Origin of the sequence: Streptomyces muensis, assembly GCF_021474425.1 — a bacterium.
Classification (GTDB): domain Bacteria; phylum Actinomycetota; class Actinomycetes; order Streptomycetales; family Streptomycetaceae; genus Streptomyces; species Streptomyces muensis.
Window position 1 is genome coordinate 1 of record NZ_JAKEIP010000031.1, and the last position, 56,712, is coordinate 56,712.

45 protein-coding genes are annotated in these 56,712 nt (G+C 70.1%); 16 read left to right on the top strand and 29 right to left on the bottom strand.

Translation table 11 applies throughout. The annotated features are described in order from the left end of the window. On the top strand, positions 1-2,558 hold a 2,558-nt coding region (locus tag L0P92_RS11270), incomplete at its 5' end, for an ATP-binding protein (RefSeq protein ID WP_234762414.1). A gap of 23 nt (positions 2,559-2,581) precedes the next feature. Here the strand turns inward: L0P92_RS11270 and L0P92_RS11275 are convergent. The 6 genes from L0P92_RS11275 to L0P92_RS11300 form a co-directional block, all read right to left on the bottom strand. Next, entirely contained in the window at positions 2,582-3,397 is an 816-nt protein-coding gene (locus L0P92_RS11275; RefSeq protein WP_234762415.1) for an ABC transporter permease, read from the bottom strand. Continuing rightward, positions 3,394-4,419 (bottom strand): ATP-binding cassette domain-containing protein, encoded by a 1,026-nt coding sequence (locus L0P92_RS11280; RefSeq protein WP_234762416.1) that lies wholly within the window; start codon positions 4,417-4,419, stop codon positions 3,394-3,396. The genes L0P92_RS11275 and L0P92_RS11280 overlap by 4 nt, the downstream gene beginning before the upstream one ends. A gap of 198 nt (positions 4,420-4,617) precedes the next feature. Continuing rightward, on the bottom strand, positions 4,618-5,844 hold the full coding sequence (locus L0P92_RS11285) for an MFS transporter (protein ID WP_234762417.1): 1,227 nt from the start codon (positions 5,842-5,844) through the stop codon (positions 4,618-4,620). 180 nt (positions 5,845-6,024) lie between these two features. Further along, positions 6,025-7,086 (bottom strand): endonuclease/exonuclease/phosphatase family protein, encoded by a 1,062-nt coding sequence (locus L0P92_RS11290; protein WP_234762418.1) that lies wholly within the window; start codon positions 7,084-7,086, stop codon positions 6,025-6,027. A 188-nt stretch (positions 7,087-7,274) separates the two neighbouring features. After that, positions 7,275-7,904, bottom strand: coding sequence for a TetR/AcrR family transcriptional regulator (locus L0P92_RS11295; RefSeq protein WP_234762419.1), 630 nt, complete (start codon positions 7,902-7,904; stop codon positions 7,275-7,277). 102 nt (positions 7,905-8,006) lie between these two features. Next, on the bottom strand, positions 8,007-9,593 hold the full coding sequence (locus L0P92_RS11300; protein ID WP_234762420.1) for an MFS transporter: 1,587 nt from the start codon (positions 9,591-9,593) through the stop codon (positions 8,007-8,009). 207 nt (positions 9,594-9,800) lie between these two features. On the opposite strand from L0P92_RS11300, the gene panB reads away from it, so the two are divergent. Continuing rightward, positions 9,801-10,676, top strand: coding sequence for a 3-methyl-2-oxobutanoate hydroxymethyltransferase (gene panB / locus L0P92_RS11305; RefSeq protein WP_234762421.1), 876 nt, complete (start codon positions 9,801-9,803; stop codon positions 10,674-10,676). Positions 10,677-10,791: 115 nt separating this feature from the next. Here panB and L0P92_RS11310 read toward each other — a convergent pair whose 3' ends face one another. The 3 genes from L0P92_RS11310 to L0P92_RS11320 form a co-directional block, all read right to left on the bottom strand. Then, a complete protein-coding gene (locus tag L0P92_RS11310) occupies positions 10,792-12,735 on the bottom strand; it encodes a S53 family peptidase (RefSeq protein ID WP_234762422.1) in 1,944 nt (647 codons plus the stop codon). Between the two features lie 148 nt (positions 12,736-12,883). Then, positions 12,884-13,507, bottom strand: a complete 624-nt coding sequence (locus L0P92_RS11315; RefSeq protein ID WP_234762423.1) for a DUF305 domain-containing protein — start codon at positions 13,505-13,507, stop codon at positions 12,884-12,886. Beyond that, positions 13,504-14,166 carry a thioredoxin-like domain-containing protein gene (locus L0P92_RS11320; protein WP_234762424.1) on the bottom strand — a complete coding sequence of 221 codons (663 nt, stop codon included), beginning with the start codon at positions 14,164-14,166 and terminating at the stop codon, positions 13,504-13,506. The genes L0P92_RS11315 and L0P92_RS11320 overlap by 4 nt, the downstream gene beginning before the upstream one ends. Before the next feature lie 176 nt (positions 14,167-14,342). Here L0P92_RS11320 and L0P92_RS11325 point away from each other — a divergent pair, with 176 nt between their 5' ends. After that, on the top strand, positions 14,343-14,777 hold the full coding sequence (locus tag L0P92_RS11325) for an Rrf2 family transcriptional regulator (RefSeq protein ID WP_234762425.1): 435 nt from the start codon (positions 14,343-14,345) through the stop codon (positions 14,775-14,777). Between the two features lie 18 nt (positions 14,778-14,795). Here the strand turns inward: L0P92_RS11325 and L0P92_RS11330 are convergent, their stop codons facing one another. Beyond that, on the bottom strand, positions 14,796-15,998 hold the full coding sequence (locus tag L0P92_RS11330; RefSeq protein WP_234762426.1) for a globin domain-containing protein: 1,203 nt from the start codon (positions 15,996-15,998) through the stop codon (positions 14,796-14,798). A 320-nt stretch (positions 15,999-16,318) separates the two neighbouring features. Between L0P92_RS11330 and glnA2 the strand changes: the two genes are divergently transcribed. Then, complete coding sequence (glnA2, locus tag L0P92_RS11335; protein WP_062719336.1) at positions 16,319-17,680, top strand: gamma-glutamylpolyamine synthetase GlnA2; 1,362 nt, start codon at positions 16,319-16,321, stop codon at positions 17,678-17,680. A gap of 116 nt (positions 17,681-17,796) precedes the next feature. Here the strand turns inward: glnA2 and L0P92_RS11340 are convergent, their stop codons facing one another. Together L0P92_RS11340 and L0P92_RS11345 are read right to left on the bottom strand one after the other, a co-directional pair. Next, positions 17,797-18,240, bottom strand: a complete 444-nt coding sequence (locus L0P92_RS11340) for a VOC family protein (RefSeq protein ID WP_234762427.1) — start codon at positions 18,238-18,240, stop codon at positions 17,797-17,799. A 192-nt stretch (positions 18,241-18,432) separates the two neighbouring features. After that, a protein-coding gene (locus L0P92_RS11345) for an IS5 family transposase (protein WP_234762428.1) occupies positions 18,433-19,241 on the bottom strand; the annotation gives its coding sequence in 2 pieces (ribosomal slippage) (positions 18,433-18,891 and positions 18,894-19,241; 807 coding nt in all). A 238-nt stretch (positions 19,242-19,479) separates the two neighbouring features. Here L0P92_RS11345 and L0P92_RS11350 point away from each other — a divergent pair. After that, positions 19,480-22,479 carry a bifunctional [glutamine synthetase] adenylyltransferase/[glutamine synthetase]-adenylyl-L-tyrosine phosphorylase gene (locus tag L0P92_RS11350; RefSeq protein ID WP_234762429.1) on the top strand — a complete coding sequence of 1,000 codons (3,000 nt, stop codon included), beginning with the start codon at positions 19,480-19,482 and terminating at the stop codon, positions 22,477-22,479. 79 nt (positions 22,480-22,558) lie between these two features. Here L0P92_RS11350 and L0P92_RS11355 read toward each other — a convergent pair whose 3' ends face one another. Both L0P92_RS11355 and L0P92_RS11360 read right to left on the bottom strand, forming a co-directional pair. Beyond that, positions 22,559-23,536: a phosphatase PAP2 family protein gene (locus L0P92_RS11355; RefSeq protein WP_234762430.1), complete on the bottom strand. Its 978-nt coding sequence runs from the start codon at positions 23,534-23,536 to the stop codon at positions 22,559-22,561. A gap of 75 nt (positions 23,537-23,611) precedes the next feature. After that, entirely contained in the window at positions 23,612-24,646 is a 1,035-nt protein-coding gene (locus tag L0P92_RS11360; protein ID WP_308289694.1) for a LacI family DNA-binding transcriptional regulator, read from the bottom strand. Between the two features lie 384 nt (positions 24,647-25,030). Between L0P92_RS11360 and L0P92_RS11365 the strand changes: the two genes are divergently transcribed. The 6 genes from L0P92_RS11365 to L0P92_RS11390 all read left to right on the top strand — a co-directional run bounded on the left by L0P92_RS11365 (position 25,031) and on the right by L0P92_RS11390 (position 31,553). Beyond that, positions 25,031-26,302: an extracellular solute-binding protein gene (locus L0P92_RS11365; protein ID WP_234762432.1), complete on the top strand. Its 1,272-nt coding sequence runs from the start codon at positions 25,031-25,033 to the stop codon at positions 26,300-26,302. Positions 26,303-26,441: 139 nt separating this feature from the next. Beyond that, positions 26,442-27,446 (top strand): carbohydrate ABC transporter permease, encoded by a 1,005-nt coding sequence (locus L0P92_RS11370; RefSeq protein WP_234762433.1) that lies wholly within the window; start codon positions 26,442-26,444, stop codon positions 27,444-27,446. A gap of 13 nt (positions 27,447-27,459) precedes the next feature. Then, complete coding sequence (locus L0P92_RS11375) at positions 27,460-28,353, top strand: sugar ABC transporter permease (protein ID WP_234762434.1); 894 nt, start codon at positions 27,460-27,462, stop codon at positions 28,351-28,353. A gap of 183 nt (positions 28,354-28,536) precedes the next feature. Then, the gene (locus L0P92_RS11380; RefSeq protein ID WP_234762435.1) at positions 28,537-30,198 is read left to right on the top strand and encodes a glycoside hydrolase family 13 protein; all 1,662 of its coding nucleotides are present in this window, start codon (positions 28,537-28,539) and stop codon (positions 30,196-30,198) included. A gap of 139 nt (positions 30,199-30,337) precedes the next feature. Continuing rightward, positions 30,338-30,892, top strand: a complete 555-nt coding sequence (locus L0P92_RS11385; protein WP_234762436.1) for a SigE family RNA polymerase sigma factor — start codon at positions 30,338-30,340, stop codon at positions 30,890-30,892. After that, positions 30,885-31,553, top strand: coding sequence for a hypothetical protein (locus L0P92_RS11390; protein WP_234762437.1), 669 nt, complete (start codon positions 30,885-30,887; stop codon positions 31,551-31,553). Before L0P92_RS11385 ends, L0P92_RS11390 begins: the two co-directional genes overlap by 8 nt. Before the next feature lie 29 nt (positions 31,554-31,582). Here L0P92_RS11390 and L0P92_RS11395 read toward each other — a convergent pair whose 3' ends face one another. Further along, complete coding sequence (locus L0P92_RS11395; RefSeq protein WP_234762438.1) at positions 31,583-33,652, bottom strand: carbohydrate-binding module family 20 domain-containing protein; 2,070 nt, start codon at positions 33,650-33,652, stop codon at positions 31,583-31,585. Positions 33,653-33,959: 307 nt separating this feature from the next. Here L0P92_RS11395 and L0P92_RS11400 point away from each other — a divergent pair, with 307 nt between their 5' ends. Further along, positions 33,960-35,318, top strand: coding sequence for an alpha-amylase (locus L0P92_RS11400; protein ID WP_234762456.1), 1,359 nt, complete (start codon positions 33,960-33,962; stop codon positions 35,316-35,318). A gap of 36 nt (positions 35,319-35,354) precedes the next feature. Here L0P92_RS11400 and L0P92_RS11405 read toward each other — a convergent pair whose 3' ends face one another. Then, entirely contained in the window at positions 35,355-35,678 is a 324-nt protein-coding gene (locus L0P92_RS11405; protein WP_234762439.1) for a hypothetical protein, read from the bottom strand. Between the two features lie 286 nt (positions 35,679-35,964). Between L0P92_RS11405 and pulA the strand changes: the two genes are divergently transcribed. Then, on the top strand, positions 35,965-41,391 hold the full coding sequence (gene pulA / locus L0P92_RS11410) for a pullulanase-type alpha-1,6-glucosidase (RefSeq protein ID WP_234762440.1): 5,427 nt from the start codon (positions 35,965-35,967) through the stop codon (positions 41,389-41,391). 87 nt (positions 41,392-41,478) lie between these two features. Further along, on the top strand, positions 41,479-41,835 hold the full coding sequence (locus L0P92_RS11415) for a 5-carboxymethyl-2-hydroxymuconate Delta-isomerase (protein ID WP_234762441.1): 357 nt from the start codon (positions 41,479-41,481) through the stop codon (positions 41,833-41,835). Between the two features lie 86 nt (positions 41,836-41,921). Here the strand turns inward: L0P92_RS11415 and L0P92_RS11420 are convergent, their stop codons facing one another. The 5 genes from L0P92_RS11420 to L0P92_RS11440 form a co-directional block, all read right to left on the bottom strand. Next, positions 41,922-42,611, bottom strand: coding sequence for a TetR/AcrR family transcriptional regulator (locus L0P92_RS11420; RefSeq protein WP_234762442.1), 690 nt, complete (start codon positions 42,609-42,611; stop codon positions 41,922-41,924). Between the two features lie 80 nt (positions 42,612-42,691). Continuing rightward, positions 42,692-43,714: a PDR/VanB family oxidoreductase gene (locus L0P92_RS11425; protein ID WP_234762443.1), complete on the bottom strand. Its 1,023-nt coding sequence runs from the start codon at positions 43,712-43,714 to the stop codon at positions 42,692-42,694. Further along, positions 43,714-44,610: a metal-dependent hydrolase gene (locus L0P92_RS11430; protein ID WP_234762444.1), complete on the bottom strand. Its 897-nt coding sequence runs from the start codon at positions 44,608-44,610 to the stop codon at positions 43,714-43,716. Before L0P92_RS11430 ends, L0P92_RS11425 begins: the two co-directional genes overlap by 1 nt. A 98-nt stretch (positions 44,611-44,708) precedes the next feature. Further along, positions 44,709-46,634: a hypothetical protein gene (locus tag L0P92_RS11435; RefSeq protein WP_234762445.1), complete on the bottom strand. Its 1,926-nt coding sequence runs from the start codon at positions 46,632-46,634 to the stop codon at positions 44,709-44,711. A 134-nt stretch (positions 46,635-46,768) separates the two neighbouring features. Then, positions 46,769-47,311, bottom strand: a complete 543-nt coding sequence (locus tag L0P92_RS11440) for a tetratricopeptide repeat protein (protein ID WP_234762457.1) — start codon at positions 47,309-47,311, stop codon at positions 46,769-46,771. 70 nt (positions 47,312-47,381) lie between these two features. On the opposite strand from L0P92_RS11440, the gene L0P92_RS11445 reads away from it, so the two are divergent. Further along, the gene (locus L0P92_RS11445; protein WP_234762446.1) at positions 47,382-47,813 is read left to right on the top strand and encodes a hypothetical protein; all 432 of its coding nucleotides are present in this window, start codon (positions 47,382-47,384) and stop codon (positions 47,811-47,813) included. A gap of 64 nt (positions 47,814-47,877) precedes the next feature. Here L0P92_RS11445 and L0P92_RS11450 read toward each other — a convergent pair whose 3' ends face one another. The 8 genes from L0P92_RS11450 to L0P92_RS11485 all read right to left on the bottom strand — a co-directional run bounded on the left by L0P92_RS11450 (position 47,878) and on the right by L0P92_RS11485 (position 56,001). Then, positions 47,878-49,443 carry a DUF1996 domain-containing protein gene (locus tag L0P92_RS11450; protein ID WP_234762447.1) on the bottom strand — a complete coding sequence of 522 codons (1,566 nt, stop codon included), beginning with the start codon at positions 49,441-49,443 and terminating at the stop codon, positions 47,878-47,880. Positions 49,444-49,646: 203 nt separating this feature from the next. Then, complete coding sequence (locus L0P92_RS11455; RefSeq protein ID WP_234762448.1) at positions 49,647-50,300, bottom strand: LuxR C-terminal-related transcriptional regulator; 654 nt, start codon at positions 50,298-50,300, stop codon at positions 49,647-49,649. After that, positions 50,285-51,547 carry a sensor histidine kinase gene (locus tag L0P92_RS11460; RefSeq protein WP_234762449.1) on the bottom strand — a complete coding sequence of 421 codons (1,263 nt, stop codon included), beginning with the start codon at positions 51,545-51,547 and terminating at the stop codon, positions 50,285-50,287. The genes L0P92_RS11455 and L0P92_RS11460 overlap by 16 nt, the downstream gene beginning before the upstream one ends. Before the next feature lie 52 nt (positions 51,548-51,599). Continuing rightward, positions 51,600-52,622 carry an SDR family oxidoreductase gene (locus tag L0P92_RS11465; RefSeq protein WP_234762450.1) on the bottom strand — a complete coding sequence of 341 codons (1,023 nt, stop codon included), beginning with the start codon at positions 52,620-52,622 and terminating at the stop codon, positions 51,600-51,602. A 65-nt stretch (positions 52,623-52,687) separates the two neighbouring features. Beyond that, positions 52,688-53,227, bottom strand: a complete 540-nt coding sequence (locus tag L0P92_RS11470; protein WP_234762451.1) for a winged helix-turn-helix domain-containing protein — start codon at positions 53,225-53,227, stop codon at positions 52,688-52,690. A gap of 274 nt (positions 53,228-53,501) precedes the next feature. Then, positions 53,502-54,533: a glutamine synthetase gene (glnII, locus tag L0P92_RS11475; RefSeq protein ID WP_234762452.1), complete on the bottom strand. Its 1,032-nt coding sequence runs from the start codon at positions 54,531-54,533 to the stop codon at positions 53,502-53,504. Between the two features lie 248 nt (positions 54,534-54,781). Next, positions 54,782-55,492 carry an SCO2207 family protein gene (locus L0P92_RS11480; protein ID WP_234762453.1) on the bottom strand — a complete coding sequence of 237 codons (711 nt, stop codon included), beginning with the start codon at positions 55,490-55,492 and terminating at the stop codon, positions 54,782-54,784. A 140-nt stretch (positions 55,493-55,632) separates the two neighbouring features. After that, positions 55,633-56,001, bottom strand: a complete 369-nt coding sequence (locus L0P92_RS11485) for an arsenate reductase family protein (protein ID WP_234762454.1) — start codon at positions 55,999-56,001, stop codon at positions 55,633-55,635. A 266-nt stretch (positions 56,002-56,267) separates the two neighbouring features. On the opposite strand from L0P92_RS11485, the gene L0P92_RS11490 reads away from it, so the two are divergent. Further along, positions 56,268-56,594 (top strand): hypothetical protein, encoded by a 327-nt coding sequence (locus tag L0P92_RS11490; RefSeq protein ID WP_234762455.1) that lies wholly within the window; start codon positions 56,268-56,270, stop codon positions 56,592-56,594. Positions 56,595-56,712 lie beyond the last annotated feature (118 nt).

Sequence of the window (56,712 nt, forward strand, 5' to 3'; positions counted from 1 at the left end):
CCTCCACCACACCCGGCAGGCACCCCGCCGTCACCTCCGGCCCGCCCACCGGCAACCTCCGCGCCCGTCTCACCTCCTTCGTCGGCCGTGAAGCCGACATCGAGGCCATCCGCGGTGATCTCGCCACCGCCCGGCTCGTCACCCTGCTCGGCCCCGGCGGCGCCGGGAAGACACGGCTGTCGCAGGAGGCCGCCGAGAGCGTGCGGGACGGGGCGCCGGACGGGGTGTGGCTGGCCGAACTCGCGCCGGTCGACGTCCCCGACGGGGTGCCGGAGGCCGTCCTCACCGCCGTCGGCGCTCGCGAGACCGTGCTGTACGGCGCCGGCGCCGAGGCCATGCGCGCCGGATCGGAGCGGCACGACGACCCCGTCGAGCGGCTCGCCGAGCACTTCGGCAAGCGCCGGATCCTGCTGATCCTCGACAACTGCGAGCATGTCGTCGAGGCCGCCGCCCGCCTGGTGGCGGAGCTGCTGGAACGCTGCCCGGAGCTGACGGTGCTGGCCACCAGCCGCGAACCCCTCGGCGTACCGGGGGAGTTGCTGCGGCCCGTCGAGCCGCTGCCCGAGCCCGTGGCGCTGCGACTGCTCGCCGACCGGGGCGCGGCCGCCCGGCCCGGCTTCCGCGTCGACGCCGACGACCGGACCGCGGCGGCCTGCGTCGAGATCTGCCGCCGCCTCGACGGCCTCCCGCTCGCCATCGAGCTCGCCGCCGCCCGGCTGCGCATGCTGACGGCACGCCAGATCGCCGACCGGCTCGACGACCGCTTCCGTCTCCTGACCTCCGGCAGCCGAACCGTCCGGCCCCGCCAGCAGACCCTCCGGGCGGTCGTCGACTGGTCCTGGGAGCTGCTGAACGAGGACGAACGCGAGGTGCTGCGGCGGCTGTCCGTCTTCGCGGGCGGCTGTGACCTCACGGCGGCCGAGGCCGTCTGCGGACCCGCCGCCCTCGACACGCTCGGCTCCCTCGTCGACAAGTCCCTGGTGGTGGCCGCCCCTTCGGCGGACGGCGCGATGCGCTACCGGCTGCTGGAGACCGTCGCCGAGTACGCCGGCGAGCGCCTCGACGAGACCGGACGGCGGCCCGAGGCCGAGCGCGCCCATCTGACGTACTACCGCGAACTCGCCCGCGCCACCGACCCGTTGCTGCGCGGCCCCGGCCAGCTCGCCGCCATCGGGCGCCTGGAGCGCGAGTACGAGAACCTGCGGGTCGCCCTGCGCCATGCCGTCGCCGACCGGGACGAGCAGGAGGCGCTGTGCCTGGTCCTGTCGCTGTCCTGGTACTGGCAGATGCGCGATCTGCGGATCGAGGCGCGCAACTGGTCCCGTGAGGTGCACGCCCTCGGCCCGGACCCGTTCACCGAGCCGGTCCGCCCCGCGCGGCCGGTGCGGGAGCGGTGCACGGACACCCCGCCGCCGTGGACCGGAGAGGCCCTCGCGGAGGCCCGGCGCGGAGTCCATCTCGTCCACCTGGCCTGCATGGACACCGAACTGGACGCCTGGCAGACCCCCGAGGCGCAGGCCAAGCTGCGTACCATCGCCGCCACCTACGAGCCGGGCATGCCGCAGACCTGCCGGCTCCCCGGCTCGCTGTGGTTCTTCGCCGTCATGCTGACCGGCGACATGGAGCGGCTGCGGACCGTCGTCGACGCCACCGTCCGTACGTCCCGCGAGACGCCCGGGTACGACTGGGAGCTCGCCGCGAGCCTGCACGCGCGTGCCAACCTGCTCGCCAACCGCAGCGACTGGGCGGGCGACGCCACCCGCGACGCCGACGAGGCACTGGAGATCTACGAGCGCCTCGGCGACCTGTGGGGCACCGCCGAGGCCCTCGCCGCACGCGCCGAGGCATGCGAACGCAGAGGCGAGTGGGAGTCCGCCGCCGCCGACTACGAGGCGGCCGTCGAGCGCGCCGGACGGCTCGGCGCCCGAGCCCAGATCTCGGTCCTCAACGCCCGTCTCGGCAACGCGCTGATGGAGGCCGGCGCGACCGGGCGCGGCGAACGCCTGCTGCGCGAGGTGATCGCCTGCCGGGACGGCGCGCGCACCGAGGCGATGCCGGCCGCCCGGATGTTCCTCGCCGGCCACCTCGGCATGACCGGCCGCATCTCCGAGGCGCGGGAGCAGTTGCGGCTGCTGCGCGAACAGTTCTCCGTCGCCAGCTTCGTCATCTTCGACGCCTTCATCCTCGGCTCGGAGGCCTGGCTGGAAGCCGTCGACGCGTGCTACGAGGAGTGCCTGGTCAAGGTCCGCCGGGCCCTGGAACAGGCCGGGACCCCGCTGTCCCTGGCCATCGCGCCCAGCATGCGCACCCTGTTCCTGTACATCGCCGCCCTCGCCCTCGCCGCCCTCGACGACGGCAGGCGTGCCCGCGTGGGCGCCCTGTGCGTCGGTGCCGGCGACGGGGTGCTGCCGTCCGCCCATGTCGCGACGCGCGTCGAACGCGAGACGCGCGAGCGGGCCACGCGCGGGCTGCGCGCCGTACTGGGCGACGCGGCCTACGAGTCGGCGTACGCCGAGGGCGCCGGCCTCTCCCCCGAGGAGGCCGCCGCCCTCGTCTGACGCGCACCGACTGCCCGGCCGCGTCAGCTCTTCGTACGGAACTTGTGGATGGCGACCGGCGCCATGACCGCCGTGATGGCCACCGACCAGCCGAGCGTCACCCACAGGTCGTGCGCGACCGGGCCGCCCACCATCAGGCCGCGCGCGGCGTCCGCGAGCGTGGACAGCGGGTTGTAGTCGGTGAAGGCCTGCAGCCAGCCCGGCATCGACGTCGTCGGCGCGAAGATCGACGAGCCGAACTGGAGCGGGAACAGCACCAGGAAGCCCATCGCCTGCACGGACTGCGCGTTCTTCATGATCACGCCCAGGGTGAGGAACACCCACATGATCGACGACGCGAACGCCGTGGACAGGGCCACCGTCGCGAAGAGACCGGGCCAGTTGGTGATGTCGAACCCGACCAGGACGGAGACGATCATCAGCACGGTGGTCGCGAACAGCATCCGCAGCAGCTCCACCGAGATCTTCGCGAACAGCACCGAACCGCGCCCGATCGGCAGCGACCGGAAGCGGTCCATGACCCCGGAGTTGAAGTCCTGGCTGAACCCGGTGCCGACGCCCTGCGACAGCGTCATGCTCATCATCGCGATCATGCCGGGGATCACGTACTGCACATACTGGTCCTGACCGCCGCCGAGCGCCTGCCCGATCGAACCGCCGAACACGAACACGAACAGCAGCGTGAAGATGACCGGCATCAGCAGCGCGTCGGCCATCGACTCCGGGTCCTGCCGGATCCACAGCAGATTGCGGCGGACGAGGGCGCCGGTGTGCCGGAGGTGCGCGCGCAGCGAGATGCGGGCGTCGTCGGTGGGTACGGCGGTGGTGGTGGCGCTCATACGGCGACCTCCTCGCGGGCGTCGGTGGGCGCGGGGTCCCGCGGGGCACTGGCGCGGTGGCCGGTGAGCGACAGGAACACCTCGTCCAGGCTGGGCAGTTCGGTGGTGATGGAGGCGAGCGTGACGCCCTGCGCGGTGACCGCGCCGACGATGGCGGTGAGCTGCTCGTCGCTGAGCACCGGGACGAGCAGGGTGCCGGTCTCGGTGTCCACGGTGGTCGTCGCCAGGCCGGTGATGCCGAGGTCGTCGAGGTAGCCGGCGAGGGGCCGCAGCTGCAGGGCGTCGGCCGGCCGGATCCGCAGGGTGCGCCCGCCGACCTTGGCCTTGAGCTCCTCGATGCCGCCGCCCGCGATGACCTTGCCCCGGTCGACGACGGTCAGCTCGGACGCCAGCTGCTCGGCCTCCTCCATGTACTGCGTGGTCAGCAGCACGGTCACGCCGTCCCCGACCATGGTCTTGACCTCGTCCCACACCTCGTTGCGGGTACGCGGGTCCAGACCGGTCGTCGGCTCGTCCAGGAAGAGGACGGCCGGCCGCCCGATCATGGAGGCCGCCAGGTCGAGCCGCCGCCGCATGCCACCGGAGTAGGTGGAGGCGGGCCGCCTGGCCGCCTCGGTCAGCGAGAACCGCTCCAGCAGCTCATCGGCACGCGCGCGTGCGTCCTTCTGCGGCAGATCGAGCAGCCGCCCGATCAGATACAGGTTCTCCCACCCCGGCAGCTTCTCGTCCACGGAGGCGTACTGCCCGGTCAGCCCGATCACCCGCCGCAACTGCCGAGGCTGCCGCACGACGTCGTATCCGGCGACGACGGCCTCCCCGGAGTCCGGCGCCAGCAGCGTGGACAGGATCCGCACCAGGGTGGTCTTCCCGGCCCCGTTCGGCCCGAGCACCCCCATCACGGTGCCCTCCCGCACCTCCAGATCCACCCCGTCCAGCGCCTTGGTCTCGCCGTAGTGCTTGACCAACCCCCGCACCGAGACAGCCGTACTCACACCGCCCGGCTTCTTGTCGATTCGCGTCATGCCCCCGACGGTGCCACCCCCCACCGACAAACCACCGACACCTCACCGACACGACCGACGAGGGGCCTGACAGCAGCGCCCCCAAGGGGCCCTTGGGCCCCCAGGGGCGCGGGGAACTGCGCGACCAGCCACGATGACGCGGCAGCCGACAGACCACATACCGCGGCAAATCCGTAGTCGAGCCCTTGCCGGAAGACGTCAGTATCGAACCGCTTCGGCCCGCTCCGGAACATGTCCAGCGACCACACGCTCCCGCCCGCCCCGTGGAGCGACCCGGTGCCGGTCCACCGCATAAGCCACCCCGGCGACGCCCAGGCCCAGCACGGCCAGCGCGGAGCCCACGAGCGCCGGAGAAGTCACACCGAACCCCGCCGCGAGGGCAAGCCCTCCGACCCAGGCGCCGCCGGCGTTCGCGAGGTTGAAGGCGGCCTGGTTGGCGGAGGAGGCCAGGGACGGGGCCGAGGATGCCTTCTCCATCACCATCAGGTTGAGCGGGGAGCCGGTCACGAAGGCCGCCACGCCGAGCAGCGTCACCGCCAGGGCGGCGCTCCACGCCGTGGACATCAGCAGCGGGAACAGGGCCAGCACCGCGGCCAGCGAGAGCAGCCCCCCGAACAGAGTCCGCCGCATCGAGTGGTCCGCCAGGCGTCCGCCCAGCAGGTTGCCGACGGTCGCGCCCACGCCGAACAGCGCCAGCAGCAGCGTCACGCTGGCGTCGGCGTACCCGGCGGCGTCGGTCAGCATCGGCGTGATGTAGCTGTACGCGGCGAAGAGCGCGCCGAAGCCCGCGACGGTCGTGCCGAGCGCCAGCCACACCGGCAGGGAGCGCAGGGCGGCCAGCTCGCCGCGCAGGCCGGCCGGCGGGGTGGCGGCGTGTGCCTCGCCGCGCGGGATGAGCAGCGCCAGCGCCGCCATCGCGGCCAGGCCGATCGTGCTCACGCCGAGGAAGGTCGCCCGCCACCCCAGGTGCTGCCCCATGAGCGTGGCCACCGGCACGCCCGCGACGTTGGCCATCGTCAGGCCCAGGAACATCAGCGACACGGAGCGGGCCTTGCGCTCCGGCGCGACCATGCTCGTCGCCACGACCGCGCCGACGCCGAAGAAGGCACCGTGCGGCAGACCGCTCAGGAAGCGGGCGGCCATCAGCCAGTCGTAGGTCGGGGCGAAGGCCGACAGGGCGTTGCCCGCGACGAACAGGGCCATGAGGCCGATGAGGACGGTCCGGCGCGGCATACGGGCCGTGACCGCCGCCAGCAGCGGGGCGCCGATGACGACGCCGAGCGCGTACGCCGACACCAGGTGCCCGGCGGTGGGGATCGAGATGTCCAGGTCGTTCGCGACTTCGGGCAGGAGGCCCATCATCACGAACTCGGTCGTACCTATGCCGAAGGCGCCGACGGCCAGGGCGAGCAGGGCCAGGGGCATGAAAAGAGCCTGTGCCTTTCAGGGGGTCGAGAGCGTGGTTCCGTACCTTGTATGTTCAGTTACGGAACAAAGCCTCTCAGGCCCAGTATTCCGGCAGCTGACGATCAGGTTGCCGAGACCTGTCCGCGCCCGGCCGATCAGCCGCTGACCTCAGGCTGACCAGGGGTTTTCCATCGCGCCTCAGGACGCGGATGTGTCGACCTTCACACGCGCCGCCACCGGCAGATGATCGCTCCCGGTCTCCGGCAGCGTCCACGAGCTCATCGGCTCGACACCCTTCACCATGATCTGGTCGATCCGCGCCATCGGGAACGACGCCGGCCAGCTGAACCCCATCCCGCTGCCCGAGGCACCCTGCGTGGAGCGCATCTGGGCGGTGACGGCCCGCAGCGCGCGGTCGTTCATCGTGCCGTTCAGATCGCCCAGCAGAACGACCCGCTGCACCGGCTCGTCGGCGATGGCCTCACCCAGCGCGTTCGCGCTCTTGTCACGCTGCCGGGCCGTGAACCCGGCCTCCACCTTCACCCGCACCGACGGCAGGTGCGCGACGTACACCGCGACCTGCCCGGCCGGCGTGGCCACCGCGGCCCGCATCGCCCGGGTCCAGCCCAGCTTGATGTCGACCGGCTTGACGCCGCTCAGCGGGTACTTGCTCCACAGCCCGACGGTGCCCTGCACCGTGTGGTACTTGTACGTCCCCGCCAGCGCCTTCTCGTACGTCGGGACCGCCGCCGTCGTCAGCTCCTCCAGGGCCACGACGTCCGCGCCGGACGCGGCCACGTCCCGGGCGGTACCGGCCGGATCGGCGTTGTCCGCGTTGACGTTGTGCGTGGCCACCGTGAGGTCGCCGCCCGAGCCGGTCTTGTCGCTGAGCTGGCCGCCGAAGAGGTTCAGCCAGACGATCGCCGGGAGCAGCACGGCGATCAGCGCGGTCGCGGACCTGCGCACCAGGGCCAGCACGAGCAGCACCGGGACACACAGACCCAGCCACGGCAGAAACGTCTCGGTCAGGCTGCCGAGGTTGCCGATCGCGTTCGGGATCCTCGCGTGCAGCCCCATCACCAGGGCGAGGATCACCGCGAGAGCGGCCAGCACGATCCCGCGACGCCAGATGCGCGGATCACCGCGCCAGCCCGCCGCCAGGCCCTTCAGGCGGTTCGTCAGGCGCCGAAGCCCAGATTCCCGGCGCTCGGGCCCCGAGCCGCCGTTGTCCGTCTCCGTCACGTACGCCTGCTGCGCCATACCGTCGCCTCACTACCTGCCGTGCACACCGTCGTCCCCCCGCGCCCACAGAAACCCTAGGGGATGATCGGCTCCGTTCATGCCGTACTCATGACGGCCGTACGGGGGCGAGGACGTACAAGTCGCCTTCGGGAGTTCCGGTTGCGGCGGGGGAAAGCGCGCTCTGTGACGAAACGCGCACATGCGAGCTACGGGGTGTGCGAACTGACGGGACGTAGACCTTCGAGCAGCGCGTCGACCATCTGCTCCGCGAGCCCTTCCGGAAGTTCGGCGTCCGGTCGCATCACGGCACGCACCAGCATCGGACCGAAGATCATGTCGTTCAGCACGTCGACGTCGAGGTCCGTGCGCAACTCGCCGTTGGCCTGCCCGCGGAGCAGGATCGCGTACTGCTTGCGGCGGCGCGGCTCGACGACGATGGCGTGATAGGCGTCCCAGATCTTCGGCGTGCTCTTCATCTGGGCGATGACGTTGTGCAGGAGCACCGAGGAACGGGTCATCAGGCCGCGTTGGCGCAACTGCTCCAGCAGCGCCACCAGGTCGTCGCGCATGGAGGTGCCGGGCAGTTCGGGGTCCGGGGGTTCGGCGGCGCGCACGACGTCGACGAAGAGCTCCTCCTTGCCGCGCCAGCGACGGTAGATGGTGGCCTTGCCGACACCCGCGGTCCGGGCGATGCGCTCGATGGACAGCTCCGCGAGCGGCACGCCGTCCTCCAGCAGCTTCAGGATGCCCTCCATGATGGCCCGTTCCACGGCCTCGCTGCGGGGGCGGCCCCTGACCGGGCCGTCGTGCCGGGGGTGGCTGTCGGCGAGGCTCACTTGGTCTCGGTCCTTTCCGTGGGCTGTGCTGATTCTCCCCCCGGTTCTCCTGCAGGTACGACAAGTCCCGCACGCGGCGCCGGCAGGCGCCGCCGCTCCCTGCTATTCGGTGGACACCAACTCCCGCTTGTCCTCGTCCTCCTGAGGCGCCGCCGGCCGCCCCGGCAGGAACAGCGCCACGACCACCGCGCCCAGCACCGCGACACCCGCGCCCCACAGCGCCGTGACATGCATGGAGTGCAGGAACGCGTCGTGGGCCGCGCCGACGAGGGACTCGCCCTTCGGGCCGAGCCGGTCCGCGAAGCCGAGCGTGGCCTCGATGGACTCGCCCGCGGTGTGCCGTACGCCCTCCGGCAGCACCGTGAGCCGGTCCTCGATGCCGCCGCGGTAGGCCGTGGACATGACCGAGCCGAGTACGGCGATGCCGAGCGCGCCGCCGACCTGGCGGAAGGTGTTGCTCAGGGCGGAGGCGGAACCGGCCTTCTCGCGGGGCAGGGCCTGCATGATGACGACGCTGAGCGGGGTCATGATGTGCGCCATCGCGGCGCCCATCAGGAAGAAGACGACCTCCAGCAGCCAGATCGGGGTGTCCGCCTCGAACATGGCGAACGCGGCCAGGGTCAGCGCGATCAGCAGCATGGCGCCGGTGGTCGTGGCCCGGTTGCCGAACCGGTCGACGACGAGCCGGGCGCGCGGCGCGAAGATCATCTGGGCGGCGGCGAGCGGCAGCATCAGCAGGCCGGTCTCCAGCGGGGAGTAGCCGCGCACGCTCTGGGTGTAGAAGACCGAGAAGAAGGTCACGCCCATCAGGGCGAAGAAGACCAGCGCGATGACGCCGATCGCGGCTGAGAAGACCTTGTTCCTGAAGTACGTGACGTCGATGGACGGATGGTCGCTGCGCTTCTCGAACACGACGAAGGCGACGAGGACGGCGAGCCCGGCGGCGATGGTCGCCAGCACCGTCGTGTCCGTGAAGTCGGCGAGCTGGCCGCCCTTGATGATGCCGTACACGAGCAGGACGAGCCCGACGACGGAGAGCACGACGCCGATCGGGTCGATCCGCCCCGGGTTCGGATCACGCGAGTCCGGGACCAGCCACAGCATCAGCGCGAGCGCGAGCAGCACGATCGGCACGTTGATGAGGAAGACCGACCCCCACCAGAAGTGATCGAGGAGGAGGCCGCCGGTGATCGGCCCGATGGCGATGGCGAGCCCGACGCCGCCCGCCCATATCCCGATGGCCTTGGGCTGCTCGTCGCGCTCGAAGACGTTCATCAGGACGGCGAGGGTGGCCGGCATGACGAAGGCGGCGCCGAGGCCCATCACCGCGCGGAAGGCGATCAGCTCGCCGGGTGAGCCGGAGAACGCGGCCAGCGCCGAGCCGATGCCGAACACGGCGAGCCCGCCCAGCAGGACCTTCTTCCTGCCGAGCCGGTCACCCAGGATGCCCGCGCTGAACAGCAGGCCGGCGAAGACGAGCGTGTAGGCGTTGATCGCCCACTCCAGCTCGCTCTGGGTGGCGCCCAGGCCGGTCGGGGCGGGGGTCGAGATGGTCTTGATGGCGACGTTGAGGATCGAGTTGTCGAGGACGACGATCAGCAGGCTCAGCATCAGCACGCCGAGGATCGCCCAGCGGCGCCGGTGCACGGCTTCCGGTATGCGGGGGGCTGTGGCGGCGGGAGAAGTCATGCTGTCGAACGTACCTGATTTACGATACGGAACCGTCTCGTATCTTAATTTCTTACCGAGAACTTACGTGCGGCGGCCACACGGCGGAAGCCACGCGGCGGAAGTCACGCGGGGTGGCCTAGCCCTCCCTGGCACGAAGTGCCACCATGGAGGGGAGTCCGGGGACGCCGTCAGGGCGCCTCGAGATGACGTGAAGGAGCCGTTGCAATGACGCAGCTTTCGGCTGCCCAGACGCCTCAGGCGAAGACCTCCGACGGCAGCAAGGCGCTGTACGGGGGGAAGGGCACCCGCCGCATCACCGTCCGCGACATCGCGCTCGCCAAGGAGCGGGGCGAGAAGTGGCCCATGCTCACCGCCTACGACGCGATGACCGCGTCCGTCTTCGACGAGGCCGGCATCCCGGTCATGCTCGTCGGCGACTCGGCGGGCAACTGTCACCTCGGGTACGAGACCACCGTGCCCGTCACGCTCGATGAGATGACCATGCTGTCGGCCGCTGTCGTACGGGGCACCTCGCGCGCCCTGATCGTCGGCGACCTGCCCTTCGGTTCGTACCAGGAGGGCCCGGTGCAGGCGCTGCGCTCGGCGACCCGGCTGGTCAAGGAGGCGGGCGTCGGCGCCGTGAAGCTGGAGGGCGGTGAGCGCTCGCACGCCCAGATCCGGCTCCTCGTCGAGTCCGGCATCCCGGTCATGGCCCACATCGGCCTGACCCCGCAGTCCGTCAACGCCATGGGCTACCGCGTCCAGGGCCGCGGCGAGGAGGCGGCCCAGCAACTGCTGCGCGACGCGAAGTCCGTCCAGGACGCCGGCGCGTTCGCGGTCGTCCTCGAACTGGTCCCGGCCGAGCTCGCCGCCGAGGTGACGCGCGTCCTCCACATCCCGACGGTCGGCATCGGCGCCGGTGCCGAGACCGACGCCCAGGTCCTGGTCTGGACGGACATGCTGGGCCTGACCGGCGGCCGCGTACCCAAGTTCGTCAAGCAGTACGCCAACCTCCGCGAGGTCATGGGCAACGCGGCGAAGGCGTTCGCGGAGGACGTGGTCGGCGGAACGTTCCCGCTGGAGGAGCACTCCGTCCACTGAGCCCCGCCGGGCCTACCCGGGGTCACCCGGGTCTCACTGAACCACTGCGGCACCACCACGACAGCCCGCCGATCTTCCCCCGTCGGCGGGCTGTCCCTTTGGCGGTCGGAGACGCTCAGCGACGGCGATACGACTCCACATAGCCGGCGGCGGGCGTACCCACACCCGTCACGTCGTCATAGCCCTTCACGGCGCTCAGCGAGCTGTCCTTGCCGAGGGAGCGTACGGACGTGGTCAGACCGTCCGTCGCGTCATAGCCGTTGACGAAGTCGACGCGCGCCACCGCGAGCCCGGCCCCGGTCGGGTCGTCCGTGACGTCGTGGTACGCCTTGGACCCGTACCGCGCGTAGATCGACGGGTTGGCGAAGCCGATCGGCTTCCCGCCGCGGGCCTCCTGCGCGAGGGCCTGGACGGCCGCGATGACCGGCGCCGCGAGCGAGGTGCCGCCGAGGCGGTACTCGTCGTAGGCCTGCGTCCTCCCGTCCGGCATGGTCTGCGTCTGCCCCACCAGGAACCCGGTGTTCGGGTCGGCGATGGCCGCGATGTCCGGGACGACACGGTTGCCGTCGGCACCGTTGGCCTTGGCCAGCGCGTCCGGCACGACGCCCTTCTGCCAGTACGGCTCGGCGACGGTCCTGCTGGTGCCGCCGCCCGCACCCGAGGTGAACGCGCCCGGGAAGCCGGTCCAGCTCTTGCCGTCGGCCGACAGCTCCGCCTTCTCGGTGCCCCAGCCGGTCTCCCACAGGTACGTGTCGCCCTTGCCGACCGCCAGCGAGGTGCCGCCGACCGCCGTCACCCACGCCGAACTCGCCGGGATGTCGACCTGTTTGGTGCCGCTGCTCGCGACCTCGTCGCCGTCGTCGCCGGAGGAGTAGTAGAAGCCGATGCCCTCGACCGCGCCGAACTGGAAGACCTGGTCGTATGCGGCCGCGAGGTCCGGCGTCTGGGCGTCCTCGGTCTCGCCCCAGGAGTTGGAGACGATGTCGGCCAGGTGGTGGTCGACGATCTTGCCGAGCGAGTCGAGCAGGTCCTGGTCGGTGCAGGACGCGGCGCCGACGTAGGTGATCTGCGCGGCGGGCGCGACCGCGTGCACGGACTCCACGTCGAGGGTCTCCTCGCCGTACCAGCCGGCCGCGCCGCAGTCCTTGGTGTCGGTGTACTTCGCGGGCAGGACCTGGCGCAGCTGACCGGCGGTGTAGGCCGCGTCGCCGTGGCGCTTGGCGTAGGTGGCCGCGTCGTAGGCGATGGTCGGGGAGGCGTACGCGTCGGTGATGGCGATGCGCACCCCCTTGCCGGTCCGCCCGCCCGCGCCGTACGCGGCGCGCAACTGCTTGCCGGTGTAGCCCTTCACGGCGTACGGGATCTTCGTGCCGTACGCGTCCGGCAGCGAGCTCGCCACGTTCGAGCCGTGGTACGTCGAGAACGGCCCGGCGTTGCGGAACACGGTCTCCGGCGGCGGCAGTTGGTCCTTGTGGCTCGCCAGGTGCGGGGCGTTGTCAAGGCCGGTGACGGTCAGGACCGCGTCCTTCAGCTCCTCCGGCACCGAGACGGCGGCAGCGGGAGCGTGGTAAGTCCGGGCACCCTTGGCGTAGTTGTGCAGCTGGGTGCCGAAGGCCTTCTCCGCGGCGGCCACATCGCCGGAGACGGCGACATAGTGCTGCGTGACGCCCGTGACCTTCAGCCCGGCCGAGGTCAACCACCGCTTGACGGCGGCGACCTGGGCCTTGGTCGCGCCGAAGCGGGCCCGGGCCTGGTCGGCCGACAGGTACTTGCCGTACGACGCCGAGCGCGGGTCCGACACGGCCTTCGCGTACGCGGCGAGGCCGGTCGCGTCCCGGCCCGCGAGGTAGACGCGTACGGCGACCCGGGCGCCGTCCGAGGTCGCGCCCCTGTCCGCCCTGGCCGTGGCCCACGCGGGCTTGGTCCCGGCGAGCCGGTCACGCCCCGGGTTGTCCGCGGCGTGCGCCGCCGGTATGCCGAGCGCCAGCGCGCCGGTGAGCAGAGGCAGTGTCGCCGCCAGGCTCACGGAGGTGCGCAGCGCGGCACGTCGAGATCTCATGGAACCCCCTGTGCGATTCGTGTGCGAGTGGATCACCCGACGGTGGCCACTCAATCGCCGAACCGTTCACGCCAGGGGAATGCCCGGACCAAGAAGGTCCCAACTAACCTAATGACAACGCCATTTCACAGCCGTACGGCCGTACGCGCTACGACTGCGGCTTCGCGCCCCGCTTCTTCAGCAGGTCCGCCATCAGGTCGATCTCCGACTGCTGCGCCTCCACCATGCCCTGCGCGAGCCGCTTCTCCACCTCGACGTCGCACTTGTCGACACAGCCCTCGGCCATGTGGACGCCGCCCTTGTGATGGGCCGTCATCAACTGGAGGTAGAAGACCTCGGCCTGTCTGCCGCTGAGGCCCTCGAGCTTCTTCATCTCCGCGTCCGTCGCCATGCCCGGCATCAGCGAGCCGTCCCCGGCCGAGGGCATGTCGCCCATGCCCATCCAGGTCATCGGCGGCTTCGCCGACACCTTCGGCAGCCCCCACAGATCCAGCCAGCCCAGCAGCATGCCGCGCTGGTTGGCCTGCGTCTGCGCGATGTCGTACGCCAGCAGCCGCACCTCCTTGTCGTCCGTGCGGTCCCGCACGATGTACGACATCTCCACGGCCTGCTGATGGTGCACCGCCATGTCCCGCGCGAACCCGGCGTCCGCCGAGTCCGCGCCCGGCGTGTCGCTCGAACCGCCGTCCTCGGCGACGGCGTAGGTGAGCGCGCCTACCGCGACGAGCACGGCCGCCGCGGTCCCGGCGATCCAGCCGACGTGCTTCCTCACTCCGACAGACCACCCGTGCACGCCGCGCCCGGCTCGGGCGTCTGCTTGCCCTGGACGTACGTCTCGAAGAACTTGCCGACGTTCGGGTCGTCCGCGCCCGTCACCGTGCGCTGGTGCCCCCACGCGGTGAGCATGATCGGGTCCTTCTGCTTCTCGTCCGGGCTCATCAGCGTGTACGGCGTCTTCTTCACCTTCGCCGCCAGCGCCTCGACGTCGCTCTTGGACGCCTTGGACGTGTACGTCACCCAGACGGCGCCGTGCTCCAGCGAGTGCACGGCGTGCTCGTTCTTCAGCTCCTTGGTGTAGACGTCGCCGTTGCAGTTCATCCACACCTGGTTGTGGTCACCGCCCACCGGGGGCTCCGAGGGGTACTTCACGCTCTTGGCGACATGGGTGCGCCCGAGCTTCCCCTCCCAGGTCCGCACGCCGTCCTTGCCGGTGACGAACTTGCCGGTGGTCTGCGAGTCGACCGCCTCGGCTCCGTTGTCGGACTGCGACCGGATGAGCACGACACCGCCGACGACGAGACCGGCGACGATCACCGTGCTGGTCACGATCGTGAGGATGCGGTTGCGACGCTCACGAGCACGCTCGGCACGCCGCATCTCTTCTATCCGCGCCTTGCGCGAAGCATTGCTCTGGTTCTTGGCGGAGCCCATGAGGCGTTGTCCTTCTGGCGAAAGGGACGGTCGGGTCCGCTGATCGTAAGGGGGAAGGTGGGACGTCTCGTAGGGCGGGCGCCGGAAAGGCCGGGGGAATGGCCGGGGAAAGGCCGGATCGCTCCGATCCGGCCAATATTTTGAATCGTGGATGCGCATTATCTACGCTGCGGAACATGCGGCTGTTGCGCTCCACCGACCTGGCACTGCGCCTTCTGATGCGGCTCGCCGTCCTGGGGGACGCCACCCCGACGACCCGCGAGGTCGCGGCCGACATGGAGGTGCCGTACACGCACGCCGCCAAGGTCGTCGCCGAGTTGCAGCACATGGGCCTGGTGGCCGCACGCCGGGGGCGCGGCGGCGGGCTCTCGCTCAGCGACCGGGGCCGTACCGCGTCGGTCGGCGCGATCGTGCGGGCCTTCGAGGGCGACGGCGACGTAGTCGAGTGCGAGGGCGACAACCCCTGCCCGCTGCACTCCGACTGCCGGCTGCGCGGTGCGCTGCGGCGGGCCCAGGAGGCCTTCTACGCCTCGCTGGACCCGCTGACGGTCACCGACGTGACCGCGGACCCCACCGGCCCGCTGCTGCTGCAGATCGGCCGGACCCCCTGAGACCCGGCTCGCCCCGGCTCAGCCCGCCTGCGCCAGCCAGAGGTCGGGCCCGAACACCTCGTAGCGGATGTCGGCCGGCGCCACCCCTTTCCCGATCAGCTGCGCCCGCACCGCCCGCATGAAGGGCAGCGGCCCGCACAGGTACGCGCGCGTACCCTCCGCCACGGCGACGTCGGCGAGGTCGACCAGACCGCTGCGGTGGGACGCCTCGGCGGCATCGGCGTCCGCCTCGTAGAAGAAGTGGACGGACGCGTCCGCCAGCTTCTCCGCGTACGCCTCGTGATCGGCGCGCAGGGCGTGCCCGGCGGGCGAGCGGTCGCCGTGCACGACGAGCACCGGTCCTTCGTGCCCGGTGTCCACGAGGTGCCCCAGCATGGCGACGATCGGCGTCACGCCGATGCCTGCCGAGGCGAGGAGCAGCGGGGTGTCGGCGGCCGTGTCGCCGAGCACGAGATCGCCGGACGGCGCCGACAGGCTCAGCCGGTCGCCGACGCGCACGCGCGCGTGCAGATGGTTCGAGACCTCGCCCTCGGGTGCCGTGCCGCCGCCCGGCACCCGCTTCACGCTGATCTGGCGTACGGGTGAGCCAGGGGCGGCGGAGAGGCTGTACTGGCGTATCTGCCGGGCCCCGTCCGGGAGCTCGACCTGGACGGAGACGTACTGCCCGGCCCGGAAGCCCGGCGCCGGGCGGCCATCGGCCGGACGCAGCCGGAAGGTGGCGACCTCGGCGGTCTCCTCGACCCGCCCGACGACCTCCCACTCCCGCCACCGCCGGCCGCCCCGCTCCTCGTCGAGCCGCTTCTCGATCGCGACCAGCGCGTTCGCCATCAGCCAGTAGACCTCGTCCCAGGCGGCCGCGACCTCGGGTGTGACGGCCTCGCCGAGCACCTCGACGATGGCGGCGAAGAGGTGCTCGTGGACGAGCTCGTACTGCTCCGCCGTGACGCCCAGGGAGGCGTGCTTGTGGGCGATGCGGCCCAGCATCGCGTCGGGCCGCTGATCGGGGTGGTCCACGAGGTACGTCGCGAACGCGGCGATCGACCCGGCGAGGGCCTGCCGCTGGGTGCCGGCGGCCTGGTTGCCGCGGTTGAACAGGTCCCGCAACAGCTCGGGGCGGGCGGCGAACAAACGGGCGTAGAAGCGCTCGGTGATCTCACCGATGGCCCCGCCGACGACGGGAAGGGTGGCGCGCACGGTGGCGGCGGACTGCTCGGACAGCATCGGGTCTCCTCAGGCTCGATCGGGCCGATCCGGTGCCATCATTAAAACTTGCATCCGAGATGCAAATTAAAGCGGGGTGGGTCCTGTGGGGCCGGGCATTACGGATGTCGGTGCGAGCAGGCAAGATGGGCGGAAGAGCAGTGCACCGGGCACCACGGAGGGACACCCGCCGTATGCCGTGCGTTCGCCCCGGAGTCGCCTCGGCGATCAAGGTGCGCAACGCGCCTGAAATGGTGTTGTGGTGTGATGCTCAGGTGCCCGACCGCCTCCCGCTGCACCGGAGACAGGCGGCCTGACCAGCAAGGATGGGGAAGCGGAAGATGGACAAGCAGCAGGAGTTCGTGCTCCGGACGTTGGAGGAGCGCGACATCCGGTTCGTACGCCTGTGGTTCACGGACGTGCTGGGCTTCCTCAAGTCGGTCGCCGTGGCCCCCGCGGAACTGGAGCAGGCCTTCGACGAGGGCATCGGCTTCGACGGCTCGGCGATCGAGGGCTTCGCCCGCGTATACGAGTCCGACATGATCGCCAAGCCGGACCCCTCGACCTTCCAGATCCTGCCCTGGCGCGCCGAGGCCCCCGGCACGGCCCGGATGTTCTGCGACATCCTCATGCCGGACGGCTCCCCGTCCTTCGCGGACCCGAGGTATGTGTTGAAGCGCGCCCTGGCCCGAGCCTCGGACCTCGGCTTCACCTTCTACACCCACCCCGAGATCGAGTTCTTCCTGCTGAAGGACCGCCCGCTGGACGGCTCACGCCCGCAGCCGGCCGACAACTCCGGCTACTTCGACCACACCCCGACCAACGTCGGCATGGACTTCCGCCGCCAGGCGATCACCATGCTGGAGTCGATGGGCATCTCGGTCGAGTTCTCCCACCACGAGGGCGCCCCGGGCCAGCAGGAGATCGACCTCCGCTACGCCGACGCGCTGTCCACCGCGGACAACATCATGACGTTCCGCCTGGTCATGAAGCAGGTGGCACTGGAGCAGGGCGTCCACGCGACGTTCATGCCGAAGCCGTTCTCCGAGCACCCGGGCAGCGGCATGCACACCCACCTGTCGCTCTTCGAGGGCGACCGGAACGCGTTCTACGAGTCCGGCTCCGAGTACCAGCTCTCCAAGGTCGGCCGCTCCTTCATCGCGGGCCTGCTGCGCCACGCCGCGGAGATCTCCGCGGTCACCAACCAGTGGGTCAACTCCTACAAGCGCATCTGGGGCGGCTCCGAGCGCACCGCGGGCGCCGGCGGCGAGGCCCCCTCGTACATCTGCTGGGGCCACAACAACCGCTCGGCCCTGGTCCGCGTCCCGATGTACAAGCCCGGCAAGACCGGTTCCGCCCGCGTCGAGGTCCGCTCCCTCGACTCCGGCGCCAACCCCTACCTGGCCTACGCCCTCCTCCTCGCCGCCGGCCTCAAGGGCATCGAAGAGGGCTACGAGCTCCCTCCGGGCGCCGAGGACGACGTCTGGGCCCTCTCCGACGCCGAACGGCGCGCGATGGGCATCGAGCCCCTTCCGCAGAACCTCGGCGAGGGGCTGACGCTGATGGAGCGCAGCGACCTCGTCGCCGAGACGCTGGGGGAGCATGTCTTCGACTTCTTCCTGCGCAACAAGCGGCAGGAGTGGGAGGAGTACCGCTCCGAGGTGACCGCGTTCGAGCTGCGGAAGAACCTGCCGGTTCTTTAGCGCCTGATCGCGGTGGGGCGCGGAGGATCGTCAGCGAGTGCGGCTCCGGTGGGGGCTGATCGCGCCCACGCGGCGGAGCCGCATATCGACACAGCCCCGCGCCCCTGGGAGGTCGGCTAACTTGCCGCCTGCTTCGAGAGCAGCTCGTGCAGGGGCTCCGTGGCCCTGCGCCGGTACTCCTGGATGGACCAGCCGTTGCCGTCCGGGTCCTTGAAGTACATGAAGGTGGCGCCGTCGTCGGGGGAGTACTGGACGGGCTCCGAGATCTCCAGGCCCCGCTCCACCAGCTCGGCGTGGGCCGCCTTGATGTCGGCGACGCAGAGCTGGAGGCCCTGGTAGGAGCCGGGCTCCGGGACGGTCTCGCCCTTGGTCAGGTCCCAGATGCTGTCGCCGAGGGCGATCGAACAGCCGGAGCCCGGAGGGGTCAGCTGGACGATGCGCATGCCCGGCATGACCTCCTGGTCGATGTCGACGTGGAAGCCGACCTTGTCCCGGTAGAAGTCACGGGCCCGGTCGATGTCGCTCACGGGCAGTGGGATTACTTCGAGGGTGAAGTCCATTACGGGTCCTCCAGTCTGGCTGAACGGCTCCCCCTCACCGAAGCCGAAAACGATGCTCTGCGCCACGTGAGTTTCAGGTTCCGCATCTTCCAAGGACACCGGCGTCGCAGCGGGCCCCTCGTCCTCAAACGCCGGACGGGCTGGATTGCCTGGCCCGGCGCCGAAAAGCGGCCGTAGGCCTTAGACGTCATTTCACTTGGCGAGTCTGCGGTGACATATGAGGGTCGCGGCGATGGCGGTGAAGGCGAGGAAGTGTTCCGGCTTGCGCTCGTAGCGACGGTGAAGGCGTCGGCACCCGGACAGCCAGGACACCGTTCGCTCCACCACCCAGCGATGTCGGCCCAGGCGTCGGGATGACTCGATGCCCTTTCGAGCGAGGCGATGCCGGATGCCACGGGAAGCGAGCCATCGCCGCAGGTGGCGGTAGTCGTAGCCCTTGTCGCCATGCAGTCGGCCTGGCCGCCGACGTCGCGGGCCACGATGGGAACGGATGGGCGGGATGCCGCGGACCAGCGGGATGAGGGCCTGGCTGTCATGGAGGTTGGCGGCGGAGATGCCGACAGACAGGGGCAGGCCCTGGCGGTCGACGATGAGATGGATTTTCGATCCCTTCTTGCCGCGGTCGGTCGGATTCGGTCCCGTCAGCTGCCCCCTTTGAGGGCCCGGACGCTGACGGAATCGATCGCGCACCGCGACCAGTCCAGCCCGCCCCGGGCGCCGAGTTCGTCCAGGACCAGACGGTGGAGTTTGGCCCACACCCTGGCCTCGGTCCACTCGGTGAACCGCCGGAAGGCGGTGACCCCCGACAGCCCGAAGCCCGGAGGGAGTTGGTTCCAGGTGCAGCCCGAGGTGGCCACGAAGATGATGGCCGCCAGCACCTCGCGGTCCCCGCGTCGGCGGTGCCCTCCACCCTGCGGGCGAACCGGTGCCGGCGGCACCACCCGCTGGAACAACGTCCACAGCTCTTCCGGCGCCATCCGCTCGACAAGCGCAGCAGTCATCACCCCAGACTGCCGCAAGATCACGCCAACTGAAATGGCGTCTTAGGGGCGCGGGGAACTGCGCGATCAGCCCCCACTCACCGCAACGGGCCGCCGCAGGCACAGACGCGCACCCTCCCGACCCGCACCCCAACCCACACCGCACCGGCACCCCGCCCAAGCCCAGCGCAGCGGCTAGGCTCGACCGCGTACGACCTTGATCGGGCGCGTACGACCCCGATCGGACGGGAGGGCGAGCATGACGGCGCCGGGGCGCAGGAGCAGTACCTTCACGCGGCTGCTGCGGCACGGATTCACCGACCCCTCGGCCGCCGACCGGCTGCTGGACAGCCCCGAGCTCGCGCCGATCAAGAACGACCCGGTCCTGCTGGAGGCCCTGGGCGCCACCGCCGACCCCGACCTCGCCCTGCACGGCCTCGTCCGGCTGCTCGAAGCGCAGCCCGGCCACGCCGCCCAGCGCGAACTGCTCGACACGGTGATAGCGGCCAAGCCCCTGCGCGACCGCCTGCTCGGCGTCCTCGGCGCCTCCGCCGCCCTCGCCGACCACCTCGCCAAGCACGCCGGCGACTGGCAGGCACTGGTCATGTACGAGCCGCGGGACCTGCACCCCGAGGTGGAGGAGTTCGAGCAGGGCCTCGCCGAGGCCACCGACCCGGTCTCCCTGCGCGTCGCCTACCGGCGCTGTCTGCTGTCCATCGCCGCCCGCGACGTGTGCGGCACCACCGACGTCGCCCAGACCGCCGCCGAACTCGCCGACCTCGCCACCGCCACCCTCCGCGCCGCCCTCGCCCTCGCCCGCGCCGCCGCCCCCGAGGACGCCGCACAGTGCCGGCTCTCGGTGATCGCGATGGGCAAGTGCGGAGGCCACGAGCTCAACTACGTCTCCGACGTCGACGTGATCTTCGTCGGCGAGACCGCCGACGGCGCCGACGAGGGCAAGGCCCTGCGGTCGGCCACCAAGCTCGCCTCGCACATGATGCGGATCTGCTCCGAGACGACCGTCGAGGGGTCCATCTGGCCCGTGGACGCCAATCTGCGACCCGAGGGCCGCAACGGTCCGCTGGTGCGGACACTCAGCAGCCACCTCGCCTACTACCAGCGCTGGGCCAAGACCTGGGAGTTCCAAGCACTGCTCAAGGCCCGCCCGGTGGCGGGCGACATCGAGCTGGGCGAGGAGTACGTCGCCGCACTGGAACCCCTGGTCTGGAAGGCCGCCGAGCGGGAGAACTTCGTCCCCGACGTGCAGAAGATGCGGCGCCGGGTCGTGGAGAACATCCCGGTGGGCGAGCTGGACCGGCAGCTCAAGCTCGGCCCGGGCGGGCTGCGGGACGTCGAGTTCGCCGTCCAGCTGCTCCAGTTGGTGCACGGCAGGGACGACGCGTCCCTGCGCAGCGGTACCACCCTGGACGCCCTCCAGGCACTCGCCGCCGGCGGCTACGTCGGCCGCGCCGACGCCGCGCAGCTCGACGACGCCTACCGCTTCCTGCGCTCCATGGAACACCGCATCCAGCTCTACCGGCTGCGCCGCACCCACCTCGTCCCCGAGGACGACGCCGATCTGCGGCGCATCGGCCGCTCCCTCGGCCTGCGCGTCGATCCGGTCGCCGAGCTGAACCGCGAGTGGAGACGGCACGCCGGTGTCGTACGGCGGCTGCACGAGAAGCTGTTCTACCGGCCGCTGCTCGACGCCGTGGCCCAACTCGCCCCCGGCGAGGCCCGGTTGAGTGCCGGAGCTGCCCGCGAACGGCTGGTCGCGCTCGGGTACGCCGATCCGGCCGCCGCGCTGCGGCATCTGGAGGCGCTCGCCTCCGGGGTGACACGGAAGGCGGCGATCCAACGGACCCTGCTGCCGGTGCTGTTGGGCTGGTTCGCGGACTCCGCCGACCCCGACGCCGGTCTGCTGAACTTCCGCAAGGTGTCGGACGCGCTCGGCAAGACCCCCTGGTATCTGCGGCTGCTGCGGGACGAGGGCGCCGCCGCCGAGAACCTCGCCCGGGTGCTGTCGGCCGGCCGGCTCGCCCCTGATCTGCTGATGCGGGCGCCGGAGGCCGTGGCGCTGCTCGGGGACGGGGACGGCGGGACCGGTCTTGAGCCCAGGTCGCGGAGCCACCTGGAGCAGGAGATCCTCGCCGCCGTGCGGCGTGCCGACGGTGCCGCGCAGGCGGTCACGGCGGCCCGCGGGGTGCGGCGGCGGGAGCTGTTCCGTACGGCCGCCGCCGACATCGTCGACTCCTACGGCACCGAGACGAAGCCCGCCGAGGCCGACCAGGGGGCGCTGGTGGACCGGGTCGGGGCCGCGGTGTCCGACCTCACGGCGGCGACGCTGGCGGGGACGCTGCGGGCGGTGGTGCGGGAAGGGTGGGGCGACACGCTGCCCACCCGGTTCGCGATCATCGGCATGGGGCGGTTCGGCGGGCAGGAGCTGGGCTACGGCAGTGACGCCGATGTGCTGTTCGTGCACGAGCCGCAGGACGGGGTCGACGAGCACGAGGCCGCGGTGGCGGCGAACCGGGTCGTGGAGGAGATGCGGCGGCTGCTGCAGATCCCGAGTGCGGATCCGCCGCTGTTGATCGACGCCGATCTGCGGCCGGAGGGGAAGTCGGGGCCGCTCGTTCGTACGCTGAAGTCGTACGCGGCGTATTACCGCCGGTGGTCGCTGGTGTGGGAGTCGCAGGCGTTGCTGCGGGCCGTGCCGGTCGCGGGGGACGCCGAGCTGGGGGCTCGGTTCGTCGAGTTGATCGATCCGTTGCGGTATCCGGCGGACGGGCTCGGGGACGAGGCCGTGCGGGAGATCCGGCGGCTGAAGGCCCGGATGGAGTCCGAGCGGCTGCCTCGTGGGGCCGATCCGAAGCTGCACACCAAGCTCGGGCCCGGGGGGTTGTCCGATGTGGAGTGGACCGTGCAGCTGTTGCAACTGCAGCACGGGTGGGACCAGCCGGGGCTGCGGACGACTCGGACCCGGGAAGCCCTTGCCGCCGCCTGTTCCGCCGGGCTCATCGCGGAGGACGAGGCCGGGATTCTGGATGAGGCGTGGGTGCTGGCCACTCGGGTGCGCAATGCCGTGATGCTGGTGCGGGGGCGGGCCGGGGACACGTTTCCCTCGGACAGTCGTGAGCTGGCCGCGGTGGGGCGGTATCTGGGGTATGAGCCCGGGCATGTGGGGGACATGCTGGATGCCTATCGGCGGACTGCGCGGCGGGCTCGGGGGGTCGTGGACGAGCTGTTCTACGGGGGGTGAGGGTTCGCGGGCGGGTGCGGGTGCGTTTTTTGTATGCCTGCGGCGGCCTGCGCGGGTTCGGTGGGGGTGCGCCCAGCGCCTATGCGTGGGTCGTGGGGCGGGGCCGCGCCGGGGGGTGTCCGTCCTCGGTCGGGCGGCTCGGTTCCTCTGAGATGTGCTCGGCGTTGACGCCCGCCGCTGCGGGCGGACACCCCCCGACACGGCCCCTTCCCGCCGTGGGCGGCTGCGGGTGCGTGGGGGGTACTCGCCTCGGCAGTGCGTGCGGCAGCTTTCCGTACCAGAGGCGGGCCACCGTGTAGCCGAAGGCCAGGCAGATCAGGCCGCCCACCGCGTCCAGCCAGAAGTGGTTGGCCGTCGCGACGATCACCAGGAGGGTCGCCGCGGGGTAGAGGAGGCCCAGGAGCCGGATCCAGGGGATTCTGGCCAGGGCGAAGATCGTCAGGCCCGACCAGACGGACCAGCCGATGTGCATGGAGGGCATCGCGGCGTACTGGTTCGACATGTTCTTCAGGTCGCCCGAGGCCATCGAACCCCAGGTGTCGTGGACCAGGACCGTGTCGATGAAGGACGTGTTGGTCATCAGGCGTGGGGGCGCCAGTGGGTACAGGTAATAACCGATCAGGGCCACGCCCGTGGTGGCGAAGAGGACCAGTCTCGTCGCCGCGTAGCGGCCGGGGTGGCTGCGGTAGAGCCAGACCAGGACGGCCAGGGTGATGATGAAGTGCAGCGTCGCGTAGTAGTAGTTCATGCCGACGATGAGCCAAGTCACCGAGTTCACGGCGTGGTTCACGGACTGCTCCACGGCGATGCCGAGGTGGTGTTCCAGGTTCCAGAGCCAGTCCGCGTTGCGGAGGGCCTCCGCCTTCTGTTCCGGGACCGCGTTGCGGATGAGTGAGTACGTCCAGTAACTCACCGCGATCAGCAGGATCTCGAACCACAGGCGGGGGCGGCGGGGGGTGCGCAGACGGCGCAGGGGGCCCCGCCCCGTCTCGTCCGCGACGGGGGGAAGAACGGCCGCCTCCCGGCCTTCCAGTGTCGTCACGGTCGTGTCACCCATGGGCACAGAGTCTGCCAGAAAAGACTTCCCCGACCGATCATCCTCCGGTCGGGCCCAGGACGCACGTTCTACGTCTCAGGAGTGGTTTCTGTTGCCGGGGGCCGAAGCCGTCGAACCGCGTACCACCAGCTCCGGCATGAACACGAACTCGCTGTGGGGGGCGGGGGTCCCGCCGATCTCCTCCAGGAGCGTGCGGACCGCGGCCTGGCCCATCGCCGGGACCGGCTTGCGGACCGTGGTCAGGGGCGGGTCGGTGAAGGCGATCAGGGGGGAGTCGTCGAAACCGACGACCGAGACGTCCCTGGGGACCTCCAGGCCGCGCTGCCGGGCCGCGCGTATCGCACCCAGGGCCATCATGTCGCTGGCGCAGACGATCGCGGTGCAGCCGCGGTCGATCAGGGCCGTGGCGGCCGCCTGACCGCCCTCCAGGGTGTAGAGGGAGTGCTGGATCAGGTCGGTCTCGATGGTGTCCGGCGCCAGGTTCAGCTGGTCCTGCATGGTGCGGACGAAGCCCTCGATCTTGCGCTGGACCGGCACGAAGCGCTTGGGGCCGAGCGCGAGGCCGATGCGGGTGTGGCCGAGCGAGGCGAGGTGGGTGACCGACAGGGCCATCGCGGCGCGGTCGTCGGGCGAGATGAAGGGTGCCTGGACCTTGGGGGAGAAGCCGTCGACCAGGACGAAGGGGACGCCCTGGGCGCGCAGCCGCTCGTAGCGCTGCATGTCGGCGGTGGTGTCGGCGTGGAGGCCGGAGACGTAGATGATGCCGGCCACCCCGCGGTCGACGAGCATCTCGGTGAGCTCGTCCTCGGTGGAGCCGCCCGGCGTCTGGGTGGCCAGCACCGGGGTGTAGCCCTGCCTGGTCAGTGCCTGGCCGATGACCTGGGCCAGGGCCGGGAATATCGGGTTCTCCAGCTCCGGGGTGATCAGGCCCACCAGGCCCTCGCTCCGTTGCCGCAGCCGCACCGGGCGCTCGTAGCCGAGCACGTCGAGTGCGGCCAGCACGGACTGGCGAGTGGTGGCGGCGACGCCCGGCTTCCCGTTGAGGACGCGGCTGACGGTCGCTTCGCTCACCCCCGCCTGAGCAGCGATGTCGGCAAGCCGTGTGGTCACGGCACTGGACTGTACCGGCCGAAAGTCGCCTTGCACACCAATCGGACGCCGGGGGCGACCTGTTGGCCGGCCTGGTCCGGGTTGCTGCGTCATCGCGCTCCCTCGTGAAAGTGGTGGCAAGAGCTTGCAGAGTCTTGCACAAGTGGCCCGCGTGCTGCTCCGCCCTTGGAAAGAAGCGTCTCATGACGGTCGCCGACCGGTCACGCACGGATAACTTCGGAGATCTCTTGCACTTTTTTTCTGCAAGGTCTTTCGTCGATCTTTCAACGCTGTTACGTTCACGTCGCCCGGCCGCCGCAACGGCGCAGTCGGCACGACAGCAGGGACAGGCAGACGGGGCCGTCCTTGCACCACACGGGCTTTCAGCACCCTCAAGGAGAACTCATGCGGCGTGGCATAGCGGCCACCGCGCTGGTGGCGTCCCTCGCTCTCGCGGCGACGGCGTGCGGCGGCGGGGACGACAGTGGCAGCGACTCGAGCGGGCCGGTCACCATCACCTGGTGGGACACCTCCAACGCCACCAACGAGGCGCCGACGTACCAGGCCCTGGTCAAGGAGTTCGAGGCCGCCAACAAGGACATCAAGGTCAAGTACGTCAACGTCCCCTTCGACCAGGCGCAGAACAAGTTCGACACCGCCGCCGGTTCCAAGGGTGCCCCGGACGTGCTGCGCTCCGAGGTCGGCTGGACCCCCGCCTTCGCCAAGAAGGGCTTCTTCGCGCCGCTGGACGGCACCGAGGCCCTCGCCGACCAGGCCAAGTTCCAGCCCAGCCTGATCGAGCAGGCCAAGTACGAGGGCAAGGTCTACGGCGTTCCGTTCACCACGGACACCCTCGCCTTCGTCTACAACAAGGCCCTGTTCAAGAAGGCCGGCGTCGAGGCCCCCAAGACCTGGGACGACCTGAAGAAGGCCGCCGCCACCATCAAGGACAAGACCGGCGTCGACGGCTACTGGGGCTCCACCGCGGCCTACTACGCCCAGACGTTCCTCTACGGCGAGGGCACCGACACCGTCGACGCCGACGCCAAGAAGATCACCGTCAACTCCGCCGAGGCCAAGAAGGGCTACGGCACCTGGCAGAGCCTCTTCGACGGCAAGGGCCTGCACAAGGCCGACACCACCGCCGACGCCTACGCCCACATCCAGGAGGCGTTCGTCAGCGGCAAGGTCGCCTCGATCATGCAGGGCCCCTGGGAGATCACCAACTTCTACAAGGGCTCCGCGTTCAAGGACAAGGCCAACCTCGGCATCGCCACCGTCCCGGCCGGCTCCAGCGGCAAGGCGGGCGCCCCGACCGGCGGTCACAACTTGTCCGTGTACGCCGGCTCCGACGAGGCCCACCAGAAGGCCGCGCTGAAGTTCGTGAACTTCATGACCTCGGCGAAGGCCCAGGAGACCATCGCGCTGAAGAACTCCACGCTGCCCACGCGCGACGACGCCTACACCGACCAGGTCAAGGCCGACCCGGGCATCGCCGGCTACCAGGGCGTCCTCGCCGCCGCCCAGCCGCGCCCGGCCCTGCCCGAGTACAGCTCGCTGTGGGTGCCGCTCGACACCGAGCTGCTCAAGATCGCCGGTGGCAAGGAGTCCCTCGACAAGGGCCTGAGCACCGCGGAGACCGAGATCACCAAGCTGGTCCCGGACTTCAGCAAGTGACCCCGAGTGGCCGCCGGAACTCCCTGATCATGGGGGGAGAGTTCCGGCGGCCACCGGCCTGTGACTCGCACTCCCCGAGCCGTACAGCCGTACAGCCGTACACCCCTGAACTGTCGATCTTCATGAAGGTTGTCGAACCATGACAGTCGCCATCGACCGCGCGACCGGCAAGACCCGAGGCGAACGCGGGCCACGCCGCGGACTCGGCCAGCGCCTGAAGCACGGCTACCAGAAGCACTGGTACGCCTACGCGATGATCGCCCCCGTGGTGATCGTCCTCGGCGTGCTCGTCGTGTACCCCCTGGTGTACGGCTTCTACCTCACCCTCACCGACGCCAACAGCCTCAACAGCGCCCGCACCATCGGCGTCAACGAGATCGAGGCCACCTACAAGTTCATCGGCTTCGACAACTACGCCGACATCCTCTGGGGCGAGACGGCGTACGACCGCTTCTGGTCGCACTTCATCTGGACGGTCGTGTGGACGGCCGCCTGCGTCACCCTCCACTACACGATCGGCCTCGGCCTCGCCCTGCTGCTCAACCAGAAGCTGCGCGGGCGCACCCTGTACCGGCTGATCCTCATCCTGCCGTGGGCCGTGCCGACCTTCGTCACCGTCTTCGGCTGGCGGATCATGCTCGCCGACGGCGGCGTGGTGAACTCCGTCCTGGAGACACTCCACCTGCCGACCCCGCTGTGGCTGGAGGACACCTTCTGGCAGCGGTTCGCCGCGGTCATGGTCAACACCTGGTGCGGTGTGCCGTTCATGATGCTGTCGCTGCTGGGCGGACTGCAGTCCATCGACTCCTCGCTGTACGAGGCCGCCGAGATGGACGGCGCCAGCAAGTGGCAGCAGTTCCGGTACGTCACCCTGCCGGGCCTCAGGTCCGTGAGCTCCACCGTCGTACTGCTCGGCATCATCTGGACCTTCAACCAGTTCGCGATCATCTTCCTGCTGTTCGGCAAGACCGCCCCGGACGCCGACATCCTCGTCACCTGGGCCTACCGCCTCGGTTTCGGACAGCAGCCGCGCGACTTCGCGCAGTCGGCGGCCTACGGCATGCTGCTGCTGGCCATCCTGATCGTCTTCACCTCCTTCTACCGCCGCTGGCTGAACCGCAACGACCAGCAGCTCGCGATCTGAGGCAGGAGTCCCCATGAGTACCACCACTGTTGAGGCCCCGGTGAAGAAGCAGGAGCCCGTGCCCACCGCCGGCCCGCGCAAGGGCCGCCGCCGCGGCACGTCCCTCGTCTCGCACGGCATCCTCGTCGTGGCGAGCCTGATCGCGCTCTTCCCCGTCGCCTGGCTGCTCTTCCTGTCCCTCGGCCCGGACAAGGACGACTACCTCCACCCCGGCGGCATCTGGGGAAAGATGACGCTGGACAACTACAGCTACGTCCTGACCGAGACGAAGTTCCTCGACTGGCTGACGAGCACGCTCATCGTCACGGTCGGCACCACCCTCATCGGCGTCGTCATCGCCGCCACCACCGGCTACGCGGTGTCCCGGATGCGCTTCCCGGGCTACAAGAAGTTCATGTGGGTGCTGCTGGTGACCCAGATGTTCCCGGTGGCCGTCCTCATGGTGCCGATGTACCAGATCCTGTCCGAGCTCCAGCTCATCGACAGCTACCTCGGCCTCGTCCTCGTGTACTGCACGACGACCGTGCCGTACTGTGCCTGGCTGATGAAGGGGTACTTCGACACGATCCCGTTCGAGATCGACGAGGCAGGACGCGTCGACGGGCTGACCCCCTTCGGCACGTTCGCGCGACTGATACTGCCGCTCGCCAAGCCGGGCCTGGCGGTCGCCGCGTTCTACAGCTTCCTCACGGCCTTCGGTGAGGTCGCGTTCGCTTCGACGTTCATGCTGTCCGACACGAAGTACACGTTCGCGGTCGGGTTGCAGACCTTCATCAGTGAGCATGACGCGCAGCGCAATCTGATGGCTGCCACGGCGGTGTTGGTGGCCATACCCGTTTCCGCGTTCTTCTACTTCGTGCAGAAGAACCTGGTGACCGGGCTTACCGCCGGTGGCACCAAGGGGTGACGGCCGTAGGTGACCAGCCGCGGCGCCGTCGTGGCTGGTCGCGCAGTTCCCCGCGCCCCCAAAAAGACAGGGGCGCTGCTGTCCCCCCCCTTTGAACCCGAGGCGGCCGCTGTGTCCATCCGACCCCGCTGTCACCGCGGCCGCCTCGTCCGACCCATGAATCCGTTACGTACCAAGGACGCCATGAGCCAGCAGCACTCCGCCCTCGCCCCGGCCCCGAACCACGCCAAAGCCAAGCGCGGCGACTGGTGGCGGGACGCGGTGATCTACCAGGTCTATCCGCGCAGCTTCGCCGACAGCAACGGCGACGGCATGGGCGACCTGGAAGGCGTACGCTCCCGCCTGCCCTACCTGCGCGACCTCGGCGTGGACGCCGTGTGGCTCAGCCCCTTCTACGCCTCCCCGCAGGCCGACGCCGGCTACGACGTCGCCGACTACCGGGCCGTCGACCCCATGTTCGGCAACCTGCTCGACGCCGACGCGCTGATCCGCGACGCCCACGAGCTGGGGCTGAGGATCATCGTCGACCTGGTCCCGAACCATTCCTCCGACCAGCACGAGTGGTTCAAGCGGGCGGTCGCCGAGGGACCCGGCTCCCCGCTCCGGGACCGCTACCACTTCCGCCCCGGCAAGGGGAAGAACGGCGAACTCCCGCCCAACGACTGGGAGTCCATCTTCGGCGGCCCGGCGTGGACGCGCGTCGCCGACGGCGAGTGGTACCTGCACCTCTTCGCCCCCGAGCAGCCCGACTTCAACTGGGAGCACCCGGCCGTCGGGGACGAGTTCCGCTCGATCCTCCGCTTCTGGCTGGACATGGGCGTCGACGGCTTCCGTATCGACGTCGCCCACGGCCTGGTGAAGGCGGAGGGGCTGCCGGACCTCGGATCCCACGACCAGCTCAAGCTGCTGGGCAACGATGTCATGCCGTTCTTCGACCAGGACGGAGTGCACGCCGTCTACCGGCAGTGGCGCACGGTCCTCGACGAGTACGCCGGTGAGCGCATTTTCGTGGCCGAGGCCTGGACGCCGACCGTCGAGCGCACCGCGAACTACGTCCGCCCCGACGAGCTGCACCAGGCCTTCAACTTCCAGTACCTGTCCACGGAGTGGGAGGCCGAGGAGCTGCGCAAGGTCGTCGACCGCACCCTGGACGCGATGCGCCCCGTCGGCGCCCCCGCCACCTGGGTGCTGTCCAACCACGACGTCACCCGCCACGCCACCCGCTTCGCCAACCCGCCCGGCCTCGGCACCCAGATCCGCACGGCCGGCGACCGCGAACTGGGCCTGCGCCGCGCCCGCGCCGCCACCCTCCTCATGCTCGCGCTGCCCGGTTCGGCGTACGTCTACCAGGGCGAGGAGCTGGGCCTGCCCGACGTCGTCGACCTGCCCGACGAGGTCCGCCAGGACCCGGCGTACTTCCGTGGCGAGGGCCAGGACGGCTTCCGCGACGGCTGCCGCGTGCCGATCCCGTGGACACGCGAGGGCTCGTCGTACGGCTTCGGCAGCGGGGGCAGCTGGCTGCCGCAGCCCGCGTCCTGGGGGGAGTTGAGCGTCGAGGCGCAGACCGGCGTCGCCGACTCGACCCTGGAGCTCTACCGTGCCGCCCTCGCCGCCCGCCGTGCGCACCCCGACCTCGGGGCCGGCGACGAGGTGGAGTGGCTGCGGGCTCCCGAGGGTGTCCTGGCGTTCCGGCGCGGAGACTTCGTCTGCGTCGCCAACACCACCGGCGAGTCCGTGACGCTCCCCGCCCACGGCCGCGTACTGCTGACCAGCGGTGAGATCACCGAGGCGGACGGCGAGACGAAGGTGCCGTCGGACACGACCGTGTGGTGGACGACGGCCTGACGGCCGCGCAGTTTCCAGAGGGCCCGCTTCGGCGGGCCCTCTTTGCTGTCCGCCGACTCCCGGACCGGACGGTGCTCCCCGCCGGGGAACCCTCCAGGTGACCCAGGTCCTCAACCAAGTGAGACGTCATGAGTGCCGAGTGAGAGGCGAAGGGATGTGGAACGGCAGGGACGAGGCGTTCACGGCTTTCATGGCCGCACGCTACGGTTCGCTCCTTCGCACCGCCACGCTGCTCACCGGCGGCGTGCGTCCCCGGGCCGAGGACCTGGCGCAGGAGGCGCTCCTGCGCACGTACCGGGCCTGGCACCGGATCGGCCGACTCGAAGCCGCCGAGGCCTACACCCGCACCACCATGGTGCGGCTCCTGGTCAAGGACCGGCGTCGGCGCTGGAACTCCGAGGTCCCCGCCGAGGACCTGCCGGAGCTCCCGGAACCCGGACACGAGGAGGAGGTGGCGACCGCCGTGGCCGTACGCGAACTGCTGCGCACCATTCCCCCGGCCCAACGCGCCGTGCTCGTACTCCGCTTCTACCACCAGCTCACCGAGCGGGAGATCGCGGACGTACTGGGCTGCTCGCCCGGCACGGTCAAGAGCCGTGCCGCCCGCGCCCTCGCCGCACTGCGTGCCGAGGGGTTCCCCACCACCCCGGTACCCGACCGGGAGATCCCGGAGAGGGGGCACCACGATGACTGACAAGCCGCTTCCCGACACCCCGCTGCCGGAGGACGAGCGGGTACGCCTGCTCCTCATGGCCGCCGCCGAGCCGGAGGGCGGGGTCGCCCCACCGTGCGCCGCCTTCACCGCCCGCGCACGGCGCTCGCTCGTACGCCGCCGACTCGCCGCGGTGACCGCCACACTCGCGGCGGGCGCGGCCGCGGCGGCCGGGGTCCTCCTCGCCGGTGGCGTGAGCGGGGACGACGATCCGCCGCCCGCCTCCGAACAGTGTCTGAGCGACACGGTACGGAACATCGAGGACCGCCAGGCACAGGGCTACCGCCCGGTGTACGGCACCCTGCACGAGGACTGGATCCCGATGGACGACGGAGTCACCAAGAGCTCCGGGTTCCGCTTCGACATCGAAGGCGCCCTCGCCGACGGCCAGGGCGTCCCGTCGAGCGGATCGGTCCAGGTCTGGCACCCGGTGTCCGAGGCCCAACTCCCGGAACCCGGACGGTACGTGCTCCTCCTCGACCGCGCGGACCGCCCCGACCGCGACGGCACGCCCCTCTTCCACCTGGCCCCGGAGCGGGCACTGCCCCTCGACACGGACGACCGCGTCGAACTGCGGTGTGCCGACGGCAGCACGGGTTCGGTGTCCCAGGACCGGCTGCGCGCCGCGATGAACGGGGAGTGACCCGGTCCATCGCGGCGCGCGGGCCGGGCTCACCTCCAGGCGTCGCTCGTCGTGTAGCCGGACGAACTGCCCGTCGCGTACGACCGGTTCGTGCCCGACTCCCAGGTCACGTTGCCGGCGCCGTCCTTCTTCAGGAACTTGTACTCGAAGGCCGAGTCCTTAGGGACGATCACCGACTTGCTCCACGTCGGGTACGACGCCGACGACAGCGGGATCGCGTCGGCCGTCTTCCAGGAGCCGAGCGCCGGGATCGAGCCGACGACATAGACGTTGGTGCCCCAGTCGGTCGTCGCGGTGACGTTGAACGTGACGTCGGTGGCGCCCGCGCTCGCCACGTTCCAGGAGTTGTCGAGGGTGACCGCCGAAGTCGTCGTGGTCGCCGATCTGTTGGCGCTGGACTCCCAGGTCACATTGCCGGAGGCGTCCTTCTTCACGTACTTGTACTCGAACGACGTGTTGACCGGCACGCTCACCGCCCCCGACCAGACCGGGTACCCGGCCGACGACAGCTTCACCGCCTTCGCCGTGTCCCAGCCGCCCAGCGCCGCGATCGAACCGACCACGTACACGTCCTGGCCGGTCGTCGTGGGCGCGTACGCGTTGAAGGTCGCCGTCACCGTCGAGGTGCCGTCGTCCGGCTCCTCGCAGGAGGTGTCGCAGGGCGTGAACTCACCGTCGTAGAAGGCGATGGCGCTCTTCGCGGGGATCGTGAGCGTGGCGTTGCCGCCGGACACCGTCACCGTGGTCGCGCCGTTGTCGACGACGTTCGCGTACGTGCCGTCGGCCATCCCGGTCGCGAAGGTGTACGTCGCCGCCGATGAGCCGTTGTTGAGCGCGATGTAGCCCGCCGTACCCCGCCCGAAGCCGATGACGCCCGACGACTTCGACGCCCAATTGGCCACCGCCTCCGAGCCCACCGCGTTGTGCCACTTCACCATGCCGGCGATGGCGGCGTCGCGCTGGAGGCAGTACCAGCCGTTCGAGCAGTTCGTGTCCGCCACGAAGCCGCCCGAGTTCGGCGGCGCCTGGTCGGAGGAGGAGAACTCGAAGCCCGAGTACACCGTCGGCGTCGACCACTTGTAGGCGAGCTGGAAGACGTTGGCGAGCCGGTAGGTGTCACCGTCCTTGTAGCTCATGTGCAGACCGTTGCGCTCGGTGTCGTGGTTGGTCACGAAGGACACCGAGTTCGCCGGGGGCAGCACGCCCGAGGACGGCAGCGACTCCAAGTCGCTCACGTTCCCCTGGAACGCCGACTTCAGCCTGCTCGCGTACGTGAAGTCCAAGACGTCGCCCGCGGAGTAGTAGTCGGAGGCGGCCGGCGTCGAACCCGGGTACACCTCCTGGAAGACGTACGGCTCCGCACCCGACGTCGTGTCGTCCAGCTTCGCCCGGATCGCGTTCAGGTCGGCGACCGGCATGTGCTTGGCCGCGTCGACACGGAAGCCGTCCACGCCCAGCGCGATCTGCTGGTTCAGGTAGGCCGCGATGCCCGAGCGGACGTCCTCGTCCTCGGTCTCCAGGTCGGGCAGGCCCAGCAGCTCGCAGTTCTGGATCTCGGTGAGGTTCGACCAGTCGTCGATGATCAGGTCGGAGTCGTTGCACTCGGCCGACGTGTGGTAGTCGTCCGGGTTCCAGTCGGGGGTGTCGTACTTGTTGCTGATCGTCGTGCCGTTGTAGCCGGTGCCGGTCTGTGCGGCCGTGTGGTTGATCACCGCGTCCGTGTACACCTTCACGCCCGCGTCATGGCAGGCCTCCACCATCGAGGCGAACTGCGCCGCCGTCCCGAAGCGGCCGCTGAGCTCGTAGGAGTACGGCTGGTAGACGTCCCACCAGTAGTAGTTGGCCTGCTTGAGCGACTCGGCCGGCGGGGCCACCCAGACCGCGCCGTAACCGTTCGGGCCGAGCACGTTCGTGCACTCCGAGGCGACCGAGTCCCAGTTGTAGGACCACAGGTTGGCGATGACGTCGCCGGAGGTCGTGGCGTCCGCCTGTGCGGGCGTGGCGGGCAGGGCGACGGCTCCCGCGAGGGCGAGCGCGCCAGCCGCCACGGCGGTCAGGGTGCGGCGGAGGGCACCAGGGGGACGGTGTCTGTTGGTCATATGCGGCTCCGTTGGCGGTGTTCGGGATGTCGATCAACGGCCAGGGACTCAACCACTCGTGAGCGTGGGGGAGTTGAGACGGGCACGTCAAGGTTGCGGATGAAAGTACTTGCTATGGCTTTCAACTCTCTTGCTGTAAACCTTTCGCGGCGGTACGGTCACGCCGGCGCCCGGCAACGAAGCCGCGCCGCGGCGCAGGGGGGATCCGACTGAGCCGCATCCGCAAGGAGTTCAGCCTGTGATATCGAAGAGTCCGGCGCCCCCGAAGCGCCACAGGAAGCGACGCCGTACCGCCCTCGCCGCCGCGCTGACCGCGCTGACCGCAGCGGGCGCCGCGGCCCTCATCGCCCCCGGCACCACCGCCTCCGCCTCCCCGCCCGGCACCAAGGACGTCACCGCGGTGATGTTCGAGTGGAACTTCGCCTCGGTCGCCAAGGAGTGCACCAACACCCTCGGCCCGGCCGGCTACGGCTACGTCCAGGTCTCCCCGCCCGCCGAGCACATCCAGGGCTCGCAGTGGTGGACCTCGTACCAGCCGGTGAGCTACAAGATCGCCGGGCGCCTCGGCGACCGTACGGCCTTCCAGAACATGGTCAACACCTGCCACGCGGCCGGCGTGAAGGTCGTCGTCGACACCGTCATCAACCACATGTCGGCGGGCAGCGGCACCGGCACCGGCGGCTCGTCGTACACCAAGTACAACTACCCGGGCCTGTACTCGGCGCCCGACTTCGACGACTGCACGAGCCAGATCAACAACTACCAGGACCGCTGGAACGTCCAGCACTGCGAACTGGTGGGCCTGGCCGACCTGGACACGGGGGAGTCCTATGTCCGCGGTGCCATCGCCGGGTACATGAACGATTTGCTGACGCTCGGTGTCGACGGCTTCCGCATCGACGCGGCCAAGCACATGGACGCCGCCGACCTGGCCAACATCAAGTCCCGGCTGAGCAATCCGTCGGTGTACTGGAAGCAGGAGGCCATCTATGGCAGCGGCGAGGCCGTCCAGCCGACCGAGTACACGGGCAACGGCGACGTCCAGGAGTTCCGTTACGCCTACGACCTCAAGCGCGTCTTCAACAACGAGAACCTCGCCTACCTGAAGAACTACGGCGAGGGCTGGGGCTACATGAGCAGTGGTGTCTCGGGCGTCTTCGTCGACAACCACGACACCGAGCGCAACGGCTCGACGCTCAACTACAAGGACGGGGCGAACTACACCCTCGCCAACGTCTTCATGCTGGCCTACCCGTACGGCGCCCCGGACATCAACTCCGGCTACGAGTGGTCCAGCACGGACGCCGGGCCGCCCAACAACGGCTCCGTGACCGCCTGCTGGCAGGACGGCTGGAAGTGCCAGCACAACTGGCCCGAGATCAAGTCCATGGTCGCCTTCCGCAACGCCACCCGCGGTGAGGCCGTCACCAACTGGTGGGACAACGGGGGCGACGCCATCGCCTTCGGGCGCGGCAGCAAGGGCTACGTGGCGATCAACCACGAGTCGAGCAGCCTGACCCGCACCTACCAGACGTCCCTCGCGGCGGGCACGTACTGCAACGTGCAGAACAACACCACCGTGACGGTGAACTCAAGCGGTCAGTTCACGGCCACCCTTGGCGCCAACACCGCCCTGGCGATCTACACCGGCAAGTCCAGCTGCTGAGCCGCCGCGCCCTCCGGTGACACACGGCCACCCCTGTTACGGCTGTACACGGCGACGCAGGGGTGGCCGGTCGAGTATCTCGATGTACACGATCCGGCCGTCCACCACGTCGAGGATCAGATCGCCCGACGAGGGCAGGAGCGGCACGCAGCGATGGCCCGGACCGTACGGCTGCCCCGGCGGATGGTCCGCCGTCCGGATGCTCTGGCAGAAGTCGTCCCGGCAGCCGCACTCGCCGACCAGGTGGACATCCCGCACGCAGATGGCAAGCCAGTGTTCCCCCTCCTCCTCCAGGAGCGTGGCCAGTTCATCGATGAGCTCCGGGAAGACGTCGCGAACGAGGGGTGGTTCCTGCTCCATGCGAGGACTGTAACCAGGGTGGCCGGGTGTGGCGATTGCTTATGGCTCAGCCCGAGGAGCATGTCAAGTCCAGGTCTCCCCGCCGAGCCAAGCGCATCGTCGGCTCGCGGCAATGGATGTCGGTTGGTCTGCTCGCACAGACCAACTCCCCCTCCTGGGCTTCCCGCTGAGACTGCTCCTGAAAGTTCTTACCGATGGTTTCAAGCCTCTTGCTGTAATGCTTACGGCGGCGATACGTTTCGCGCGGGGTCGGACCCAAAGAGCCGTAATCGCAAGGAGCCCATCTGTGATACAGAGATGGCCGTCGCCGTCGAGGCGCCGTACCGCCCACGCCGGACGGGTCGCCGCGGTCACCGTGACCGCGCTGGCCGCAGCGCTCGTCCAGCCTCTCGCGGCGCGGGCGGACACCCCGCCTCCGCCCCCGTCCGACGCCAGGCTGGCCGCCGAGCCGGCCCGGCACGACGCGACCCGGGAGCAGTTCTACTTCGTCCTTCCGGACCGTTTCGCCAATGGCAGCACCGCCAACGACAAGGGCGGTCTGACCGGTTCGCGCATGAACACCGGCTACGACCCCACCGACAAGGGCTTCTACCAGGGCGGCGACCTCAAGGGTCTGACCAAGCGCCTCGACTACATCAAAGGGCTCGGCACCACCGCCATCTGGATGGCCCCCATCTTCAAGAACCAGCCCGTGCAGGGGACAGGGGCCAACGCCTCCGCCGCCTACCACGGTTACTGGATCACCGACTTCACCCAGGTCGACCCGCACTTCGGCACCAACAAGGACCTGGAAACCCTCATCTCCAAGGCCCACGCCAAGGGCATGAAGGTCTTCTTCGACGTCATTACCAACCACACGGCCGACGTCGTCGACTACGAGGAGAAGTCGTACGACTACCTCTCCAAGGGCGCCTTCCCGTACCTCACCAAGGACGGCAGGCCCTTCGACGACGCCGACTACGCGGACGGGAAGTCCGCCTTCCCGGCCGTCGGCACCGGCTCCTTCCCGCGCACGCCGACCGTCCCCGCCGCGAAGAAGGACGTCAAGGTCCCGTCGTGGCTCAACGATCCGACGATGTACCACAACCGCGGCGACTCGACCTTCGCCGGTGAGAGTTCCACGCACGGCGACTTCGGCGGCCTGGACGACCTGTGGACCGAGCGCCCCGAGGTCGTCAGCGGCATGGAGAAGATCTACCAGCGCTGGGTCAGGGACTTCGACATCGACGGCTTCCGCATCGACACCGTGAAGCACGTCAACCTGGAGTTCTGGACCCAGTGGGCCACGGCCCTGGACTCCTACGCGGCCAAGAAGGGCCGTGACGACTTCTTCATGTTCGGCGAGGTCTACTCCGCCGACACGAACATCACTTCGCCGTACGTCACCCAGGGCCGCCTCGACGCCACCCTCGACTTCCCCTTCCAGGAGGCGGCACGGCAGTACGCCTCCCAGGGCGGCAGCGCGCGGAAGCTGGCGGCCGTCTTCGGCGACGACTACAAGTACACGACGGACAAGGCCAACGCCTACGAGCAGGTCACGTTCCTCGGCAACCACGACATGGGCCGCATCGGGTACTTCCTGAACCAGGACAACCCCAATGCCACCGACGCCGAGCTGTTGAAGAAGGACCGGCTCGCCAACGAGCTGATGTTCCTCAGCCGTGGCAACCCGGTCGTCTACTACGGCGACGAGCAGGGCTTCACCGGCGCCGGCGGCGACAAGGACGCCCGTCAGACCCTGTTCGCCTCGAAGACCGCCGACTACCTCGACGACGACCAGCTCGGCACCGACCGCACCCACGCGAGCGACGCCTACGACACCGGCGCACCGCTGTACCGGCAGATCAGCGCCCTCTCCAAGCTCCGCAAGGCCAACCCCGCCCTCGCCGACGGCATCCAGACCGAGCGCCACGCTGCCGACGGTCCCGGCGTCTACGCCTTCTCCCGCACCGACGCCCGGACCGGCACCGAGTACGTCGTCGCCTTCAACAACGCGGGTGAGGCGAGGACGGCGACCTTCGCGACCGGTGCGGCGGGCATGACGTACAAGGGCATCTACGGCACGGACGCCGCCCCGAAGAGCGACGCCGACAGCAAGCTCACCGTCACCGTCCCGGCCGGCTCGGCCATAGTCCTCAAGGCGACCGGCAGGCCCGACGCGCCCGCGGCCAAGCCGACGCTCACCCTCAAGGCCCCCGCCGCCGGCGCCACCGGCACGGTGGAGATCGGCGCCGACGTCGACGGCGGACAGCTCAACCGGGTCGTCTTCGCCGCACAGGTCGGCGGCGGCAAGTGGCGGACCCTGGGCTCCGCCGACCACGCGCCGTACAAGGTCACGCAGGCCATCGGGAAGGACGTACCGGCCGGAACGGCTCTGCGCTACAAGGCGGTCGTGATCGACTCGGCCGGCCGCACGGCGAGCGCGACGGCGGCGAGCACCACCGGCACCCCGCCCGCCCCCGAGACCCCCTCCGCCGCCTCCCGCGACTACGCGATCGTCCACTACAAGCGCACCGACGGCGACTACGCGAACTGGGGCCTGTACGCCTGGGGCGACCTCGCCGACGGCGAGTCCACGAACTGGCCCGACAGCCACCCCTTCACCGGCCGTGACGCCTACGGCGCCTTCGCCTACGTCAAGCTGAAGCCGGGCGCCTCCAGCGTCGGGTTCCTCGTCATCGACAAGGACGGCAACAAGGACGTCTCGGCCGACCGCACGATCGACGTCACCAAGACCGGCGAGATCTGGGTCGAGCAGGGCAAGGAGGCCGTACTCACCGAGAAGCCGGCGGCCGACTACCCGGCGCCGGACAAGTCCAAGGCGGTCCTGCACTACCACCGCGCCGACGGCAACTACGACGGCTGGGGCCTGCACACCTGGACGGGTGCCGCGAACCCCACCGACTGGTCGAACCCCCTGAAGCCGGTGAAGACTGACAGTTATGGTGCGGTCTTCGAGGTACCGCTCACCGACGGTGCCACCAGCCTCAGCTACATCCTCCACAAGGGCGACGAGAAGGACCTGCCCGCCGACCAGTCGCTCGACCTCACGGCGAACGGCCACGAGGTGTGGCTGTTGAGCGGCCAGGAGAAGTACCTGCTCCCGCAGCCCGCCGGGTCCGCCGCCGCGCTCGACCTGACCACGTCCAAGGCGATCTGGATCGACCGGGACACCCTCGCCTGGAACGGCGCCGAGACGGCCGCCTCCACCCAGCTGCTGTACAGCCGGGAGGGCTCGATCGCCGTCGAGGACGGTGCCCTGACCGGCGACGACGCCCGCTGGCTCCGGCTGTCCAAGACCTCCCTCACCGACGCCCAGAAGGCGCGGTTCCCGCACCTGAAGAACCACGCCGCCTGGTCCGTCGACCCGCGGGACCGTGACCGGGTCCGCGAGGCCCTGCGCGGTCAGCTCGTCGCCTCCCAGCGGGCGGCCAACGGCGCCGTCCTGGCCGCGACCGGCGTGCAGATCGCGGGCGTCCTCGACGACCTGTACCCCGGGGCGACGAAGGCCGACCTCGGTCCGACCTTCGACAAGGGCCGTCCGACGCTCGCCGTCTGGGCGCCCACGGCCCAGTCGGTGAAGCTGGAGATCGGTGACTCCACCGTGGCCACCGTCGCCATGAAGCGGGACGACACCACCGGCGTCTGGTCCGTCACCGGCCCGAGGTCCTGGAAGAACAAGCCGTACCGGTACGTCGTGAAGGTCTGGGCGCCCAGCGTCCGCAAGGTCGTCACCAACAAGGTCACCGACCCCTACGCCGTGGCGCTCACCGCGAACTCCGAGCGCAGCCTGGTCGTCGACCTCGCCGACCGGTCCCTGGCGCCGAGCGGCTGGTCGACGTACACCAAGCCCAGGGCCGTACCGCTGAAGGACGCCCAGATCCAGGAGCTGCACATCCGGGACTTCTCGGTGGCGGACAAGACGGTGCCGGCCGAGGACCGGGGCACCTACCGCGCCTTCGGCGACAAGCTCAGCGACGGCTCCAGGCACCTGAGGAAGCTGGCCGAGGCGGGCACGTCGTACGTCCATCTCCTGCCCGCCTTCGACATCGCCACGATCCCCGAGAAGAAGTCCGAGCAGGCGACCACCGACTGCGACCTGGCCTCCTTCCCGGCCGACTCCGACAAGCAGCAGGAGTGCGTGGCGAAGATCGCCGCGAAGGACGCCTTCAACTGGGGCTACGACCCGTACCACTACACGGTCCCGGAGGGTTCGTACGCCAGTGACCCGGACGGGACACGGCGCACGGTCGAGTTCCGCGAGATGGTCAAGGCGCTGAACGAGGACGGTCTCAGGGTCGTCATGGACGTCGTCTACAACCACACGGCGGCCAGCGGCCAGGCGGACACCTCCGTCCTGGACCGGATCGTCCCCGGCTACTACCAGCGGCTCCTCGCCGACGGCTCGGTCGCCAACAGCACCTGCTGCTCCAACACGGCCACCGAGAACGCCATGATGGGCAAGCTGGTCGTCGACTCGATCGTCACCTGGGCCAAGGAGTACAAGGTCGACGGCTTCCGCTTCGACCTCATGGGCCACCACCCGAAGGCCAACATCCTCGCGGTCAGGAAGGCCCTGGACGAGCTGACCCTCGCCGAGGACGGCGTCGACGGCAAGAAGATCATCCTGTACGGCGAGGGCTGGAACTTCGGTGAGATCGCCGACGACGCCCGGTTCGTCCAGGCCACGCAGAAGAACATGGCGGGGACGGGCATCGCGACCTTCTCCGACCGCGCGCGTGACGCGGTGCGCGGCGGCGGCCCCTTCGACGAGGACCCCGGCGTCCAGGGCTTCGCGTCCGGCCTGTTCACCGAACCCAACTCCTCGAAGAACAACGGCACTTCGGCGGAGCAGAAGGCGCGCCTCCTGCACTACCAGGACCTGATCAAGGTCGGTCTGTCCGGCAACCTCGCCGACTACCGCTTCACCGACACCGACGGCAAGGAGGTCACGGGCTCCGAGGTCGACTACAACGGGGCGCCCGCCGGGTACGCGGCCGCCCCCGGCGACGCCCTCGCCTACGCGGACGCGCACGACAACGAGTCGCTCTTCGACGCCCTCGCCTTCAAGCTGCCCACGACGGTGAGCGCCGCCGACCGCGCCAGGATGCAGGTCCTCGCCATGGCCACGGCCACCCTGTCGCAGGGCCCGGCCCTGTCCCAGGCGGGCACCGACCTGCTGCGCTCGAAGTCGCTGGACCGCAACTCCTACGACAGCGGCGACTGGTTCAACGCCATCCACTGGAACTGCGCCGACGGCAACGGCTTCGGACGGGGGCTGCCGCCGGCGGCCGACAACGAGTCCAAGTGGCCGTACGCGAAGCCTCTGCTCGGGACCGTCAAGGTGGGCTGCGAGCAGATCGAGGGCAGCTCGGCGGCGTATCAGGACCTGCTGCGGATCCGTACGTCGGAGAAGGCGTTCTCCCTCGACACGGCGGCCCAGGTCCAGTCGAAGCTCTCCTTCCCGCTCTCCGGGAAGGACGAGACACCCGGCGTGATCACCATGCGCCTCGGTGACCTGGTCGTCGTCTTCAACGCGACGCCCGACCGGCAGGAGCAGAAGGTCGCCTCACTGGCCGGCGAGGGCTACCGGCTGCACCCGGTGCAGGCCTCGGGTGCGGACCCTGTCGTCAGGTCCTCGTCCTTTGACGGGGCGACGGGCACGTTCGCCGTCCCGGGACGCTCGGTCGCGGTCTTCACCAGGGCGCACTGACACATGGGTGGGGCGGTCCGGACACCGGGCCGCCCCGCTCGTGCGTCCGGTTAGGGTGAGCGCTGCTGACGTAGAACAGGAGTGCTCATGCCGCAGATCACCGTCGACTACTCGAACACGATCTCCCTGGACCGGGAGGGCTTCGCCCGGGACCTGCACACCGCGACCGTCGAGATCGCGGCGGCCAAGCCGGAGGCGTGCAAGACGCAGTTCCGGCCCAGCCAGTACACGGCCTTCGGCTACGAGGACCCCGAGGAGCAGGGCCACGCGGTCGTCCACGTCACCCTCGGCCTGCTCGCCGGCCGCACGGACGAGACCAAGGCGAAGCTGACGGAGAAGGTCCTGGAGCTGCTGCGCCGGCACATCGAGGACAACGGCATCGTCCTGCACGCCTCCGCCGAGGTACGCGACCTCGACCCGTCCTACCGCAAGTTCGAACGCTAGGGCCTGTCCGGCGGATCATGCCGGCGTCGCGGGCGCTGGCCGGCCCGAACTGCTTCTTTCAGCCGGCCTGATCCGCCGGACAGGCCCTAGGAAGCCAGCGAGATCAGCCGGCCGACCAGGTCGCTGAAGGGGCCGTCGGCCGGTTCGTCCTTGAGCATGCGGCGCAGTAGCGCGCCCATCTCCTCGTCGCCGGCGGCGCTGACGGCGGCCAGCGCGGCGAAGTCGTGCACGAGCTGCACCTCCAGCTCGGCGCGCGGGATGCGCCGGCCGTCCAGCCAGATCAGGGCCGTGGACTCGGCGAGTGAGATCCAGGAGCGGACGACCAGTTCCAGGCGCGCGGGCGGGTTCACCACGTCCAGATGCGAAAGGATCTGGACATAGGCGGCCTGCCGCACGGAGTCGATGAGCGCGTTCGTGGCCGTGGAGCCGACGGCCGGACCGCCCCGCATCAGCGCCGAGAAACCGGGTCCGTGTTCGTCGACGAAGTCGAAGAAGCGCCGCATCACGCGCAGCAGCCGCGCCCCCAGCGGCCCCTCGTGCGGCTCGACGAAGCGGTCCGCCAGTTCGTCCGAGGCGCGCTTCAACGCGGCTTCGTACAAGCTGAGTTTGCCGGGGAAGTAGTGGTAGACCAGCGGGCGTGAGATGCCGGCGGCCGACGCTATCTCGTCGATGGAGACGTCGTCGGGCGAGCGCTGGCTGAACAGTTCGAGGGCGACGCCGATCAACTGCTGCCGTCGCTCCTCGACTCCCATTCTTCGGCGTACCCCGGTAGTCATGCGAACACCTTACCGATCGAATCCGGCCCCGAACGGACCGGACCGATCACGGACGTTCACATGTCCCCGCACGCCTTCCCTCACATGTCCAACACCAGGCGATCACTCCGCGCCCGCGACACACAGATCAGCATCGAGTCGGCCCGCTCCGCGTCGGTCAGCAGCTCGTCCCGGTGCTCCACCTCGCCCTCCAGCACCCGCTGTTGGCAGGTCCCGCAGAACCCCTGCTCGCAGGAGTACGCGGTGTCGGGCAACTCCGCGCGTACGGCGGCCAGTACGGTCGAGTCGGCGGGGACGGTCAACGTCCGCCCGCTGCGCCGCAGTTCGACCTCGAAGGCGCCGCCCGTCGCGGCGCGGGGTGTGAACCGCTCCAGCTGGACGTGCGGGAACCGCTCCGCCACGGCGGCCATCAGCCCCTCCGGCCCACAGCAGTAGACGGCGGCACCCTCGGGCACCTCCGCGAGGAACCCGTCGAGATCGGGCACCCCTTCCACGACGCTCACCCGGTCCCCGCCCAGCTTCTCGACCTCCTCCAGGAACGGCATCGAGGCGCGGTCCCGCCCGCAGTACAGCAGCCGCCACGGCACGCCCTCGCCCAGCGCCCGCAGCATCGGCAGCATGGGCGTGATCCCGATGCCGCCCGCGACGAACACGTACGACGGGGCCTCCACCAGCGGGAAACGGTTCCGCGGCCCCCGCACCTCCAGTTCCATCCCCTCCCGCACCTGCTCGTGCACCTCGCGCGAGCCACCCCGCCCGTCCGCGACCAGCCTGGTCGCCACCGTGTACGACGAGCCGTCCTCCGGGTCCCCGCACAGCGAGTACTGCCGCACCAGACCCGACGGCAGCACGAGGTCGAGATGCGCTCCGGGCTCCCAGCCCGGCAGGTCGCGTCCCTCCAGCCGCAGTTGGACGACCCCCTCGGCGACCTCCTCCCGCGAGGCCACCAGCACCCGCAGCGCCCGCGACCGGGGCCGCCCGGAGACCGGCTCCTCCAGGGCGGGCATCGGCCACAGCGGGGAGGTCCGGATACGGCGCCGCATCGCGCGCCGGACGAGCAGGGCGGTCCCGGCGAGGACGGCCACAGTACGCAGCTTCGGCATCAGGCGGCACCCTTCGCCGACTCCTGGGCCGTCTCGGCGGCCAGTGCGGCGGGGGAGGAGGCCAGATAGGCGACGGCCTGCTCGGTGGAGCCCTCCTGCGAGGGGTGGTACGCGCGGCTCAGGTACCGGGGAATGGACCTGAGCATGTCCCCGGTCGCCGGCAGCGTGCCCCGTCTGCCCCGGACGTAGAAGTCCTTGAAGGTGGCCCGGCCGTCGACGAGCGTCGGGTCGTTCGCCATGAAGAAACGCGCCCCGCGCTGCCACAGGAAGACCAGCGCGGCGAACGCCGTCGCCCAGGTCCGCACCCGCCGCCGGTAGTCGCCGTCGACATGCATGAACAGGTCGAACGCCACCGACCGGTGCTCGACCTCCTCGGCGCCGTGCCAGCGCAGCAGGTCCAGCATGGTCGGGTCGGCGCCGCGCCGGTCCAGCTCCTCGGCATTGAGCACCCAGTCACCGAGGAACGCGGTGTAGTGCTCGATGGCCGCGATGATCGCCACCCGCTCCATCAGCCACCAGCGGCGCGCCCGGCCCGGCGGCAGCGTGCGGTCGCCGAGCAGCTTCTCGAAGAGCCAGTCGACCTGCGCGGTGTACGGCGTCGGGTCGAGCCCCTGCTCCCGAAGATGCGGCAGCACCTCGTCGTGGGCCTGCGAGTGCATCGCCTCCTGCCCGATGAACCCGATGACGTCCTCGCGCAGCCGCTCGTCCCGGATGTACGGCAGCACCTGCTTGTAGACGTGCACGAACCACCGCTCGCCGGCGGGTAGGAGCAGATGCAGCACGTTGATCGTGTGCGTGGTGAAGGGATCGCCGGGGACCCAGTGCAGCGGGGTGTCGTCCCAGGAGAAGGACACCTTGCGGGCCTTGAGGGGTATCCGGTCCTGCGTATTAGACATGGCGTCAATGTACTGACGGGTAGGGCTGGGGTGAACCCTTGTGCAGCCCCTTATTTACATTCCCGTCAGCAAGCTGGTCCCATGAGCAAGCCGGGGTCCTACTTGAGGCCGTCGATCGAGCGCCCGCTCTCCAGCGTCCCCTTCAGCTCGGCCCGCGCGCCCTGCTTCGCCCGCACCGCCAGCAGACTGCTCTCGGAGCCGCCGCGCACCCCGCCCGTGGCCCGGATGGACTCGGTGTCCCCGGTGCCCGCCGCCAGCAGATACCAGCCGCCCGCCTGCGCCTTCCACAACACCCCCGCCAGCACATGCGGATCACGCGCCCCGCACGCCGGCACGTTCTGCGCCTTCGCCGCCACCGTCGCGTGCGTGGCGCCCGGCGTCCGGAACTGGGCCAGCACCCGCTCGCCACCGCCCCGCCAGGTCTCGGCACGCGAGCACACCCAGTCCGCGGCGCCGGTCGCGTCGGGCAGCGGCTGCCGGGCGTACGCCCAGGCGTTGACCGTGCGCACCCCGGCCGAACGCATCGCACCCAGCCAGCACGAGTACGGCGCCCAGGTGTGCAGTGCCTGTGTGCCGGACACGTCCTTGGTCTCGCCGGGGCGGCCGGTGGTGAGACGGGCCGGGACCAGTTCGGCGAGGTCGGTCAGCAGCCGGGTGCCGGTGCCGTCGGTCACCTGGAGGGCGTTCCACGACGAGCACGCGCCGGTCTGCTGGGCGGCGGGGCTCGCCATCGGCGAGGTGACCCCGTCGGTCACCGTGAGGTCCATCGCCCCGGCGTCCGGCTTCAGCAGGTCCCGCTCGGCCGCCTTCTTCACCCAGGGCGCCATCAGATAGCGGACGTTGCCGTCGGCCCGGCTCAGCACCACCGCGCTCGCCTCCGCCCTGGTCGCGTTGTCGACCCGCGAGAAGTCCAGCGCGGCACCGGCCGTGCCGTCCAGCGGCTCGGCGTAACGGGCGATGCGCAGACCGTCGTAGAGGATCACCACGCGCGCGTTGTCGACGGCGCCCGCGTACAGCAGTTGCGGGGCGCCGGACGGGCCGCCCGACGGGGTGCCCGGCGTCGCCGAGACGGCGACCGTCTCACCGGGGCGGGCCCACACCGCGAGTGCGCGGCGCAGCAGGGCCGAGTCGTCGGCGAGGTCGCCGCGCGCGGGCCACACGGAGAAGTCGGTACGGGCCGAGGACTGCCAGGCCAGCGCCGGGACCTTCGTCAACTGGGCCGGGTCGAGTGCCGCCTCGGCCGCCGGGTTCTGCGCGTACGGGGGTGCGGCGGGACCGTCGGGACCCCAGCCCTCACCGGGCAGACCGAGCAGTGCCCCGCACACCAGCAGCGCCGCCCCGGCGGCCAGCGCGGCCTTCGTGTGCTGCCTGCGCCGCATCAGATCGGTGGGCCTGGCCTGGAGCGAGCACGGGTCGAACTCGGGGGAGTCGAGCAGCGCGTACTGCGCCGGGACGGTGTCGGCCTCCTCCAGCACGTCCTCCACGTCCTCGACGCCGGCCGCCGCGAGAACGTCGCGCACCTCGCCGTCCGGGAGCTTCTCCAGCCCGCGCAGCACGTAGGCCGCCCGCGCCGGGCCGGACAGCGCCGACAGCCGCTGGTCCAGCGCGAGCTCGTCGGCGCCGCCCGACCGGGGGAAGAGGCGCAGGCCCCAGACCTGGGGCAGCAGGGGCGGCAGTTGGGAGCGCTTGGGCCAGGCCAGGCGGCGCAACGGCAGTCCCGCCTCCAGCGCCGTACGCAGGACACGCAGCCGTAGGAAGGCGTAACCGGGGTCGCTGTCGCGGCCGGTCGACTGGGCCGGGATCACAGGCGTCGCCGCGGTCCGGCCCCGAGGCAGCGCACGCTGGGTGAGCGAGTGCGCCGTCACCACACGCCGGTTGCGTCCCAGACTCGGCGGCAACACCAGATAGGCCAGCCGGACCAGCCGCGGATAGTGCTCGACGAGCGCGGCCTCGGCCCGCTCGACATCGACGACCGCCTCGACCGAGGCGGGTCCGGGGCGCGGGGCGACATCCTGTGACTGCACGTTCAGCAGAACGAGCGAACGGACGCGAGGTCACAGGCGGCGGAGGGTGGGCTGTGGTGCGTTGTCGGCTGCCGGCACGTTGTGGCTGGTCGCGCCCCGCGGCGGAGCCGCATATCGATACAGCCCCGCGCCCCTTAGGGGCGCAACTCCCGCGCGTAATTCGTCATCGACCTCTGGTATCGCGGCAAATGGGATGCCAACGCCTCCAGGACCAGCGCCAACCCCTCCCGGTCCCGGCCCAGGCTCGACAGGCACAGCGCCAGCGTTGCCCGTACGGCGTCGTCCAGTTCGTCGGACGGTGCGTCGAGCTCGGGCGTCAACAGCTCGACGCCCTCCTCGGCCCGCCCGATGTTCCGCAGTGAGCTGGACATCTGGATCTTGGCCCGCCGCCCCTTGTAGCCGCTGAGCCCGCGTGCGAGAGCCTCCCGGTACAGCGGTACCGCCTTGTCCGAGTGGCCGGTCGAGTCCCAGGCGCACGCCTGCTCGAAGGGGCCGAGCGGGCTGTCGGCGGGCAGTTCCGCCACGAGCGCGTCGATGGCGGCACGGAAGTCGGCTGCCCGTTCCTCGCCGTAGGTGTCGAAGGTCGCCCATGCGGCGTCCACGCGGTCGTACCAGTCCTGGTTCACCGGCCCACACTCGCACACCCGTACCCGTGAGAGTCTCCTATTTGAGCGCATCGCCCGCCACAGCCGTATGGGAGACAAGGGCCCTTGCCGGGGCTCTGTGCGGCATGGACCGGAGGAACAGATGACATTGACCCGACCGATGCTCGCGCTGACCGGCGCGGTGGCGGTGCTCGCGCTGGCCGGCTGTGGCGCCGGCGGCGACAAGGCGGCCGACGAGCCAAAGACGGCGACCGGCAGCCTGGAGCATCTGGCGGCCATGGCCAAGTGCGACCCGAACATGCAGACCGACGCCGACGAGATCCGGCAGGCCATCTGCAAGAGCGGCAAGGACAAGTACATCCTCGCCACCTTCGCCACCGACCGCGGACAGGCCGAGTGGCTGAGCGGTGCCAAGGACTACGGCGGCTATTACCTCGTCGGCCGCAAATGGGTCGCCGTCGGCCAGGAGAAGACGGTCTCCACGCTCCAGAGCAAGCTGGGCGGAACGATGGAGGAAGGCTCCGAGCACATGAATCCCGGAGGCAGTCACAACAGCGGCGGCCACCACGGCTGACCGTGACGAAAGCCGGCGGTGGGATCTTCTCCCACCGCCGGCTTTCCGTTACCGGTTCAGGACCCTACTGGCAGTCCTGGCCGCTGTTGATGCAGTCGACCATCTGGTTCATCGTGTTCTCGTCGAAGAAGTTGATGAAGTCGTTGTGGTCGGTGATCGCCTTGTGCAGCTGGTCCGGGAAGGAGTCCACCGCGAAGGCGTTCTGGACCTGGCCGTTCTGGATCTGCGGGGGCTCGACGTCGTAGACCAGGCGGACCTGGAGCTGGGGGATCGCCTGGAACCCGTTGGCGCAGCTGCCGTCGCCCTGGACGAACGCCACGTGCGTACGGTGGTTGGCGCTGTCGATGTTCTGACCGTCCCAGCAGCTCTGGAAGTTCGACGTCCGCACCACGGAACTGCCCTCGGGGCAGATCGGGAGCTTGTCGTGCAGCTGGACCTTGTCCTCGAAGCCGGTGCAGCTCCAGTTCGCGTTGGCGTTGGCGTTGCCGTTCACGAAGGACTTGGCGTCACCGGTGATGATGCGCAGGGCCTGCGGCATCGCGACGACATCGCTCGTCTTGTTGCCGACGAACTTCAGCTGGGCCTCGCTGGCCTGGACGATCGTGCCGACGTTGCCGTCCTGACCACCGCCGGGGGCGTTGGCGTCGATGTCGTTCTGACCGTCCTGCACCCGCAGCACCGGCCAGAAGTACGACGACCTGTCACCCTGGTTCTGGCAGGTGGTGTCGCCGTTGGCCAGGTCCTGGTCGCTCGCGAAAGCGTTGTTGGCCTGGTTGCCGACGTAGTCGTGCTGGTGCTGCGCACCGTTGCTGACACCGGGAGCGACGATCACGTTGTCCGAGTTGCGGTTCTCGTTCTCGTTGGTGCCGCAGTTCGTGGTGAAGCTGCCGGTCGAACCGCTGTCCCCGTTCGCGGGGAGGCCGTTCTGGCCGACGCCCAGCTGGGCGTTGCCCTGGACCTGGGTGATGTCGACGAAGTCGTCGGCGTTGGGACCGTTGCCGGCCTGACCGCCGTTGCCGCCCTGGTCCTGTCCGCCGCCGTCCTGACCGCCCTGGTCCTGACCGTCGTTGTTCTGACCGTCCTGGTTCTGGTCCTGACCGTCGTTGTTCTGGTCCTGACCGTCCTGGTTCTGGTCCCCGCCCTGCTGGCCGTCGTTGGTCTCGGCCGGGACGCCCTGGCACTCGGCGAGCTGGTCGAGGCCCTGCGGTCGCTCGCCGCCGGCCCGGTTGATGTTGATGCCGATCCGGTCGAGCGTGGCCACACGCTTGGACTTCAGCGGGCCGAGGATGGCGTTGTTGACGTAGTTGGCGTCCCCCGCCTGGGCCTGCCGCGTCTCGGCGAGACGCTTGTAGGCATCCGTGACCTGCCTGTCGAGCAGCGCCAGCTCCTTGGCGACACCCTGGCGCGCGCTCTTCGGCACCTTCGTCAGCTGCTGGCCGACATCAGGGCAGTTGATCGTCGCGACCTGGGCGTTCGCGGACTTCGTCTGGTTCCACCCAGAGTTGTCCTCGTGCGCCGAAGCGTAGAAATTGGCCCATACAAGCCCGCCCCCACCGAGCGCTAGGGCTGCCGAAGCGGCTATGGCCTTGGTGGCCAGCGGCGTACGGCGTTTTCTTGTGTTGCGTCCCATGGAACTCCTCTGACTTCCTTTTTCGGGGCATCGAGGGCGCCCGACAGGAGTGAAGCGGCTCCCATTCATACGGAGCGCGCCCCAGAGGTGTTCAGCGGTCCCGGAAATAGTTGAAAGATTCGTGAGCACGCCGTGTGCTCAACAGCCCCGGAAACACCGGGAGTTGTTGATCCCGCACCGCGGGTGAATGGCCGGGTCCGTTTTCACCGGCCGTGGTCGAGATACGCGAGAACCGCCAGCACGCGACGGTTGTCGTCGTCCGACACCTCCAGGCCCAGTTTGGCGAAGATATTGGCGGTGTGCTTGGCGATGGCCCGTTCCGTGACGACGAGCCGGTCGGCGATGGCCGCGTTCGTCCGCCCCTGCGCCATCAGCTCCAGCACCTCCGTCTCCCGGGGCGTGAGCCGGGCCAGCGGCTGGTCGTCGGCCGCCCGCCGGGTCAGCAACTGCTGGATCACCTGCGGGTCCATCGCGGTGCCGCCCGCCGCGACCCGCCGTACGGCGTCCACGAACTGGTCCGCGTCGAACACCCGGTCCTTCAGCAGATACCCCACCCCGCCACTGCCGTCGGCCAGCAACTCCCGCGCGTACAACTGCTCCACGTGCTGCGACAGCACCAGCACCGGCAGCCCGGGCTTCCTCCGCCGTGCCTCCAGCGCGCACTGCAGCCCCTCGTCGGTGTGCGTCGGCGGCAGGCGTACGTCGACGACGGCGACGTCCGGCTCCAGCTCGGCCAGTGCGCGCGCCAGCTCGGGGCCGGTCTCGACAGCGGCGGCTATCTCGAAGTCGTAGGCCTGAAGGAGCCGGACGAGTCCGTCGCGCAGCAGGAACAGGTCTTCGGCTAGGACAACGCGCAAGGGATCTCCATGGTGACCATGGTGGGACCGCCCGCGGGCGAGCTGACGGCCAGGACGCCGTCGAATGTACCCAGTCGCCGCTCGATCCCGGCGAGCCCCGAACCGGCCCCGATCACCGCGCCGCCCCTGCCGCTGTCGGTGACGGTGATGCGCAGCATGTCGTCCGCGTGGTGCACGTCGATCCAGATCCGGTCGGCGTCCGCGTGCTTGACGGCGTTGGTGAGCACCTCGCTGACCGCGAAGTACGCCGCCGACTCCACCGGCGCCTCCGCCCGCCCGGGCAGCTCGACGGTCACTTCGGTCGCCACCGGCAGCCGTAGCGCCAACGCCCGTACGGCGTCGCCCAGTCCGCGCTCGGCGAGCACCGGTGGATGGATGCCGCGCACCAGGTCGCGCAGTTCGGCGAGCGCGTCGGCGGAGGACCGGCGGGCCTGTGCGATCAGATGCTTGGCCTTCGCCGGGTCCTTCTCCATCAGCATCTCGATCGTCCCGAGGTCCATGCCCACCGCCACGAGCCGGGCCTGCGCCCCGTCGTGCAGGTCGCGCTCGATACGGCGCAGTTCGGCGGCGGAGGTGTCGACGGCGTCGCGCCGGGTCTCGGTCAACACCCGCACCCGCTCGGCGAGTTCACCCTGGTCGGAGCCGAGGACGGCGCGGGTCAGCCGGAAGTGGACCTGGAGCAGCCGTGTGGTGAAGAAGTGCGCGCAGACCAGCAGGCCGAGTCCGAGAACTCCGGCGCCGAGCGCCGATGCCTGGTCGGTGACCGGCACGAAGCCGTACCAGTACCCGTCGGGGAACACCCTCCAGAGCCCTGCCGCCATCGCGAACCCCTCCAGCGGATAGAACAGCAGCACGGCCGGCAGCAGCGCGGTGACGAAGCCCGCCGTCATGTCGACCGGCAGCCACCGCAGATCCCGCCAGGTCGCCGGGTCGCCCAGCATCCCGAAGGTGCGGGCCCACGGGTTGGCGCCCTGCGGGATCGGCCGGTACGCGGGCGGGATCCGCACCCCGCCCCACTCGGCCGCGAGCACCCGCCGCCAGTCGGCGAACGTCCGTACCCCCGTCAGCACCCACGGCGTCGTGACGATGCCGACGCCGATGGGGATGAGCGCGATGGACACGAGGGACAGCACGAAGCAGAGCACCGACCCCGGCAGCGCGACGAGGGCCAGCGCCAGCCCCCGCAGCGCCGCGAGCCCCATGCCCCGTGCCCCCGAACTCCGGCCGCTTTTCGTGTCATTGGTCATGGCGTCAGTCTTGCCGAGGGCGGCGGTGCCGGTCACTGGGGCGGGGACCCGATCAGGAGGTGGTGTCAGATACACCCCCCGAGCCCGCCAGCACCTTCGCCTCCACCTGCGGATCGAGCCCCTTCGCCGTCCGGTCCAGCCGCGTGGGCGCCGCACCGCCGAGGTCCTGGAGCCATCGCCAGGTGTCGGCGACGGTCTCCTCGACGGGCCGGCAGCGCAGCCCGGTCGCCAGCGCCCGGGACACGTCCGCGCTGTGCAGGGCGTCGTGCAGGTCGCTGCCCGGCGGCACCCACACCGGCAGCTGCGTCCACGGCTCGATGCCCGCGTCGAGGATCACCTCGGGCTCGGTCCAGCGCAGTTCCGCCGTACCCCCGACGGTCGCGACACAGGCGTCGAGCAGGCTGCCCATGGTGGCGTGCCCCTGCGAGCCGACCAGGTTGTACGGCCCGCTCAGCTCCCGCTCCACCGCCCCCAGCGTCCACTCCGCGAGATCACGGACGTCGACGTACTGGAGCGGCAGATCCCGTGGCCCCGGGGCCAGCACGGGCCCGCCGCGGGCGATCCGGGTCAGCCACCACGGCAGCCGCCCGACGTTCTCGTACGGCCCGAGGAGCAGCCCGGCCCGCACGAGAACGGAGTCCTCGGCCCCGAACTCCTCCACGACGGCTAGTTCGGCGCCCAGCTTGTCCTGCGCGTACTCGGTCTGCTCCGCACCGGGCTCGGCGCCCGTCACCACCGGCGCGTCCTCGCCGTACCCCGCGGGCGGCGCCCACTCGTACACCGAGAGGCTCGACACATACACGTACCGCCCGGCGCGGCCCCGCAGCAGCCGCGCCGAGTCCCGCACCGCACGGGGCGCCGCCGACCAGGTGTCGACGACGGCGTCGAAGTCGCCCTCCGTGGCGAGGGCGGCCAGCCCGTCGGGCGCGGTGCGGTCGCCGTGCAACGACCGCACCCCGGCCGGGGGCTCGTGGCGCCCCCGGTGGAAGACGGTCACGTCCCAGCCGCGCCCGAGGGCCGCCTCCACGACGGCCCGCCCGGCGAACTCCGTACCACCCAGAATCAGAAGCCTCATACCGCCGACTCTGCACGCCGCGGGGCCCGGACGGAACAGGGCTCTGCCGTCAGCAGAGGACGGGATCAGCGGCCGACCGGCGGGGTGTACTTGTAGCCGACCCGCCGCACGGTCCGGATCGTGTCCCGGTGCTCGGCGCCCAGCTTGCGGCGCAGCCGGGCGATGTGGACGTCGACGGTACGGCCGTCACCCACATGCCCGTACCCCCACACCGTGGTGACCAGCTGGTCGCGGGTGTGCACCCGGTGCGGGTTGGCCACGAGATGGGCGAGCAGCTCGAACTCCAGGTAGGTGAGGTCGAGTTCCCGCCCGTCGACCGCGGCCGTGCGCCGTACGGTGTCGACGGTGACCAGCGGATCGCCGGCGGCGGGCGCCGCGACCGGCGGCTGCTGGTCGGCCGGGACCAGCACCAGGTAGCCGACCATCGGCGGCTGGCCCGGCAGCGTGGGCAGGGAGTGCGGGGGAGCGGGCAGCCAGGTGGCACCCGGCGGCAGCAGGTCCACCACGTCGATCACCTCGTCCCGGTCCACGGCGCGCAGATGATGCCGGGCACCGGTCGGGGAGGAAAGCGTGGGGGCGGTGGAGAGGGAACGGGTGGTCGCCATGAGAGGTCAGCTCTTTTCGCGCGAGAGGTCCGTTGGGAGACGTACGTCGTTGCGCGCTGGCCGAAGGCCGGGAGGTTACGGCTTTACAGGGCCCGCGCGTTCACGCGCGGCAACACACCCGGTCGAAGTCGTGGTGCTGACGGGAAGGCCAGAAGGGCTCGAGGTCATGGCGACCTGTCGCGGAGTACTTCTGGAAGCTGGCCATGCCCCCATTGAAGCAGAAGGGGGCGCCCACCGTCTCGGTGGGCGCCCCCTCATGGAGCTACTGGGCGGATCAGACCTGGCCGGCCTTCTCCAGCGCGGAGCAGCAGGTGTCGACGAGCAGCCGCGTCACCACGTACGGGTCGACGTTGGCGTTCGGACGACGGTCCTCGATGTAACCCTTGCCGTCCTTCTCGACCTGCCACGGGATACGCACGGAGGCACCGCGGTTGGAGACGCCGTAGGAGTACTCGTTCCACGGGGCGGTCTCGTGCAGACCGGTCAGACGGTCGTCGATGCCGGCGCCGTAGTTCTTGACGTGGTCGAGCGGCTTGGAGCCCTCACCGAGCGACTCGCACGCGGTGATGATGGCGTCGTAGCCCTCGCGCATCGCCTTGGTGGAGAAGTTGGTGTGCGCGCCGGCGCCGTTCCAGTCGCCCTTCACCGGCTTCGGGTCCAGCGTCGCGGAGACACCGAAGTCCTCGGCGGTGCGGTAGAGCAGCCAGCGGGCCACCCACATGTGGTCGGAGACCTCCAGCGGGGAGACCGGGCCGACCTGGAACTCCCACTGACCGGGCATGACCTCGGCGTTGATGCCGGAGATGGCCAGGCCGGCGGCGAGGCAGTTGTCGAGGTGGGCCTCGACGACCTCACGGCCGAAGATCTCGTCGGCGCCGACCCCGCAGTAGTAGCCGCCCTGGGGGGCCGGGAAGCCGCCCTTGGGGAAGCCGAGCGGGTAGCCGTCCTGGAAGAACGTGTACTCCTGCTCGATGCCGAAGATCGGCTCCTGCGCGGCGAACTTCTCCGCCACCTCGACGAGCGCGGCACGGGTGTTGGACTCGTGCGGCGTCATGTCGATGTTGAGGACCTCGCACAGGACGAGGATGTCGTCGCCGCCGCGGATCGGGTCCGGGCAGGTGAAGACCGGCTTGAGGACACGGTCCGAGGAGTGGCCTTCGGCCTGGTTCGTCGAGGACCCGTCGAAGCCCCAGATCGGCAGCGCGTCCAGACCGGCGGGCTCGCCCGCGATGATCTTCGTCTTGGAACGCAGCTTGGCCGTCGGCTCGGTGCCGTCGATCCAGATGTACTCAGCCTTGAAGGTCACGGGCCACATCCTTCGGGGGTGGGTCTAGGCGCACTTGCGGGTGCTGCGGCGCTGCGGCACTGAGGCGCCGCACTTGATGCCCGCGAGCCTGTCAACAGGCGATTTCCCGATCATTGCCCGAATGTGAACCCCGTGTTACCGGCCGACGGTGTGGCGAGCTTCACGCCCGCCCGTACACAGGCGGGGTCCCGCCGCCCGTGGCCGCGGGCGGCGGGACCCCTGACACGTACTGCGTCGTTACCGGCGCCTCACCCCACCTTCTCGATCACCGCTCGCCGGATCAGGAACTTGCCGGCCTCCCGGACCTGCTCGAACGCCGCGTTGTTGAGCAGCACACAGCTGCCGGAGACCGAGGTGACCTCCACCGTCGTGGACTTGTTGTTGTCCAGGTTGGTGACCTTCAGCTTGGTACCGGCCGGGAACTGGTTGCTGGAAGCGGCCGGAGCCCCGCCCTCACCGGACAGCGTGACGGTCGACCCGTTGCAGACCTGCTCCCCCGAGGCCGCGGCCCCGCCGCCGGCGTCCCCCGCGTTGCCCGCGTTCCCGGTGTCCCCCGCGTTTCCGGCTTCCTCGGCGCCACCCACATCTTCGGCGCCCCCCGCCGGAGCGCTCGGCGCCGCCGGCTGCGCGGCCTGGGAGTCCTGAGCCGACTCCCCGGCGGCGCACCCGGACGCCTCCTGCTGAACCTTGATCTGCGCGATCACGGCCTCACGGTTGGCGATCCGCGCCTCGGACTGGGCGTCGGGATTGGCCCGCTGCCCGTCGATGAACCGCTGGTTGTTGCCGAGCGCGGTGGCGAGCCCCTGGCAGACGGCCGAGTCCCCGGCGGACTTGACCGTCGGCGTCTGCGAGGCGTTCGAGGTGCTCGCCATGACGAAGGCACCGCCTCCCGCCACCGTCACCGCACTCACCAACAGCGCGAGCTTCTTCTTCGTACTGACAGTTCTCCTACGCGACATGCGCGCCTCCTGAAGAGGTCGGGGAGCGTACGCCGCTATGTACGAGATACCGAACGAAGTTACTCAGTGGTCATACGAGTCACTCAAGTAACCTGCGTCACACTCGCCCTGAGGCCCTCTCAGCTGCCCCTCGTTCTCCCTCAGTCGCCCTCCCGTGCCAGCGCGTCCCGCACGGCCTCCTCGCTGCGCCCCACCACGGCCGTACCGTCCTGCGCGGTGATGATCGGCCGCTGGATCAGCTTCGGATGCTCGGCCAGCGCCTTCACCCACCGATCCCGCGAACCCGCGTCCCGGGCCCACTCCTTGAGCCCGAGCTCCTTGGCCTCGGCCTCCTGGGTCCGGGTGATGTCCCACGGCTCAAGACCCAGCCGATCGAGCACCTCCCGGATCTCGTCCTCGCTCGGCACGTCCTCCAGGTAACGGCGGACGGTGTACTCGGCCCCTTCGGCGTCGAGCAGGGTGAGGGCGCTACGGCACTTGGAACAGGCCGGATTGATCCAGATCTCCATGCCGCTCACGGTATCCCGAGCCGCTCGAACCGATCCCCGACCGGGCCGTCGGCCACCCTCCCGAGCCAGCCGGTGTTCGAATTCCCGCCACCTCAACCACACCTCCCGACCCCGTCGTGACACGGCCACAATTTCGTTGCTGACCAGGGCATTTCAGTGAGCGCTCGCAGCCCCCGATTGTCAGTGCCGGGCAGTAAACTGTAAGCAGTGTTCGAGAGCGTCGCCGGGCCAGCCGGCCGGCGCTCCACCGCGACAGGAGGATGCCTGTGCCCGCTGCCGCACTGAAGCAGAAGCCGGCCCGTAAGCCGCTGCCCACCCAGTCCACCGCGCAGCACCCGGTGCTGCTCGACCTGCCGTACGCGCCCGTGGAGAAGCGGCCGCTGCCGCCGGGCCGTCCGCGCGAGTGGTACATCACCCACAACCGCCGCCTCAAGGCCCTGCGCCTGGCGATAGCCCTCCTCGACACGGGCGTCTACATGCCCAACCAGGCCCGTAACGAGACGATCCGGAGCACCGCGGAGACGATCGGCGTCCACCCGCCGTCGGACACGACGTGCCACATGGTGCGGGCGCTCATGAGGTACTCCAGGTAAGCCGCGCGCCGGGTGCCCCGACCGCCGGTCGGGGCACCCCTCTCGGCGGCCCTACGCCGACAACTCCCGCTGCAACGGCGTCGGGAACCGAGGCGTCACCCGAGCCGCCCCCACCCAC

Excerpts from the sequence above, each read along its gene's own strand:
- L0P92_RS11275 (WP_234762415.1), bottom strand. The coding sequence starts at position 3,397 with ATGAGCGCCACCACCACCGCCGTACCCACCGACGACGCCCGCATCTCG.
- L0P92_RS11280 (WP_234762416.1), bottom strand. The coding sequence starts at position 4,419 with ATGACGCGAATCGACAAGAAGCCGGGCGGTGTGAGTACGGCTGTCTCG.
- L0P92_RS11285 (WP_234762417.1), bottom strand. The coding sequence starts at position 5,844 with ATGCCCCTGGCCCTGCTCGCCCTGGCCGTCGGCGCCTTCGGCATAGGT.
- L0P92_RS11290 (WP_234762418.1), bottom strand. The coding sequence starts at position 7,086 with ATGGCGCAGCAGGCGTACGTGACGGAGACGGACAACGGCGGCTCGGGG.
- L0P92_RS11300 (WP_234762420.1), bottom strand. The coding sequence starts at position 9,593 with ATGACTTCTCCCGCCGCCACAGCCCCCCGCATACCGGAAGCCGTGCAC.
- panB (WP_234762421.1), top strand. The coding sequence starts at position 9,801 with ATGACGCAGCTTTCGGCTGCCCAGACGCCTCAGGCGAAGACCTCCGAC.
- L0P92_RS11310 (WP_234762422.1), bottom strand. The coding sequence starts at position 12,735 with ATGAGATCTCGACGTGCCGCGCTGCGCACCTCCGTGAGCCTGGCGGCG.
- L0P92_RS11320 (WP_234762424.1), bottom strand. The coding sequence starts at position 14,166 with ATGGGCTCCGCCAAGAACCAGAGCAATGCTTCGCGCAAGGCGCGGATA.
- L0P92_RS11325 (WP_234762425.1), top strand. The coding sequence starts at position 14,343 with ATGCGGCTGTTGCGCTCCACCGACCTGGCACTGCGCCTTCTGATGCGG.
- L0P92_RS11330 (WP_234762426.1), bottom strand. The coding sequence starts at position 15,998 with ATGCTGTCCGAGCAGTCCGCCGCCACCGTGCGCGCCACCCTTCCCGTC.
- glnA2 (WP_062719336.1), top strand. The coding sequence starts at position 16,319 with ATGGACAAGCAGCAGGAGTTCGTGCTCCGGACGTTGGAGGAGCGCGAC.
- L0P92_RS11340 (WP_234762427.1), bottom strand. The coding sequence starts at position 18,240 with ATGGACTTCACCCTCGAAGTAATCCCACTGCCCGTGAGCGACATCGAC.
- L0P92_RS11350 (WP_234762429.1), top strand. The coding sequence starts at position 19,480 with ATGACGGCGCCGGGGCGCAGGAGCAGTACCTTCACGCGGCTGCTGCGG.
- L0P92_RS11355 (WP_234762430.1), bottom strand. The coding sequence starts at position 23,536 with ATGGGTGACACGACCGTGACGACACTGGAAGGCCGGGAGGCGGCCGTT.
- L0P92_RS11365 (WP_234762432.1), top strand. The coding sequence starts at position 25,031 with ATGCGGCGTGGCATAGCGGCCACCGCGCTGGTGGCGTCCCTCGCTCTC.
- L0P92_RS11370 (WP_234762433.1), top strand. The coding sequence starts at position 26,442 with ATGACAGTCGCCATCGACCGCGCGACCGGCAAGACCCGAGGCGAACGC.
- L0P92_RS11375 (WP_234762434.1), top strand. The coding sequence starts at position 27,460 with ATGAGTACCACCACTGTTGAGGCCCCGGTGAAGAAGCAGGAGCCCGTG.
- L0P92_RS11380 (WP_234762435.1), top strand. The coding sequence starts at position 28,537 with ATGAGCCAGCAGCACTCCGCCCTCGCCCCGGCCCCGAACCACGCCAAA.
- L0P92_RS11390 (WP_234762437.1), top strand. The coding sequence starts at position 30,885 with ATGACTGACAAGCCGCTTCCCGACACCCCGCTGCCGGAGGACGAGCGG.
- L0P92_RS11395 (WP_234762438.1), bottom strand. The coding sequence starts at position 33,652 with ATGACCAACAGACACCGTCCCCCTGGTGCCCTCCGCCGCACCCTGACC.
- L0P92_RS11405 (WP_234762439.1), bottom strand. The coding sequence starts at position 35,678 with ATGGAGCAGGAACCACCCCTCGTTCGCGACGTCTTCCCGGAGCTCATC.
- L0P92_RS11415 (WP_234762441.1), top strand. The coding sequence starts at position 41,479 with ATGCCGCAGATCACCGTCGACTACTCGAACACGATCTCCCTGGACCGG.
- L0P92_RS11420 (WP_234762442.1), bottom strand. The coding sequence starts at position 42,611 with ATGACTACCGGGGTACGCCGAAGAATGGGAGTCGAGGAGCGACGGCAG.
- L0P92_RS11425 (WP_234762443.1), bottom strand. The coding sequence starts at position 43,714 with ATGCCGAAGCTGCGTACTGTGGCCGTCCTCGCCGGGACCGCCCTGCTC.
- L0P92_RS11430 (WP_234762444.1), bottom strand. The coding sequence starts at position 44,610 with ATGTCTAATACGCAGGACCGGATACCCCTCAAGGCCCGCAAGGTGTCC.
- L0P92_RS11440 (WP_234762457.1), bottom strand. The coding sequence starts at position 47,311 with ATGCGCTCAAATAGGAGACTCTCACGGGTACGGGTGTGCGAGTGTGGG.
- L0P92_RS11445 (WP_234762446.1), top strand. The coding sequence starts at position 47,382 with ATGACATTGACCCGACCGATGCTCGCGCTGACCGGCGCGGTGGCGGTG.
- L0P92_RS11450 (WP_234762447.1), bottom strand. The coding sequence starts at position 49,443 with ATGGGACGCAACACAAGAAAACGCCGTACGCCGCTGGCCACCAAGGCC.
- L0P92_RS11460 (WP_234762449.1), bottom strand. The coding sequence starts at position 51,547 with ATGACCAATGACACGAAAAGCGGCCGGAGTTCGGGGGCACGGGGCATG.
- L0P92_RS11465 (WP_234762450.1), bottom strand. The coding sequence starts at position 52,622 with ATGAGGCTTCTGATTCTGGGTGGTACGGAGTTCGCCGGGCGGGCCGTC.
- L0P92_RS11470 (WP_234762451.1), bottom strand. The coding sequence starts at position 53,227 with ATGGCGACCACCCGTTCCCTCTCCACCGCCCCCACGCTTTCCTCCCCG.
- L0P92_RS11480 (WP_234762453.1), bottom strand. The coding sequence starts at position 55,492 with ATGTCGCGTAGGAGAACTGTCAGTACGAAGAAGAAGCTCGCGCTGTTG.
- L0P92_RS11485 (WP_234762454.1), bottom strand. The coding sequence starts at position 56,001 with ATGGAGATCTGGATCAATCCGGCCTGTTCCAAGTGCCGTAGCGCCCTC.